We start from the raw sequence: 48,010 nt of genomic DNA, 5'->3' as shown, positions 1-48,010 counted from the left end.
TACAAGGACCTGGCCGGGTTCGACTTCGCTTCCAGCGAGGTCAATGAAGCCATGGTTCGCCAGCTCTACCGCGGCGAGTTCATCGATGGCGCCGACAACGTGGTGCTCATCGGTGGGCCCGGAACCGGCAAGACGCACATTGCCACCGCGCTTGGTGTGCAGGCCGTCGAGCATCATCGCAAGAAGGTCCGCTTCTTCGCCACCGTCGATCTGGTCAATGCGCTGGAGCAGGAAAAGGCCCTGAACAAGGCAGGTCAGCTTGCCGAGCGCCTTCTGCGTCTCGACCTCGTCATCCTGGATGAGTTGGGATACCTGCCGTTCAGCCCGTCAGGCGGCGCGCTTCTCTTCCACCTGCTCAGCAAGCTTTACGAGCGCACCAGCGTCGTCATCACCACCAACCTCAGCTTCAGCGAATGGGCAGGCGTGTTCGGCGATGCCAAGATGACAACCGCGCTGCTCGATCGCCTCACTCACCACTGCCACATCCTCGAGACCGGCAATGACAGCTTCCGGTTCAGGGCCAGCTCGGCGGCACCCAAAACCAGAAAGGAAAAATCACCCGCTTGACCTCAAACCCGCACCGCGGGACATAACCACCACCCGGGTCACTTCTCGATGAAAATCCCGGGTCAAATCTCAGTGGCAATCAACACTGTCCGCGAACTTTCGTCAACGCGTGAGGCAAATACGGTGCCGTATCCGGATTTTTGTAAGCAAGTCCTTGAGGAAAAGACAAGGGCCTCCGACCTTAACGCGTAACTGCTCACGGGGTTGCCAGAAAAGGTGTTGCGCCCGGAATCAGGATTTGATTCAGCCTGAGCATGTCGCCGCCGCCGCTTCATGTTCTGACCGAGGCGGAGAGGAACGCACTGCTGCCTACACAGCACGAGATGATCGAGCGGATGGCGGCTCGGATTTCGGAACTGGAGGCGCCGGTCGGTAAGCCGCGCAAGACGTGGAAGAACTCACGCGTCCCGCTCTCGAAGGACGATTTCGGCAAGGGTGGCAGTAAGGGCCGCAAGGCGAAGGACGGCAAGCGCCCCTCGCGAGTTGGCAGGCACCGGCCTCTGTCCGAGACACCGGATAAGACCGAGCGGGTCATGGCGACGGCCTGCGGGCATTGCGACAGCGATGTTTCGGGTCAGGTCCAGCGCTGCCGTCATCGCTATGATCACATCGATTTGCCTGCGATCTGGCCGATCGTCACACGCATCGAGTTGTTCGGTGGCCGCTGCCGCGAATATCGCGCCGAGGCGCCTGCCGAGATGGCGCCGGGCACGCTGTTCGGCCCCGGGATCGGCTCGCTGCTCGCATATCTGCATCACAGCCACCATGTAGGCTTTGAACGCTTGGCCCGGTTTGCCGACGAGTTGTTCGGTCTGGTCATCTCCGAAGGGGCAATCGCCAATGTCTTGCGCCGCATGGGCGGCAGTGTACCAAAGCGATCGACAAGTTGCTGACCATGCGGGTGATCGCATCGGACGAGACGACGATCCGCATCAACGGCGTCATCCATTGGCAGCGGGTGTTCCTCTCCGACAAAGCCGTCCCGCACAAGTCGCCCCACGCCGGCACGCAGCGTCGCTGAGTAGGTGCTCGGCGGCCATCAGCCCGATGTGTAGATCTCTGATCGCTATGCCGGTCAACAGGAACTGGGCAAAGCGCACCCGGTGCGCCTCGCCCACGTGTTGCGCGATGTTTAATACGCCATCGACTGCGGCAACGGGGCCTTTGCCCTGAAAGTCCGCGATCACCTGCGTTGGGCCATCCGCATTGGCAAGCGACGGAGCAGCCTGAAAGACACAATGCTGGCCACCTATGCCGCCAAGGCCGACAATGTGCTTACCCGGTTGATGCGCATGCCGATCGTCCATCCGGCCGGACAGGCGCTCCTCAGACAAATCAAAGCGTGGCGAGGGAAGTTCTTCGTCTTCCTCTCCAACCGCGAGGTCCCAGCAACCAACAACATCTCCGAGAGAGAGATCTGCCCATCGGTGGTGTTCGAAAGGTCACCAACGGCTTCCGCTCGGGATGGGATGCACAGATTCATGCGGGCTATCGCTCTGTGACCGGAACGGCCCGTCTCTCCGGACAATCCGCGCTCCGCGCCATCCGCAATCCCGTCGACGGCAATTTCGCTATCGCCTGATCCGCCTCGATCCCGAGCCAACCCCGTGAGCAGTTACCTTGACGCCGCAGAGGGACTGACAACAGTTGCTTGGTCCGCGGCGTTCCTCGTTTTGGAGTGCTTGCCACGCCGGCAGGCTTGTCGATCGGGCTCGATGTGGGGGCCTTTATTGTTGGGGACGCGTGCGCGGCTCGTCAACGGTAGGGAGCAAGAGCTATTAGACCTCTGTGACGCGAGCCCGGCCGATCACCTTGGAAGGCTTGCAGACAACCATGTTCTTCTTGTCCCAGACGTCCAATTCCTCGACAGGGTACAGGACAGCTTTCCCTACCTTGATGAACGCGGGGCCAATCCGCATTCCCCGCCAACTCTCCAACGTGCTGACAGTGACAGCCCCGCGATAGCGTTCGACCACTTCCTCGACAGTCAGATACTTATTGTCGGACATAGGATGCCCCATTGGTTTTTATCCTGAAGACTTCTTTGACTGGACGACTCATGTGGTGACGCTTGGGTCGACAAAGAATGAGGTGATCCGGCTGGCCGCGCAATGGGTGGGGCAATGAAGTGCCGAACCAATCGATAAGCGTATAGAGAGACAAAAAATGGAGCTTCTTGCTTCATTTTGCTCTTCTGGTGCGTGGATTGGTCTCGGAGCCGACCCGGCGCTCCTTGAGGAAGCGCCGTGGTGGTCGACATATGACGGTTGAGATGCGAGACGGGCAGCCGGAGCGGTGGCTTCGCCGGGAACCGGCTGCACGGAACGCGCTCGCGCGTGGAGGAAGCTGGGCGGAATCAGGTCCGATGGGCGCCGGGGCAGCGCCCCGGGACTACTCAGCCGCGCCCAGCGACGCTGTGCGGAACCAGTCGGGATCGTAGCCTCGGTTACCGAGCAGCGTTTTGGCGCGGGCAAGGCGTCGAGCATGAGGGCGGCGCCCTTGTAGTCGCTCACCTGCCCCTCGCTGATCGGCATGATCAGCGGCCTGCCGTTGCCGTCCCATACGGCATGGCGTTTGGAATTCAGGCCGCCTTTTGTGCGTTCGATACGTCTGCGAACAGCCACTTTTTGAGCAGGCTGGCGGCGGTCCGATGCGCCTTCAGGTGCGTCGCATCGATCATCAGCTGGTCGGGCTTGCCGCCCCGCGCCGACAGGGCGGAGAAGATCTTGTTGAGCACGCCAAGCAGGCTCCACCGGACGAAGCGGTTGTAGATCGTCTTCGACGGACCGTAGTCGTCGGGCGCGTCGCGCCATCGCAAGCCGTTCCTGATGACGAAGATCATGCCGCTGATGATCCGCCGGTCGTCTACCCGTGGCACGCCATGCGACAGCGGCAAATATGGCTTGATCCGGCACATCTGCGCCTCCGACAACCGAATCAAATCGCTCATGGCAAGGCCTGCCAACTCCGTCATCGAATCAACCGATCCTCATCTCCGCGAATGATTTGATAGATCCTGAGCCTAGCGTAGAGGCCCCTGAGGTCACCTCATCCGAGATTTGAATTCAAGGCTTCCGCCGGCAGCCCGCAGGTCATGCAATATAGCCGCAAGGTGCCGACCCTCCATCCAAGCTGGACCTTGCGAAATCCCTCGGGCGGGAGAAACTCGCGCATATTTTCGTTGTCGTTCGGCGCAGCAGACTCGGGGGGAGAGGCTATGCAGCCCCGTAGACCACATTTCGGACAGGAAATGACTACCATGATGTCCTATCCATCCTTTTGACTGCGCCGCGCCGAACCCGCTTGTCAGAAGTGGAAGCTCAAACCGCCTGTCACGATCAGCGGATTGATGCGGATGTTGGCCCTCGCCGGCGCGCCCGCCACCGTACCGCGAGCGGTCGTGTTGAGGAAAATCTGCTTTGCATCGACAAAAAGGCTCAAGCGGTTGCTCAGCCAGCTCTCGATGCCACCCTGGAGAACAACCCCTACCGGGCTCTTGACCTTCAGGTTCTGAACCGCCGCATCGTGGTTCTTGAGCACGATCGTATAGTTGATGCCGGAGCCCAGATAAGGCTGGAAATGCTTGCCAAAGTTGGTGATGTGATACTGAACGGCGGCGACGGCCGGACCGTAGGTCACCTTGCCCAGCTTGAGCCCGGCTAAGGGGCCGGTGCCATACAGCGTGGCGGTCGGCGGTGCGCCGACCGTCAGGGATACCGAAACGTTCGGGTTGAAATAATAACCGCCCTCGATCTCGCCGGTGAAATTGTTCTTGACGCGTACGCTTGCTCCGGGGACCTGCTGGCCCCCGACAGAAATCTTGGCGCCCTCATCGTAAATCACTTCGGCCGGCCCGGCGCGGATGAACCAGTGCTTGAACGGTGCCTCTTCCGCAACGGGCGGGGGTGCGGGGGCGTCGGCCGCTCGGGGCGTCGCGTCGGCACCGGGCTCGGGCGTGTCGGCCAGCGCAGGTGCCGTAATGCAAACCGCGCAGATCGCGGCCATGATCCTTGCCTTCATAAATCATCCTCCCATGGCGCAATGTGCTGCGCTCTACTGAATCGTCTTCGGATAAGTGTTCCGGCAACTCAGCGCCGGGCATCCTGGATCGCGCGCAGCCCGATCATGAACAGCGCGATCATCACGAGGACGCCGAACAGATAAGCAGGGGCAAGCGCGAGGAAACTGAAGATATTGGCATCGCCCCATTTGTTGGGGCCAAATGACAGGCCGCGGTTCGGCGCCCAGTTTCCGAAAAAATAGAAACCGGTGTTCGACCAGCCGTCGAGAACGACGATCCAGCCCCAGAGGCGCGCCTGCTTCGGCGTAAAGGAGAGGAGCGGCAGGATGAATGCGACCGCGATCACCATCAACCCGTTCATGACGGGTCCGGTGTGCGCGCGCGCCCAGCCTTCGGCCGAGCCGGGGAGCTGGAATTTCCAGTCGATGCCGGGGAGCGGGAAGATCCCGCCCAGCAGATACATCCACAGGCCGAGGCCTCCGACCAGGGCCATGAAGATCATGAGCACGCCGTTGCCAAGCATGACATTGCGCAATGCAACGCGATGGAATGCATCGTCCTTTTCCGTCGGGGAAGCCGATGCTTGCGAGCGGGACGCCAAAGTTGCCATATTATCCTCTCCTCATTGTTTTCCCGGGTGTTCTTCACCTCAGGCGGCGGCAGCGACCGGAAGCGCGTGGAAGCGTCCGCCGTGAAACAGCAACGGCGGATGGTCCGCAAAATAAACGCCCTGTATGACGCCGAAGAATACGACATGGGTGCCGGCCTGCACCTGATGGTCGACTCGGCATTCGATCGCTGCAAGTGCCGTCTGGAGGATCGGCAGCCCGTGGACATCGCCCGCCGTCCAATCACCATGCTCGAACCGGTCGTCACCCTGCAGGCCGCTCCGGCCCGCGAACACTTCCGCTACCGGCTGATGATGCTGAGCCAGCAGATTGACCGCGAACAGGCCGGTTTCCCTGATCATCTGACACGTTCCGGTCGCGGTGTTCACACAGGCGAGGATGGTAGGCGGCGACGCCGAGACCGAGCAGACGGCAGTTGCGGTCACTCCCCGCCGGTCCCCATCACGCTGGGTGGATACGATGCTCACGCCGGCCGCGAGGCAGGACAGAGCTCTGCGAAATATGTCATCGGTTACGGACATCGGGTGTCTCCCCGGAAGGTGAAGGCCGGCCCGCACCCCAGCGGCCGGCCGACCTTCCTCATTCAGCTGCAACTGTGACTTCTTCGTCGTTCGCCGGCACCGAGAGGCGCTGCTCGATCCAGCGCTGGACGCGCTCGGGGCTCGAGAAACAGTCCCACTGCTTCTCCGGGAAGTTGAAGTTCTCGGTGAACTCGTCGGCGAGCGGCGGGTTCTGGCTAATCGCGCCGATGAACTGCAGAAGCTCAGGCGCAAGCGTGTTGAAGCCACGGAGGATATAGTTGGTCCAGCGGGTGGCGCTGAGCACCCGGTCACCGCGACGTGCGTCGACCTTCTCCATGAAGCGCTCGTCGAACACCTCATTGGCCACGATCTCCTCGCCGAGTATCACGCCGGCATAGGATGCCATGTTCGCGCCCTGGCCCAGGACCGGATCGACCACGGCCTGCACGTCGCCGAGCGCGACCGCGAGCTTGCCGTTCGACAGCCTGGTGTAGCTCGCGCGCACGGTTGGCGTGACACCGCCCTGGAGGATGTCGAGCGGCCCATTGGCAAGATCGAAGGTGTCGAGGTCGATGCGCTCGTAGCAGGTCGGATAGTGCTTCTTCAGCTTTTCGAGAAGAAGCGCGATGAAGGCCTTGGGATCGTCGTCATATTTGGTCTTGGCGAGGATCTCGAGATCGCCGCCGATATGGTTCTCCATGACGAGCGCGCTGACCATGCCGTTGAACGAGAGAGTGGGAATCTCGATCATCTCGCCCTGTCCGGGAGAGAAGAACATCGTCACGGCGCGCGTTTCCGTCTCGCGGATGCCCTTGAAGAGTCCGACGCACAGCGCGCGCTGCGGCCGATCGAATGGCGAATAGGCGGGCTCGTGGGCGAACATCTGGCCGAACGGGCCCTTGCCGGTGCATATGACGATCAGATCGTGCTTTTCGGAGATCTCCGGCAGATCCTCGTGGGCGATCGGCTCATAGACGATGGTCCCGCCGCGCGCTGCGAAATCCTCCATCAAAGCGGGCTGATAGATGCGATAATCGACGGCCCGGCTCGGCTTTTCGAGCTTCCCGTAGAATTCGAGCGGCTGCGGGCCGCCGATATAATAATAATGCCCTGCATAGCCGGCATCGGGCCAATGGTTCACGCCAAGCCGGTCCTCGCGGGACACGGTGACATGGTGGTGAGCCACGGTGTTGAGGAGGCGCATCGACGCATATTCCTCGGGCCGCCGATCGGTGTAGATCGTCGCCTCGACGCCGTTCTCGATAAGGTGGAGGCCAAGATGAAGGCCTGCGGTGCCGGCGCCGACGATGCCGATCGATTTCGTCATATCCTCTTCCTTTCGCGGATGGTCGGGAATTGCTTATTTTGTTTCATCCTATTTACCGACCGAGCGTTCAGGCGTAAATCGCCTGTTCGTGCTAGTATATATTCCATATGGAATAGGTATGACAGACCGCCTCGAAGCCTACGCCGCTTTTTCGAAAATGATGGAGCTCGGCTCCTTTTCCGCGGTCGGGCGGCAGCTTGGCATCGCTCAGTCGACTGTCAGCAAGCATATCGCAGCGCTCGAAAAGGAGTTCGGTATCCAGCTCTTCCATCGAACGACTCGCCAGATTCGGCCGACGGCTGAGGCCGAGCGGATCCATGAACATGTCCACCGCATGCTCGATGCGGCCGAAATGGCCCATGCCGTCGTGCACGGGCAGCAGCCGGAAGCGAGCGGACTTTTGAAGATCGCGGTGCCGCACACGCTGGGGCGGTGTCTCGTGCGGCCGCTGGTCCACACATTCCTCGAGCTCAATCCGCTGGTCTCGGTCGATCTTATCGTGGCAGAGCAGGAGCCGGACCTGGCCGCCGGCGGTTTCGAACTCGCGGTGGTGACGGACGCGCCCTCGGAAGGTCCGCTTATCGTGCGGACAGTCAGGCGCTTCGAATGGCTTGTCGTGGCCTCGCCCGAGTATCTCTCCCGCAACGGTATCCCAGAGACCGCTATCGATCTTGAAGACCATGAAGTGGCGTGCGCGCCGTGGATGGCAGACGGCGTCCTCGCATTCGATTCGGAGAACGGCCAGCAGGCCATCAAGGTCAGTGGACGCTTCATCACCAACAGCGACGACACAGCCTTTGAAGCCGCGATGGGTGGCCATTGCGTCGCGATCGTGCCGGCATGGCTGGCGGTCGAGGGTTTCGAGCGCGGGGCGCTCCAGATTCTGTTGCGGGACTATTTCCTACCGTCGATCGCAGTCAGCATCGTCTACCCCCAATCGCGCTACCCTTCGCGGCGGGCGAGGGCCTTCATCGATTTCGCGGCGGCGCGGATGATGCAGAGCCGTGACCTGCTCGCCCGCATCGACCCTGCGCTTGCGAGGCCGCAGCCACATTTCGTGCGTCCGGACGAGCCGATCCCGATCTGACATCAATTGATTTTGCCGTGACGATGCCATAACGCTTGTGATTAGCCGTCTGACCGTTCATGCTATTAATGTCGTCAGCATGCAAAAAGACGGGAGAGACGCCATGAAGAAGATGCTTGCCCTTTATCGGGCCCCGGAGGACGCCGAGGAGTTCCTGCGGCATTATCGCGAGGTGCATATGCCGCTGGTGCGCGCGTTGCCCGGCCTCGTCGACGTTGCCATTACCCGGATCAGCAGGACGCTGGTCGGAGAAGAGGGTGTCTTCCTCTTGGCGGAAATGAGCTTTGCGGATGACGCCGCATTGGCGGCGGCGCTCAAGAGTCCGGAAAACGCAGCGTGCGGGAAGGACGCCATGGACTTCGCGGGCAAGCTTGTGACCGTGATGACGGGAGAAACCCTCGCGCTCTGACCGGTATCACCGGCAAGATATACAGGAGAGAGATATGGCAACTGCTTCCAATATCGTGACCCCCCTCAACGACGTCACCGCCTTCCTGGGCACCGAGCATGGCCTGTTCATCGACGGGTCCTGGCGCGAAGCGCGCAGTAGCGACCGGATCGACGTCTATAACCCGGCGACAGGCGAGCGGATCGCGTCTGTCGTCAACGCCAACGCTCAGGATGTCGACGACGCGGTGCGCAGCGCCCATGCGGCCTTCGAGAGCGGCGCCTGGTCAGCGCTTGCCCCGGCGGAGCGCGAGCGGCTGCTGTTGAAATTTGCGGATCTGGTCGAACAGAATGCCGAGGCGCTGGCCCAGCTGGAAACCCTCAACCAGGGCAAGTCCATCAACATCTCCCGCTACGTCGATATTGGCGGTGCTCCGTCCTATATGCGCTATATCGCGGGCCTGGCGACCAAGGTGACCGGCGAAACTTTCGATGTCTCGATTGGTGCGATTCCGGGCGGCCGGTACAATGCCTCGACGCGGCGCGAGCCCATCGGCGTGGTCGGCGCGATCTCGCCGTGGAACTTTCCGATGATGATCGGGCTCTGGAAGATCATGCCGGCACTCGCAGCGGGCTGCACGGTCGTCCTCAAGCCATCCGAGCTCACACCCCTGACAAGTATCCGCCTTGTCGAACTCGGCCGGGAAGCAGGCCTGCCCGATGGCGTCCTCAATCTCGTGACCGGCGACGGCCGCGCCGGAAAGGCCCTGGTCGATCATCCTCTCGTGTCGAAGATCAGTTTCACCGGATCGACCGCGACCGGAAAGGCGATCGCACGAAGCGCAGCCGAGCGGATGCTGCGGACCTCGCTCGAGCTCGGTGGAAAGAATCCGGCGATCTTCCTCGCCGACGCGCCGATCGAGAAAGCGGTGCAGGGCGCTATCCTCGGCGGCTTTTTCAACAATGGCCAGGTTTGCGCGGCCTCGTCGCGACTTTATGTGGCACGCGACATATACGAGCCCTTCGTGAAAGCGCTTGCGACCGCGGTCGACGGCATGGCGATCGGGCCGGGACTCGATCCCGCAGCCCAGATCAACCCGGTCGTTTCGGCGGGTCATCGCCAGAAGATCCTGGATCATGTCAGCAAGGCTCGGGAAGATGGCGCCAGGATCGTGGCGGGCGGCGACCGGCCCGATCTGCCAGGCTATTATGTGCGGCCGACCATCGTGGTGGATGCGGGGGCGGATCTTGCCATCTCGCGCCAGGAAGTGTTCGGCCCGCTGGTGACCGTGACGCCCTTCGACAGCGAGGACGAAGCGATCAGGCTCGCCAACGACAGCGACATGGGCCTGGCCGCCTCGCTCTGGACCAACGATCTGAAGAAGACGATGGAGCTCACGTCTCGGATCAAGGCCGGAACGGTGTGGGTGAACTGCCATAATCTGATCGATCCGAACATGCCGTTTGGCGGATTCAAGGAATCCGGCATCGGTAGGGACTTCGGCGTCCGGTCGCTCGATCCCTACACCGAGGTGAAATCGGTCTGCATCGCCTATTAATGGATCGCAGGCCTGCATCGGCTGTCGCTGCGCGGCGGCGACGGTCGATGCCTGTGGCCTGGTTAGCCGAGTATCGCCTTGTCGAGAGGTTCAGCCGTCACCGGATACCCAAGATTTTCCGGAATGCAGAGATGCGGAATGCCTCCACGATCTTCGATCCAGGGGCTCACCATGCCGATCGGACGCTGGGCGGCATCTTCGCAGGCCTCAGCGATGTTTCCGAAATGTGCCAGTCGCTCGACATTGCGGCGGGTCGGGAACATAAGCTTCGTCGTCCCCTGATCCGCGCCGTCGAGCAAAGCCTTCGCACTCGTCCAGAAGACACGCGAAATCTCCGAGCCGTCAGCGATCGGGAGCGGTAGAGCCTCCGGCGCGCGGGCGAGAAAAAAATGCGTGTCGAAGGGACGTTTCTCGAGACCCACCGGGCACCAGCGCGCAAACGGGACGAGGGTTGCGATCGCGAGCCTGACGTTCCGCTCCGCCAGAATGGCAGATAGGGAACGACCGGCGCGAAGCTCCACGCCGATCTCGAACATGGCCTGTTCGCACGGCCTGGGCTCGGCCGCTATCAGGATGCCCGTTTCTTCCGCCGTCTCGCGGATCGCGGCGACCTTCGCGGCGTCGAGCGAGTGATTGGCAGAGGCGTAATCTACCGGCTCGATCCGCCCGCCGGGAAAGGCGACCGCGCCGCCTGCGAAACGCAATCCTGCGGCACGTTCGACCATTAGCAGCTCGGGAGCGGTCGGCCCGTCACGCATGACGATCAGGGTCGCGGCAGCTATCGGTGCTTCGTCCTTCATCGGTCAGAGGCGAGGGAATTCACGCGCTCAGCGCCTGGAGCCTCAGATCGCGAACATGCGACGCCTTGCCGGTGGATCGCGGAATATCTCCGATCCGCCTCAGGTTGATACGCGCCGTGACGCCGATGACATCCTTCACGTAGGATGCAAGCAGCCGGCATTGGGCGGCGCTCGCTTCATGGTCGAGGTCGCCGCGCGGCTCGACTTCGATCAGCACCTCGTCCATTCGCGAAGGCCGGCTGATTTCGATGAGGAAATGGGGCGCCAGACCCGGGCATTTGAGAACCTGTTCTTCGATTTGCGTGGGGAAGACGTTCACGCCACGAATGATCAGCATGTCGTCGCTTCGGCCGACGATCTTGGCGATACGCCGATAGGGAAGCCCCTCGCCCGGCAACAAGCGGGTAAGATCGCGGGTGCGGTAGCGGATGATCGGCAGTGCCTCCTTCGTGAGCGACGTGAAGACGAGCTCGCCTTCCTCGCCGTCTGGAAGCACTTCTCCGGTCTCGGGATCCACGATCTCGGGGAGGAAATGATCTTCCCAGATGGTCGGGCCGGACGTTCCCGCGATCTCCTGGGCAACGCCCGGTCCCATGACTTCGGAAAGGCCGTAGATGTCGCTTGCCCGGATGTCGAACGCCTCCTCGATCTCGCGCCGCATTGCTTCGGTCCAGGGCTCCGCGCCGAAAATCCCATAGCGCAGCGACGTCGCGCGCGGATCGAGGCCCTGCTTGCGATATTCGTCGAGGATACAGAGCATATAGCTCGGCGTGACCATGATGATCTCGGGCTTGAAGTCCTCGATGAGCTGGACCTGTTTTTCGGTCTGGCCCCCGGACATCGGAATGACGGTGCATCCGAGCGCTTCGGCTCCATAGTGGGCGCCCAGACCGCCTGTGAAGAGGCCGTAGCCATAGGCGATATGCGCCTTCATGCCAGGCCGTCCGCCCGCGGCATGGATGCAGCGCGCGATCAGGCTAGACCAGGTCTTGATATCGTTGGCGGTATATCCGACGACGGTGGGGCGACCGGTCGTTCCGGACGAGGCATGCACGCGCGAGACCTGCTCCTGGGGCACCGCGAACATTCCGAACGGGTAGGCCGCCCGCAAGTCCGCCTTGGTCGTGAACGGCAAAAGCGCAATGTCGGCGAGCGACCGGATATCGGCCGGGCTCACGCCCCTCTGCTCGCACTTTGCCCGGAAACTTGCGACGTTGCGATAGGCATGCGCCACCGACCATTGCAGTCGCTCGAGCTGGAGCGCCTCCAGTTCTGCTCGCGTCCTGGGTCCGTAATCCATCTTTCTCTCCCATCCCTCTTTTATAGATCAGAAGGCATTCATCGTGAGCAACTCGTAGGCGGCGACTATATCGTCCGCCGTATCGGTGACGGTCACGGCCCAGCGGACCTCGCCATAGTCGTCGTTGCGCCGGGTCTTCGCTTTCACCGTCAGCGAGACCTTGATCGCCTCTCCCGGGGAGACGGGCTTCACGAAGCGAAGCGAGTCCAGCCCGGTATTGGCCAGCACGGGCCCGGGCGCCGGATCGACGAAGAGGCCCGCGGCGAAAGACAGGAGGAGATAGCCATGCGCCACACGGCCCGGGAAGAACGGGTTCGCCGTGGCCGCCTCTTCATCCATATGGGCGTAGAAGGTGTCGCCCGTGAACGTCGCGAAATGCTCGATATCCTCGAGCGTGATCGTGCGCGACGCGGTGTCGAAGGTCTTGCCGATCGCCAGTTCGTCGAACCGCACGCGGAAGGGATGCTCGCCCTCGCTGGGCTTGGGCGCGCCGGGCAGCCACTGACCGACGATGGCCGAGATCGTTCGCGGGCTGCCCTGCAAGGCGGTGCGTTGCATATAGTGCTTCACGCCACGAACGCCGCCCATCTCCTCGCCGCCGCCGGCACGGCCGGGTCCGCCGTGGATCAGCATCGGCAGCGGCGAGCCGTGACCGGTCGATTCCCTGGCGCAGTCGCGATCGATGAAGATGACGCGGCCGTGATAGGCGCCCGCACCCAGCGTGAATGCACGCGCGATCCCGGGATCATAGGTGAAGACCGACAGCACCAGGCTACCCTTGCCGCGATTGGCGAGCGCGACAGCGTCGTCGAGATCCTTGTAAGGCATCAGCGTGGAGACAGGACCGAACGCCTCGACATCGTGGATGAGGTCGGCACTCCAGGGATCGTCGGCCCGGAAGAGCAGGGGTGAGATGAAGGCGCCGCTCCCGCCCGCATCGCCGGTGACCTCGACGCTGTCGATGGCGCCGAAGGCGAGACGCGCCTCTGTTGCAAGTTCGCGTGCCTTCTCGCGCACATCGTCCAATTGCGAGGCGCTGGCGAGCGCTCCCATCGTTACCCCCTCGATCCGCGGATCGCCGACGACGACCTTGGCGAGTCGGGCCTTGAGCGCCGCCTCGGCATCGTCGAGCAGGGCGGCCGGCACGAAGGCGCGCCGGATCGCGGTGCATTTCTGACCGGCCTTTACGGTCATCTCACGCACGACTTCCTTGATGAAGAGGTCGAACTCGGGGCTATCCGCGGTCGCGTCGGGACCGAGGATCGACGCGTTGAGTGAATCCCGTTCGGCGATGAAGCGGACCGACTCTTGAGCGATCGTGGGATGCGACTGGAGCTTCATCGCGGTCTGGGCCGAGCCGGTGAAGGAGACGACGTCCTGGCAGGTGAGATGTTCGAACAGATCGCCGGTGGAGCCCATGATGAGCTGCAGCGCGCCGCGCGGCAGAACCCCGGCGTCCAGCATGATGCGCACGGCCGCTTCGGCGACATAGCCCGTCGAGGAGGCCGGTTTCACGATGGCCGGAACGCCTGCGAGCAGGGTCGGCCCGAGCTTCTCCAGCATACCCCAGACGGGGAAGTTGAAGGCGTTGATGTGCAAGGCCACGCCCTGGAGCGATGTATAGACGTGCTGGCCGATGAACGTGCCCCGCTTCCCGATCGGCTCCACGGCGCCATCGATCAGGATCGTGTCGTCGGGGAGCTCGCGCCTGCCCTTGGATGACGTCGTAAACAGGGTTCCCGCGCCGCCCTCGATGTCGATCCAGCTGTCGGTGCGCGTCGCGCCTGTCTGGTAGGAGATCTCGTAAAGCTCTTCCTTTCGCTCGATGATCGCCTGCGCGAGCGCCTTGATCATGACGGCGCGCTGGTGGAATGTCATCGCCCTGAGCGCAGGGCCACCGATGTCGCGGCCATGTGCGAGCATCGCCTCGAAATCGAGGCCCTGGCTGCCCGTAAGCGCGACCGTCTCGCCGGTGATCGCGGAACGCACCTCGGACAGGTCTCCTGCCGCCGTCTTCCACTCATCGAGCGCGTAATTCTGCAGGGTGATCGGAAAGTTCGTCATATAATCCTCTTGCTCGAATTCCTGGTTCAGCGTCCCGTGAACTGCGGCTTGCGCTTCGCCATGAAGGCGGCGACGCCTTCGCGATAATCCTCGGAAAAGCCGAGTTCACGCATCGCGTCGCGTTCCAGCTCGAGCTCGGTTTCGATCGGCTGGAGCCAGGACTGGCGGATAAGTCTTTTGGTGGCGGCGAGGCCTCTGGTGGGACCGGCCGCAAAGCGCGTCGCCAGCGCCTCCACTTCGGCGCCCAGGGCTTCGTCATCGACGCATTTCCAGATCATGCCCCAGCGTTCGGCGGTCTCGGCGGGCAGGGGGTCTCCGGTCAGCGCCAGCCCGAGCGCCCGCGCCTGCCCAACGAGCCGCGGCAAGACCCAGGTGCCCCCGGAGTCGGGAATGAGCCCGATATTGGCGAAGGACTGGATGAATTTCGCGCTGCGCGCGGCGATGACGATGTCGCAGGCAAGCGCGATGTTGGCGCCCGCGCCCGCCGCGACGCCGTTGACCGCGCAGATGGTGGGCTTTTCGAGATTGGTGATCCGCCGGATCAGCGGAGCATAGAAGCGTTCGACGGATTCGCCGAGATCCACGGCCTGTTCGCCCGGCGCAACCGCGCGATCGGCGAGATCCTGGCCGGCGCAAAAGCCGCGGCCCGCACCGGTCAGCACGAGCACGCGCGCGCTCTGGTCAGCCGCCGCGATGTCGAGCGCGGCCGCGACCTCCTCGTGCATCTGTGCGGTGAAGCTGTTCAACCGATCCGGCCGGTTCAAGGTGAGCTTCGCCACCCCGTCCGCCAGATCGAAGTCGATGGTCTGGTAACTCATCAACGCCCTTTCCGATTCATCCTCTTTAATAGACTGCCCGGTCGGACTATTATTGGCAAGCGGGAAATTGCTGGTTAGGAAAGTCCCCAAGGAGATTCGGATGAACAGGAAGGTTGCGGTCATCGGCGCGGGCACGATGGGAAGCGGTATAGGCCAGGTAGCCGCGACGGCGGGGCATGAGGTGGTAGTGATTGACCGCGACGCGAGCGCTCTCGATCGCGGTCGGCAGCTCCTCGCAAAGTCGATCGGTGCGCTGGTCGCGCGCTCGCGGCTCGATCGGGACGATGCCGACACCATCGTAGCACGTATTGGCTGGTCGCAGGAGCTGGGCGATGCCGCGGACGCGGGCCTGATCATCGAGGCCGTGCTCGAAGACCTCGATGTCAAGCACAGGCTCTTCGCGGACCTCGGCGCGCTTGCCGCGCGTGACGCCATCGTCGCCAGCAACACCTCCTCGCTCTCGATCTCCGAGATGGCGCGCAGCCTGCGCCATCCCGAGCGTTTCGCTGGCCTTCACTTTTTCAACCCGGTGCCCGCGATGAAGCTCGTCGAGGTGGTCGCGGGGGCAGAGACCAACCCTGTGGTTGTCGAGCAGCTGACCCGCCTCATGGCCGCGTGGGGCAAGCACGCGGTCGCGGTGAAGGATGTGCCCGGCTTCATCGTCAATCGCGTGGCGCGGCCCTTCTATGCCGAGGCCTTCCTGGCACTCGACGAAGGAATTCCAGCCGCGCTGATCGACGACGCGATCAGCAGCGGGGGCGGGTTCCGGATGGGGCCGCTCACGCTCGCGGATATGATCGGCCACGATGTGAACTATGCGGCCGCCCGCTCGGTCTTCGATGGGATTTCCCCGCACGCGCGGTTTCGGCCCCAGCCGGCGCAGGCGCGGCTGCTGGACGAAGGGCGACTAGGCCGCAAGTCGGGCAGGGGGGTCTATGACTATGGAGCCGCCGAGAAAACCGGGCAGGTCGATCAAACGACCGCCAGCCAGCGGCCAGCGCCTCAAATCGCCGTCGCCCAGGACGCGCAGGACTTTCTCTGGCTGAGCGGGAGGCTGTCGACCTCGCCTGCGACAGGAATACCTGCCGGCAGCATTTCGGTTGATGGCGTCATCGTGGCGAAGGGAGACGGCCGCACGCTCGATCAGCGGCGCGAAGTGGACGTCCTCCTCGACCATGTTCATGACCACGCCATATCGCCGGTGCTGATCGCATCGGCGCGCGACGAGCGTTCGGCTGCGGCCGCCGCGGATCTCGCCTTCGCGCTCGATAAGAGGCTTCTTCTCCTTCCCGACCGGCCGGGCCAGATCGTCCTGCGGACCCTGGCGCAGCTCGTCAATGGCGCGGCGGATGCCGTCGAGGATGGCATCGCGCCGGCCAACGCCATCGACGAGGCGATGATCCACGGTGCCAATTATCCGCGCGGGCCATTGGCCTGGGCCCGCGATTTCGGGCCTGCCAGGCTGAAGCAGACACTCCTCCATATCGCTGCCGGCACGGACGATCTTCTTTATTCCCCGTCGCGCGGGCTCGACCGCCTGTGAGCGATGCGCGAGCCAGAGCGATCACCGATCTCCTGCGGACCCGCGAGACGATGGGCGCCGAGTGGGGGATCGAGATCGAGGAGGTGCGGACCGGATATGCCCGCATCGCCGTCACCGTCAACGCCTTCATGCTCAACGGCTATGAAACCGCCCATGGCGGCGCGATCTTCACGCTGGCCGATCAGGCTTTCGCCTATGCCTGCAACTCCCACGATGCCTTCACCGTAGCGCACGCCGCGTCGATCAGCTTCCTCGGCCCCGCCAGACGCGGCGACCGTCTGATCGCGGAAGCGAGCGAAGTCATGCTGTCCGGCCGCAGCGGCGCCTATGCGGTGACGGTGCGCACGAGCGAGGGGCGCGCCGTCGCGTCCTTTCACGGCCTTTCCCGCACCATCGGCGGTGCGATCCTGCCATCGGAGAACCAAGACGATGCCTGACGCTTTCATCTGCGACGCGATTCGCACACCTGTTGGCCGCTATGGCGGCAGCCTTGCCGGCGTGCGCGCCGACGACCTTGCCGCAGTCCCGATCCGGGCCCTTGTCGAGCGCAATCCGAAGGTCGACTGGGCCGCGCTCGACGACGTCATTCTCGGCTGCGCCAACCAGGCAGGCGAAGATAATCGCAATGTCGCCCGCATGGCGGCGCTGCTGGGAGGTTTCGGCGAGCAGGCCCCGGGCACCACCGTCAACCGCCTGTGCGGCTCGGGGATGGACGCGGTCGCAATGGCGGCTCGTGCGATCAAGGCGGGCGAAGCAGAGTTCATCGTCGCAGGTGGGGTGGAGAGCATGACCCGCGCGCCGTTCGTCATGCCCAAAGCCGACGGGCCGTTTTCGCGGTCCAACGCGGTTTACGACACCACCATCGGCTGGCGGTTCGTGAACAAGGCGCTCAAGGCTCAATTCGGTATCGATTCGATGCCGGAGACCGCGGAGAATGTCGCCCAGGATTTCCACGTGACGCGCGAGGATCAGGACCGGTTCGCGGCCGAAAGCCAGCGCCGCGCAGCGTCGGCCCAGGCGTCCGGCCGGTTCGATGCCGAGATCGTTCCCGTCGCGGTCCCGCAAAGGAAAGGCGATCCTCTGCTTGTCACCCGCGACGAGCATCCGCGCGAGACCAGCGTCGAAACGCTCGCCAGGCTGAAACCTATCGTGCGCCCCGACGGAACGGTCACCGCCGGCAATGCATCCGGTGTGAATGATGGAGCGGCCGCCATCATCGTGGCGAGCGAGGCTGCCGCCGCAAAATATGGCCTCACGCCGCGCGCCCGCGTGGTGGGCGGCGCGGTTGCGGGCGTTCCTCCGCGCATCATGGGGATCGGTCCCGCCCCGGCTTCCGAAAAGCTGCTCGCACGGCTCGGCCTTTCGATCGGCGACATGGATCTTGTTGAACTCAACGAAGCCTTCGCCAGCCAGGGCCTGGCCGTGATGCGCCGGCTCGGCCTGCCCGACGATGCGGAGCATGTGAACCCGAATGGTGGTGCGATCGCGCTCGGTCATCCGCTGGGCATGTCGGGCGCGCGCCTCCTGCTGACCGCCACCGAGGAGCTCCAGCGCCGCGGCGCCCGCTATGCGCTGTGCACGATGTGCATCGGCGTCGGGCAGGGCATCGCCACGATCATCGAGCGGGTCTGAGCGCACAAAATTAGTTGACCGTCCGGTCGGTGAATTATATACCGGATTCGTACTGAGAAGGAGCAAGCCGATGTATACCACCGAGCTCAAGGAGCAGGGCGGTAAGGTCGCCCCCGTTTCGATCGTGTCCGAAGACCCGGAACTCGTCGCCGCCTTCGAGGCGCGGGTGGCCGCGGACGAATTCATCGAGCCCAAGGACTGGATGCCCGAGGCTTATCGTCGGACGCTCGTGCGCCAGATCTCGCAGCATGCGCATTCCGAAATTGTCGGCATGCTACCGGAAGGCAACTGGCTGACGCGCGCGCCGTCGCTGCGACGCAAGGCGATCCTGCTGGCCAAGGTGCAGGACGAAGGCGGCCACGGGCTCTATCTTTACTGCGCCGCCGAGACGCTCGGCACGAGCCGAGAGGAGATGATCGAGGCGCTTCATGCGGGCAAGGCCAAGTACAGCACCATCTTCAATTATCCGACGCTGACCTGGGCCGATATCGGCGCCATCGGCTGGCTCGTCGACGGCGCCGCGATCATGAACCAGGTGCCGTTGCAGCGCACGTCTTATGGTCCCTATGCCCGCGCGATGATCCGCGTCTGCAAGGAGGAGAGCTTCCACCAGCGCCAGGGTTACGAGATCATGATGACGCTGGGCGCCGGTACAGCCGAGCAAAAGGCGATGGCACAGGACGCGCTCAACCGCTGGTGGTGGCCCTCGCTGATGATGTTCGGTCCGCCCGACGCGGATTCGCCCAATTCCGCGCAAGGCTTCCGCTGGCGGATCAAGCGCGACAGCAATGACGATCTCCGCCGGAAATTCGTCGATGCGACCGTGCCGCAGGCGGAGTTCCTGGGCCTGACGATCCCCGATCCCGACCTTCGCTGGAATGCTGAGAAGGAAGGCTATGATTTCGGCGAGATCGACTGGGAGGAATTCTATGCCGTGGTTCGCGGCGAGGGACCGACCGCCAGGGAGCGCATGAAAGCCCGACGCGACGCCTGGGAGCAGGGCGCCTGGGTCCGCGAGGCGGCCGACGCCCATGAAGCCAAACGCCGGGCCCGGCTTGCCGCCTGAGACCTGTCGACACCATAAACAAGGACGATTTTGATGAGCCACGATTGGCCGCTCTGGGAGGTCTTCATCCGGTCGAAAGGCGGGTTGAGCCATAAGCATGTCGGGTCGGTGCATGCGCCCGATGGGGAACTTGCCCTGCGTCATGCGCGCGACGTCTATACCCGGCGGCTGGAAGGCGTCAGCCTCTGGGTCGTACAGTCGAGCGATATCGTCGCTTCCGACCCGGACCAGTCCGGCCCGATGTTCGAGCCGGCGGAGACGAAGATCTATCGCCATCCGACCTTCTACGACATCCCAGACGCCGTGGGGCATATGTGATGGCGCCGTCGCTTCCGACCATCCAGCCGGGCGATGTGGCTAATGCCGAAAAGGCGCGGGCGGGCGGCAGCTTCGACGCGGGCGAAGCGGTCGAGCATCATGGGGCGCTCTTCGACTATCTTCTGCGCCTTGGCGATGACAGCCTGATCCTGGGTCAGCGTCTCACCGAATGGTGCGGGCATGCGCCGGCGCTCGAGATCGACCTCAGCCTCGCCAATATCGGTCTCGACCTGATCGGTCAGGCGAGCCTGTTCCTCAACCTGGCGGGCGAGGTGGAGGGAAAGGGCCGCGATGGCGACAGGCTGGCTTTCCATCGGGATGTTCTTGCCTTCCGCAATTGCCTGCTCGTCGAGCAACCGAACGGCGATTTCGCGCAGACCATCGCGCGGCAATTCCTGTTTTCCACCATGCAGCTGTCGCTGTTCGAACGACTGACCGGCTCGTCCGATCACCGGATCGCGGAGATTGCCGCCAAGGCGGTCAAGGAAGTGCGCTACCATGCCGAGCTTGCCTCCGACTGGGTGGTCCGGCTCGGAGACGGTACCGAGGAAAGCCGGCGGCGCATGGTCGACGGCCTGGACTGGTTCTGGCGCTTCGTTGACGAGATGTTCCAGAGCGATGAGATCGAGCAGTCCTTGACCCGCGCGGGTATCGCGGTCGATCGGGCGGAACTTCGCCAGGGTTTCGACGCGACCGTCGGAAACGTGCTGCGCGACGCCACCTTGCCCCTCCCCGAATATCCCCGCGCCCTTACTGGCGGCCGGATCGGCCATCATGGCGAGCATCTCGGCCATCTGCTCGCAACGATGCAGTATCTGCCGCGCACCTACCCTGACGCGGTCTGGTGATCGGCATGGTTTCCGAGGTCCTTGACGATGCCGTTGCCGACCGGATCATGGCGGTTCTCGCTACCGTTCCCGATCCGGAGATACCGGCGGTGTCGGTGACGGACCTGGGCATCGTCCGCGGCGTGCGTTGCGATCCTCCGGTCGTGACCATCACGCCAACCTACACCGGCTGCCCCGCGACGCTGGTCATCGAGGCATCCGTCCGCGCGGCTCTCGACGAAGCCGGCTTTGCCGATGTGGGGATCAAGACGGTCCTTTCGCCGCCATGGACGACCGACTGGATCAGCGACGAGGGACGCGAGAAGCTGCGCGCCTATGGCATCGCACCGCCACCCAAAGGCGCCGGATCGCGATCGCTTCGGGCTGACTCTCCTGCCGAATGTCCCCGCTGCGGATCGCTGCATACGCAGGAGGTCAGCCGTTTCGGATCGACCCCGTGCAAGGCGCTGTGGCGCTGCCTCGACTGCCAAGAACCGTTCGATCGCTTCAAATGTCATTAGGAACGCCAATGTCGACCGCTTTCCATCCGCTCAAGATCCTGGACGTCGCCCACGAAACCGATCAGGCGATCGCGGTGACGCTCGAGCCTGATCCGTCGCTTGCCGAGACCTTTGCCTTTCTTCCGGGACAGCATCTGACTTTCCGCGCGGAAATCGCCGGGCAGGATGTGCGCCGCAACTATTCGATCTGCGCGGCACCGGGCAACGGCCCGCTGCGGGTCGCCATCAAGCAGGTGGAAGGCGGACTTTTCTCCGGCTGGGCGCTTCAATCATTGAAGGCGGGCGATATCATCGAAACGATGGCACCGCGCGGCCATTTCACCTGGAAATTCGAGCCCGAGGCTCGGCATCATTATCTGGCCTTCGCCGCGGGCTCGGGCATCACGCCGGTTCTCTCGCTCATCAGGACGGGCCTGGCGATCGAGCAAGACAGTCGTTTCACGCTGCTCTATGGCAATCGGAGTTCCTCCTCGATCATGTTTCTCGAGGAACTCGCCGCGCTGAAGGACCGCTATCTGGGTCGGCTCCAGATCTATCATTTCCTCACCAGCGAGTTCGACGATATCGAATTGTTCAACGGTCGCCTGGACGAGGCGCGGATCGCCATGGTCCTGGACTCGCTTGTCGACCCGGCCGCGATCGATGTCGCGTTCATCTGCGGTCCGGGTGCCATGATGGACGCCGCCGAGCTGGCGATGCTGGGCGCGGGCCTGTCGCCGGAACATGTCCTGACCGAGCGCTTTTCCACCGGCGAGGAGAGCGAGACGGAACGGCAAGCGGATCGTGAGAGCCGCCGGAAGGCGCAGGGCCTGCGGATGGAAGTTCGTGTCGACGGACGGCGCCGGGCCATCGAATTCGATGCCGAGAAGGGCAATATCCTCGAGAGCGCCCGGGCCTCCGGACTCCCTGCGCCCTATGCGTGCAAGGCGGGCGTGTGCGCGACCTGTCGGGCCAAACTGGTCGCTGGCGAGGTCACCATGAAAAAGAATTACGGATTGAGCCCGCAGGAAGTCGAGCAGGGTTACATCCTGACCTGCCAGTCCATCCCGGCCGGCGAGGGTGTGGTTGTCGACTATGACAGCTGAGGCCCCCATGCTGCTCGCGTCGCGGCCTTCCGATGGCGTGTTGCTGCTGACCCTCAACCGGCCGGCAAGCCGCAACGCTCTCGCGACGCCTCTGCTCGAGATGATCGCCCGCGAGCTGATGGGCGCGGCCGACGATGATACCATTCGCTGTGTCGTCCTTGCCGGAAACGAGAAGGTATTCGCGGCGGGTGCCGATCTTGGGGAACTGGAGCGCTCCGACGGAAAGGAGCCGATCGCCGGGCCGCGCTGGAACGCCTGGGCCTGTATCGCGGGCTTCCCCAAACCGCTGGTGGCGGCGGTCGAGGGCTGGTGCCTCGGCGCGGGCTGCGAACTGATGCTGCGCTGCGACATCGTTGTCGCGGCCGAAAATGCCAGGATCGGCCAGCCCGAAACCAATCTCGGGATCATCCCTGGGGCAGGGGGCACTGCGCTCCTGCCGCGCCTCGTAGGACGGGCCGCCGCCCTGGATATGGTGCTGACGGGCGAGCCGATCCACGCCAGGCGCGCATATGATCTCGGGCTGATCGCGCGGCTGGCCCGGGACGGCGAGGCCTTGTCCGATGCGCTGACCCTTGCAAGCAAGCTCGCCTCGCGCGCACCTCGCGCGCTCAAGGCTGCGAAGGCCAGCATAAGAGACGCCGCGGATCGTTCCTTGAGCGAGCATCTCTGCGCCGAGCGCCAGCGCTTTCTTGCACTGCTCGCCGGTCCGGAGAAAGCCGAGGGCATCGCGGCCTTCCGCGAACGACGCGATCCGGTCTGGCCGGCAATGTCCTGCGGCTGATGGCCAAGGCCCTGGTCCGGTGACGGGGGCCATCGGGCAAGGCGCACATGTGGCCGGTCGATCCCGTCTGGAATGGCTATTGGTCGCTTGCAGCAGCTGCCGTCCTCTCGAGGCCGACCGGCCGGTCAATCATTGCTTGAGAATTTCGGGCCGATCCGGATAATAGGGTCGGTTCTTATACTCTTGTGTGGATTGGACGGATTGATGGCGCGCACCCAGGCCCCGGATTATGAGGAGCGCCGCATAGCGATCGTCGACAAGGCAGCCGAACTCTTTGCTCGGCGCGGCTTCACCGGCGCATCCCTCTCCGATCTCGCCGCAGCGTGCCAGACGTCCAAGTCGCTCATCTACCATTATTTCCCTTCGAAGGAGGATATTCTTTACGAGGTGATGTCTTCGCACATCGATCAGCTCGTGGAGGATACCCATCAGGTGGCCCGGGAAGGCGGGCGAGCCGCCGACCAGTTCAACAGGCTGATCCATGCCTTCCTGCGCCACTATATGGGCGCGGCGAGCCGCCAGAAAGTGCTGTTGAACGAGCTGGCGCATTTGCCAGACGCAATGCGTGAAACGATCGTGAGCAAGCAGCGCCAGGTGGTCGAAGTGACCCAGAAGCTACTCACCGCTCTCACCCCGGGTCTGGCCGGCGACCCGAAACGGGCACGCGTCCAGACCATGCTGCTCTTCGGGATGATCAACTGGACCCACACCTGGTACGATCCTGACGGAGACATAAAGATCGACGAACTGGCGGAAATGGTTCTCGAGCTGATCGGCAAGAAATCCGCGAGCGGCAAACGGGCAGCATAGCAATCTGCTGTCATCCCGTTCGCTATTGTAACGGCACGATGATGCTGAGCGGAGCTCTTTCGCTCACTGACATACGAACTGCCCAGGCTGATGATGCGCGGGGCAGACCCCCGGCATGATCGTGGCCGGTGAGCCGACCACCGGGCATGGGCTGTACGACTAGGCCCGCCACCCTTTTCGCACAGCTTCCATCAAATGCCTGGAGCGGGATGCGTTCTTGGGCCGGTAGCCGATCATGAGCGGGATTGGGGAAGGTCCGTCGACGAGAGGACGCGTGATGACGCGCGGGAGCAGGAGCTGGTCGGCATATTTCGGCAAAAGCGAAAAGCCTCCGACCGTGAGGATGAGCGACAGCGCCGAGGCAATGTTGGCGGCCGTGTGGACCGGGCGCAGCGGCAGGTCCTTGCGCTGCGCCCAGGCGTCGATGGCCACGCGCAGAGCCGGGGCGGACCGACGCCCGACTGACACATAGGTCTGATCGATCAGGTCCTCGAAGACGAGCTCGGGCTTCGCAGCCAGAGCATGGTCGTCGCGCAGAAAGGCGGTGAGGCCGTGATAGCCCGCAATCTCGAAATGGATATCCACCGCGTCTTCGTCCTGACGCATGAAAGCCATATCGATGTTCCCGGCGCGCAACTCCTCGATCAGTCGCGGAGATGAGGCGCTCATCACGCGAATTTCCGCTTCGGGGGAATGCTTCCGGGCAAGTTCGACCACCCTGGGCAGTGTCGACAGTTCAAGCCCGGGGAGGACCCCCAGCCTCAACACAGCCGGAGTATTTCTGGCCGCCGCAGCCGCGTCATCGACTTCTTTCAACACGCGCCGGCTTCGTTCCAGGAACACGAGGCCCGGATCGGTAAGCACCACGCCACGAGACCGTCGTTCGAAGAGCTTCACGCCCAGCTCTTCTTCAAGCTCGAGCAACTGCCGGCTCAGTGACGGCTGCGAGGTATGCAGCCGGGATCGCGCTGCCGTGCTGACGCTTCCGGATTCCGCGACGGCAACGAAGTATCGGATGTGGCGCAGTTCCAACCATGCCTCCTGAGCATAGCTTGTAGCGCTAGCAAGTCTTGGTGTGTCTGGCAACGCAGGCATAGATTTGGCGCAAGAGATGGGTGGACATCGCCAATCAGACACCCGCCCACCTCGAACATTTTTTAGGCTTGTCCGCATCTCGTCGAGATCTGCGCAAGCAAAACGGAGAAATCATCGTGGCGACACCTCAAAAAATCGGCATCGTCGGTTGCGGCGTCATCGGCGCCAGTTGGGCGGCTTATTATCTGGCTCGCGGATTTGACGTTGGCGCAACCGATCCCGCGCCCGGTGCCGAGCAGAAGCTGCGGGATCTCGTCGCGCAATATTGGCCCGCGCTCGTCAAGATCGGGCTCGCGCCCGGCGCGTCCCAGGACCGGCTGACCTTCGATGCCGACCCCGTGAGCGCGCTGGCCGGCGTCGGCTTCGTGCAGGAGAACGGACCCGAGCGCGTCGACGTCAAACGCGCGCTGCTCGCCGAGATTTCGGCAGCCGTCGCCGATGACGTGATCATCGCCACCTCCTCGTCGGGAATTCTCATCTCCGACATCCAGGGCGGCGCGCGCAATCCCGAGCGGGTCGTGCTCGGTCACCCCTTCAACCCGCCGCATCTGATCCCGCTCGTCGAGGTCGTGGGCGGCAAGGAAACCTCCGACGAGGCGGTCGAACGGGCGATCAATTTCTATCGCGCGATCGGCAAGAAGCCGATCCATATCCGGCGCGAGGTCAAGGGCCATGTCGCCAACCGGCTGCAGGCGGCGCTGTGGCGCGAGGCTTTCTACCTGGTCGATCAGGGCATCGCTTCGGTGTCCGACATCGACACCGCCATCGCGCATGGCCCGGGCCTGCGCTGGGCGCTGCTCGGACCGTTCCTCAACCTCCATCTGTCAGGCGGCAGCGGTGGTATCGGCCATGTGATCGACCATCTCGGACCGCCGATCGAGTCCTGGTGGCGCGATCTCGGCGACCTCTCCTTCACGCCCAAGGTCAAGACCGAGGCGATGCAGGGCGTCGAGGACGAATTGAGCGGCCGGGAACTCGCAACGCTCCAGGAGGAGCGCGACGACACGCTGATCCAACTCCTCGCCCTCAAGGCCCAGGCTCCTCAGCTGCCCTGAGCTTCTCTCTCAAGACATTGGATGACGTGATGACCAGCATGATCCAGGACCGCATTGCCGCGGCGCTCTCGGCGCCGCTCACATCCGACGATCGCATCGATCCCGCCAGGGAGCTGCGGGAGGTGTTGGACGGGGTAGGTCTCGACCCCACCGACGCCGGAGGAACGGTCACATTCTCCGGCAAGGACCCGATCATCTCCAGCCCCTGGCCGCTTGCCACCATGGCGGGCGTGTCGCTGATGGCCAAGGCGGTGGCCTTCGCGGGGATCTGGAAGACGCGGACCGGCGAGGGACAGGACCTGTCGGTCGACCTGCGCCAGGTGCTCCACCGGCTATGCCCCTTCTACGACAAGAAGTGGGAGATGCTGAACGGATATGCGCCGGGTACACCGTCCGACCCGGCCAATCCGTTCATGCCGAGCCACATGTACCAGACGCGAGACGGCCGCTGGCTGCAGTTGCTCAACATCTATCCCCGGACCAAATCGGCGGCGCTCGCCTTGCTCGGGTGCAGCGACAGCGTCAGCGCCATCGCGGCCGCGGTTCGCGAGCATGACGGGCTCGCGCTCGAGGAGCGTTTCAACCAGGCCGGTCTGCAGGCGACATTGGTGCGCACCGCCGAGGAATTCACGCAGACCGAGCAGTTCGGCTATCTGAAGGATATGCCACTCGTCGAGATCACGAAGATCGGCGACAGCGATCCGGTTCCGTTCACCGCCGATCCACGAACGCCCCTCGACGGGATCCGGGCGCTCGGACTTGGCCGGGTGATCGCCGGCGCCGGCCTGGGCCGCGCTCTCGCCTATCATGGCGCGGACGTCCTCAACCTGTGGGGACCGGGCGACTTCGAGATGGACCTGACCTATTACACGGCGAACGTCGGAATGCGGTCCGCGACCATGGATCTCAAGCGCGCCGACGAGATGACGCGCTTCAAGGCGCTGCTGGGCGATGCCGACCTCTTCTTTTCCAATCGGCGCCCGGGCTTCCTTGGTCGCTACAACCTGACGGCCGAGCAGCTCGCCGAAATCAAGCCCGGCCTCATCCATGTCGACATGTCGCTCTATGGCTGGCGCGGTCCCTGGGCGGATCGTATCGGCTTCGACCAGAATGCCGGCGGCGTCAGCGGCGTGTTCGCCCGCGAAGGCACGCCCGAGCGGCCGCAGCTGACCGAGATATTCGTCGTCAACGACTACGCCATGTCGTGGATCGCCAGCGTTGCCGTCGCGGCTGCGCTTCAACGCCGCGCGACCGAGGGCGGCAGCTATCGTATCCGGATCTCGCTCGCACGGCTGTCGATCTGGCTCCTGCACATGGGCATCTTCGACAAGGCCTATGCCGCTGCGATCGCGGGCACTGCCGGCGATCATGAATATCTCGCGCCCGAGCTGTTCGAAGCGGACACGCCATGTGGGCATTATCAGGGGGTCACCGACCAGGTTCGGATGTCCCGCACGCCCGGCTTCTACGCGACGCCGCTGGTGCCTCGCGGCTCGGGCAAGGCTGAATGGCTCGCGCGCTGAGATCCTCGCCGCCCGCCAGATGAGGCAGGGTCGGTTGCAATCGGAGATGTGAGATGAACGAATACACGGCTGCGCAGGGCCGTCTGGCCCTGCTGGATGTCTACAAGCGGCAGTTGGTGGTGATTGAGCGTGAGAGCGGCAAGATCCTCCTGACGGTGGAGAATGTCGGCCACCCCGACGGTATCCAGGTCGATGCGGCAAAAGGTTATTTCTACTGGACCGACATGGGCCCCCATCGCGAAGGCGAGGACTTCTTCGAGCCGGACGGCACCATCCGGCGCTGCCGCCTCGACGGCACTGGCGATACCCAGCTGGTCGGCGACGGCGCGATCTACACGCCCAAGCAGCTCCAATTGGATCATGACGCCGGCATGCTCTACTGGTGCGACCGCGAAGGCGGCCGGGTCATGCGCAGCAGGGTCGACGGGAGCGGGCTGGAAACGCTGGTGGAGCGGGGCAGGGGAGGCGCCTATCCCCGCGACAAGCTCGACCAATGTGTCGGCATCGCGCTCGATGCCGCGCACGGCAAGCTCTACTGGACCCAGAAGGGGCCCAAGAAAGCAGGTCTCGGCCGTATCTTCCGCGCCGGCATTGAGCTTGCCCAAGGTGAGCAGCCCTGGAACCGGTCCGACATCGAGCTGCTCGTGGACGCGCTTCCTGAACCCATCGATCTCGAAATCGACGAGGAACGGGGCCTGCTCTACTGGACCGATCGCGGCGCTGAGCCCGATGGCAACTCCTTGAACCGCGCCCGCATCACGGCTACCGGCCTGGAAGGGCACGAGGTTCTGGTTCGCGGCTTTGAGGAAACGATCGGCCTGACGCTCTGCCCTGGTGACAATGTCGCCTATGTGTCGGACCTGTCGGGCCGCGTCTATCGCATCGACCTTGAGACCATGGAACGGACGGTGCTGTACGACCAGGGTCAGGCGGTAACCGGCCTCGTGCTCTTCTGATCACCGTCGGCCCTCGCCAGGCGTCGCTTCCTTGAGGGGGCAGTACAGACGGGAAGCCAAGACTGTGCGCATCGCCAGGGTTTTGGTTTCCGGCGCCCCTGTTCAATTCATGCGAACAGCCCTGCCTGATAGTCGCGCGCGGCCTGTACGAGTTCAGTGGCCGTGGTCATGACGAAAGGGCCACGCGCAGCGACGGATTCGTTGATCGGCGGGGCGTGGCCGTAGATGATCGTTCCGCCATCAGTCGACGTCACGGTGACGCGGTCGCCCATATCGCCGAACATCACGCGGCTATACTGCTCGACCCTTTCGCCGCCGATGATGACGTCCCCCTCGATCACGTAGAGGAAGAGGCTGCGTCCCTCCGGCGCCGGCAACACCACCGTTCCACCAGGCGCTAGGTCAACGACGAGCATTGTCGCGTCTGTCAGCGAACGGATCGGAGCCATGGTGTCCTCGAAGCGACCCGCGACGACGTTGACGGTGGCGCGGCCGCCATCGATCTCAATCGACGGGATGTCTTCAGCCTCGAGCCCGACATAATGCGGCGGGGCGTCTTTGAGCGCCGAGGGAAGGTTGAGCCAGAGTTGGAGGACTTCGAGCGGTCCGCCGTCCTTCCTGAAGGCTGGCGGGGCGGACTCGTTGTGGACAATGCCCGAGCCGGCCGTCATCCATTGCACGCCGCCGCCATGAACAATCCTGGGCGACGAGCGGCTGTCCTCGTGCAGCAGCGCGCCGGTGCGGACGAAGGTTATCGTCTCGAACCCCCGATGTGGATGGGGCGCAAAGGGCAGGCCATGATTGTTCGGCGGATAGACCTGCGGCCCGTGATGGACGATCAGCAGGAAAGGCGTGGGGCCAGACATGGTCACCGGCGGGATGCGGGTGATCAGGTCGTGATTGTCCTCGCGCCGCGCGACGCCTTTGTTGACGATCGTCCGTTCGGTCATGGTCTCTCCCTGTTTCGAAACGCACCCCGTGATCGGGTCAGCCGGCTTTCGCCTGCTTGCCTTCTCGGTAGCCCTTGAGCGCGCCGCCCCAGCCAAGCAGCTCGTCGAGCATCGTATTGAGTGCGGTCGCCTGCACGTCGCGCGGCTTGAACGTGGAGAAATTCTCAAAGTCGTCGAACAGCGATAGCGCGACCTGCGAACGCACATCCGCGATGTGCAATTCTCCGACGATACCGCGCAGATGCTCGACGGCGCGAACGCCGCCCGTGCTGCCATAGCTCACGAAACCCGCAGCCTTGTCGTGCCACTCGTAGAACAGGAAATCGATCGCGTTCTTGAGCGCACCGGAGGTCGAATGGTTATATTCCGGCGTCACGAACACGAGGGCATCGAGCGGTGCGATCGCGCCCGACCAGGCTTTGGAATGCTCCTTGGTGAAGGGTTGCCGCAGCGACGGCGGGAACGGCTCGTCGAGCACCGGCAGGTTGAAACTCTCGATATCGACGAGATGAAAGGCGGCGTCCTTGCGCTGCGAGGCGAGTTCATGGACCCAACGCGCTACCGCTTCGCCATTGCGGCCGGGCCGCGTGCTTCCGATGATGATTCCTACATTCAGCGTCATGAGGCAGCCTCCGGCTTACAAAAAGGAAGTGACGCTATATTGGTAAGTTCCTCGAACGGCTGCAAGGAGGCACATGCATGATAGTCCCGAACAGCGATGTCAGCGATCAGCTCCAGCAGGTGGCCGAGGGCTGCGAGATCACGCGAGACGTCTTGCAGCGGATTGGCGATAAATGGACCGTGCTGGTCATTATGAGCCTTGCCGGCGGGCCTCGTCGCTTCTCGGAAATCGCGCGTCTGGTGCCAGACATTTCGCAGCGCATGCTGACCTTGACGCTTCGTGGGCTGGAACGGGACGGTCTCGTCACGCGGACGGTGACGCCGACCGTTCCGGCGCGCGTCGACTACGCGCTCACGCCGCTCGGGCGCTCGTTGCAGAAACCTGTTGCCGCGCTGGGAAAATGGGCTCGCGCCCATCAGGACATGATCAAAGCTGCCCGTGTCGCCTTCGATGGCCGGCTCCGTGAATGATCCCGGACGCAGGTTTGGCATGCCACAGCTCGCCATGCACGTCGGTTGACAATCGTACTAAATATGTCAAATCTGTAAATCAGAGGGCCGCCCGTTTCTGAAGAGCCCGCCGCAGAGAGACCCATGAACACCGAGCCCGGCGACACGTATGACGCGATCCTCACGGCCGCGCTTGAGGTCTTCCTCCGGTACGGCTTCGCCAAGACATCGATGAAGGATCTCGCGCAGGCGGCCGGCCTGTCACGGCAAGGTCTCTACCTGCATTTTGGCAGCAAGGATTCCATCTTCGAGGCGATGGTCGCAGGGAACCTGCGCGATGCGGGCGGTACGGTGCGGCGGGCGCTCCGGCGGGCTGATTGCAGCATTGAAGACAGGCTGGCCGAGGCATTCGAGGTCGCGCACGGCGCAGGCATTGGCTCTCCATTGCTGGACGAACTCATAGAGGAGAGCCGAAAACGTTGCCCGCTTGCGGTCGGAGCGTTCGAAACGACGCTCCTGTCCGAGGTCACCGAAGCCCTGTCGGTGGCGCAGGTTGCGGATCGATGGAAAGCGGAAAAGCTTTCGGCAGCCGAGCTGGCGCAGCACCTCGTCCACGCCTCGGTCGGCATAAAGCATGAAGTCGCCTCGCCCAATGCATATCGGGCAGGAATTCGTCTGGCCGTGCAGATCATATGCCGCAGCCCGCGTGGCTAGACCCGATCCAGCCATCGCGAAACCGATCGTTCCATAAGAAAGAACCGACCAATGCAGAAGACCATCATCATAACCGGAGCCAGCGATGGAATTGGAGCGGCAGCAGCGCGGAAGCTCAAATCGCTTGGCCACACCGTCATCCTGGTGGGCCGTTCGCGGTCGAAGACCGAGGCGATGGCCCGCGAACTGTCTGTGCCCTTCCATCTGGCCGACTATGCCACGCTTGGTGATGTGCAGCGACTGGCGGACGAACTGCAACATTATGATCGCATCGATGTGCTCGCGAACAATGCGGGCGGTATCATGGGGAACCGCGAACTGACCGAGGACGGGTTCGAGAAAACCTTTCAGGTGAACCATCTCGCGCCGTTCCTTCTGGTCAAGCTGCTGATGCCCGAACTGATCGCAAGTCGTTCCACCGTCATCCAGACCGCAAGCGAAGCCGCGAACATGTGGGGCGGCGGTTTTGACCTCAGCGACCTCAACAACGAGCGCGACTACGCACCGCAGAAGGCTTATGGCCGGGCAAAGCTGGCGAACATATTGTTCACCAGGGAACTCGATCGTCGGCACCGACCGGACGGCATTTCCGCCGTGGCGTTCCATCCCGGCGTCGTCCGCTCCAGCTTTGCAAGCGACACCACGCATTTCATGCGCTTTATCTATCACACGCCGCTGAAGTACCTCATCACGATAAGCCCTGAGAAGGCGGCAACCGGTCTGGTCGACCTTGCCGAGGGAACCCCGGGCAGCGATTGGGAATGTGGCGGGATGTATGCGAACGGGAAGCCGATGAAGGTGGGCTTCAAAGACGATGGATCGATTGCCAGGGGACTGTGGGACCGGAGCGAGGCGATGCTTAAGCCGTGGCTTGGTCAAGGCTAGCAAATCGTAGACGCTTTCAGAGACCTTGCTAAGAAAGGTTTTGCCGCAGGAAGGCTCCCGCGCGTTCGGAAGCCTCGACCGCTGTGTTCAGGACGCCGGCCATTTCGATGAACCCATGCACCATGCCGAGAATTTCGACATAGTCCACCGGCACACCGGCCGATTGGAGCGCGTCCCGGTACAGGCGACCGTCATCGCGGAGCGCGTCGCATTCCCCGCTGAAGATCAGCGCCGGCGGCAAGCGATCGAAGGTGGAGGCGAGGAGAGGGGAGACCCTTGGATCGCGAGGATCGATATCGGAAACGAAAGGATCGGACATGGCGTGCATCGCGTCCAGCGTCAGTGGTGGCACATTGCCGTTTTCGACCCGAGACGAAAATGCCCAGCCGGTCGGGGATAGATCACCGCAAGGGTAGAACAGCACCTGCGCGCGAAACTGAACCTCGTCGCGCAGTTGTTGCGTCGCGACGGCGGCAAGGCTGCCCCCGGCGCTGTCGCCCGCAACGGCAAGCCGCTGGGGATCCAGAGCGAACTCGCCGGCATGCTCCGCGAGCCATCGGATAGCGGCCACGACATCGTCGGGGCCGGCAGGAGCAGGATATTCGGGCGCCAGACGATAGCCGATCGCAACCACGGTCACGCCGCTATTGTGGACGAGCCGCCGACAGACCTTGTCGTGACTGTCCAGGTCGCCGAGCGACCAGCCGCCGCCGTGGATGTACACGGTTGCGGCTCCCGGCGAACTGGGGGTCTGCGGAACATAGAGGCGCAGCGGGATCGCTCCCGCGGGCCCCATGGCCTTGATGTCGCGTACCTCGCCGACGGGCAGCACCTCGCCGCCCAATGTCGCGCCGATCTGCTTGTATGCTTCGCGCATCTCAGCGATCGGCAGAGTATCGAGCGGCGGCGCACCCGATTCGTTCATCGCCTCCAGGACCGCGCGGACGTCGGGCGCCAGCCGCGCCGGATCGAAGGGTTTTGCCTGCATCTCGTCAATCTCCGTTGAAGCGCAACGGCGCGCCGGCGTCGTTGCTGTCAGTTTCAGATAAATGATGCCCAAGCATGTCGCTCAGAGGGATTTGAGCGCGCGTTCAACGCTCGTTGCCAGCGGCGTCGTCGGACGCCCGATGAGCTGCGACAAGGTGCGCTCCGATCCATAAAGCGCGCCCTGCGAGGCGCTGACATCATAGGAAGCGATGGCTGCGGCCAACTCCTTGGGCAAACCGGCACCTTCGAGCGCTGCGGCGTAATCGGCTGCGGGAAGATTATGATAGGGAATGTTCTTGCCGGTCTGTCGCGATATTTCGGCCGCAAGGTCGGTCAGGGTCCAGGCTTCGTCGCCGGCCAGTTCATAGGTCATGTTCTCATGACCCGGAGTGGTCAATACGGCGACGGCGGCTTCGGCAAGGTCCTCCCGGGTCGCGGAGGATATCCTGCCATCACCCGCGCTGCCGATCAGCGCGCCGTTGGTCAGCGCAGGGCCGACGGAGCCGGTATAGTTCTCGGTATACCAACCGTTGCGCAGGAGCGTGTAGGCAAGACCCGACGATTTCAGTTCGGCTTCGGTTGCCCGGTGCTCGTCCGCCAGGCTCAAGCTGGACACGTCCGCGTGAAGCACGCTCGTATAAACGATGCGCTCGACCCCCGCTTTCTTCGCGGCCGCGATTACATTGGCGTGCTGGACGGCTCGCTTGCCGATCTCGCTGGAGGAGATCAGCAACAGGGTGTTGACGCCGCGGAGAGGCGCATCGAGCGTAGCAGGAGCGGAATAGTCGATCGGCTGGGCAGCAACCCCAAGAACCTCAGTCTGCTCCGGTCGGCGGACCAGGGCGAGAAGATCGCCGGCAGACACCTTCTGCTTGAGCTTGTCGATGACAATATGGCCCAGCTGGCCGGCTGCAGCCGTTACTGCGATCGTCATGGCAAATATCTCCGCGTTGAATCAGGGTAGGAGGGCTTGCCTCGATATAGCGTCCGCCATTATTCTTGGTAAGTACATACAAAAAGGTAAGTTTAGGATGGCGCTCGAAAAGTCCGCCCGCACGTCCGAACCATCGGAGCGGAAAACCCTTCCCGACAGGCTCCTACGCGGCGATGTTCTGACGCCCGCATGCCCCTCCCGCGAGATCCTCAACCATCTCACCAGCCGGTGGGGCATATTGGCGCTCATCGCGTTGCTCCCTGGAACCATGCGGTTCAGCCAACTGCGTCGTCGGATCGGCGGGGTCAGCGAGCGGATGCTGGCGCAGACGCTTCAGCTGCTCGAAAAGGACGGTATGGTGGAGCGGCGCGCCTTCAACGTCGTCCCGCCGCATGTGGAATACACGCTTACGCCGATGGGCATGCAGGCGGCCGTTAAGGTACGAGACCTCGCCGACTGGGTGGAATCCAACCTGGAGACGCTCCTCCAGGCGAGAAGCGAAGACGGCTGAAGCCACACGGGGCATGGATGTCAGGAGCATCACCGCAAGAGCCGATCCTGTCAAAGCCGCTCGCCGGCGCGCATCGGTACCAGCATGGCGGCCGCCCAAGGGTTATTACTCGAGACGCAGGATGGGCTTGACGGTCTTGGCGCTCTCGCAGTCCGCGACCGCCTGGTCGATATCGGCGAAGTCATAGAACTGACCCTGTTCCTGCAATACACCCGGCCAGAACGAGAGACGGCCTTTCGAGCCAATCACCCATCGCTTTGAGAACTGCCTGGACGTCTGGAACTGAGCACGCTGGATCGAATGGTTTCTCCTGCATATCGTAAAACTCCGTTCAAGGGCTGGATAGGCATAGAGGTCGGCTCGGGTACACCAGTGGAAACACAATCTCGCCATCGTCGTCAGCGGTAAATCACGGCCTCTGCCTGTGCGGGTCGTGTCTTTGCCGGTCGTAGCGCTGCTAAGTGTTCTGCATCTCATCGGTCGCGACGATCGCCGTGAGATTGAGGATGCCACGCGCCGTCACGCTGGGGGTAAGAACATGAATCGGCCTGGAGAGGCCCATCAGCATCGGACCGACGACAGGCGAATTCGATGAAGCGGAGAGCGCCGTCAACGTAATGTTGGCGGCATCGAGATTGGGCATTACCAGCAAGTTCGCCGGTCCTTTCAGCGGGCTGTCGGTAACCAGCCTTTCGCGCAGACGATGCGAGAGCGCGGCATCAGCGTGCATTTCACCATCGACGATGAGTTCCGGTACCTTCTTCTGGACGAGCGTCAGAGCTGCACGCATTTTGCGCGCGCTCGGACTGTGCGAGGCTCCGAAGTTGGAATGCGAGAGCAGGGCGATCCGTGGAACAAGTCCGAACCGACGAACGCGCTGCGCCGCGAGTAGCGTCATTTCGGTGATCTGCTCGGGCGTCGGGTCAGGCACCATATGGGTGTCGGTGATGAACAGGGCTCCGGCATCGAGAATGAGCCCGGACAAGGCGTAGGCCCGCTGCACGCCCGGGACGAGGTCGATGATGCGCAGGACATGCTCGACCTGGCCCCAGAACTCGGCATTGCCGCCCACGAGAGCGGCATCCACGCGCCCGGTTCGCAGCAACATGGCTGCGGTCACCGTAGGACGCCGGTAGACGTGGCGCAGGATTTCCGATGATGCAACACCGCGCCGCGCGGCGATTATGCGGTATGCTTCGGCGAGGGGTTCGATGATTTCGTGATCGGTTTCGGGATCGATCACGGTGACGTCACGATCCAATTCGAAGCGCAGGCCCAACTCGGGCAGCTTCTGCGACAGGATGCGCCGCCGCCCGATGAGTGTTGGCTGCACGATGCCGTCATCCAGGGCATCTTGAACTGCGCGCAAGATGCGTTCGTCCTCGCCCTCGCCATAGACCACGCGCCGGCGACGCCCGCGCACCGCCTCGAACACCGGCAACAGCAATTGCGCCGAGCGCAGGTTTTGTTGAGCCAATGCGCGGCGATACTTCTCAAGATCGACGGTGCGCCGGGCCACCCCGCTGTCCATCGCGGCCCTGGCGACCGCCGGGGCGATCTCTGAAATGAGTCTGGGATCGAAGGGGGTGGGAATGATGTAGTCAGGGCCGAACGCGAGCTTGCGCCCGCTATAGGCCTGGGCGACGCTTTCATGCGCGGGCAGGCGCGCCAGCGAGGCAATGGCCTCGGCGGCGGCCATCTTCATCTGTTCGTTGATGGTCGTTGCCCCCACGTCCAGCGCGCCGCGAAAGATGTAGGGGAAGCCCAGGACATTGTTGACCTGGTTCGGATAATCCGATCGGCCCGTTGCGATGATCGCGTCAGGGCGTGCCGCACGCGCCGTCTCGGGCAGGATTTCCGGTTCGGGATTGGCCAGCGCAAATATCAGGGGCCGATCCGCCAGCAGCGACAGCCATTCGGGTTTCAGGACATGCGGCGCGGACAGGCCGAGAAAGATGTTCGCGCCAGGCAGCACTTCGGGCAGGGTCCTGGCATCGGTGGCTCGCGCATAGCGCGCCATATTGGGCAGCATGCCCTCGCGACCCGCATGGATCACGCCGTCTCTATCGGTCAGAGTGACATTCTCCCGAGGCAGGCCCATCGCAACCAGCAGGTCAACGCAGGCCAGCGCCGCAGCGCCTGCACCCGAGGTTACCAGCTTCGCGTCGCTCAGCGGCTTGCCCTGGAGCACCAGCGCGTTTTGCACCGCCGCCGCGACCACGATGGCGGTGCCATGCTGGTCATCGTGAAAGACGGGAATGTTCATCCGTTCCTTAAGGCGGGCTTCGATCGAGAAGCATTCAGGCGCCTTGATATCCTCCAGATTGATGGCGCCGAACGTCGGCTCCAGGAGCGCGACGGCATCGACGAAGGCGTCGGGATCTGTGGTATCGACTTCGATGTCGAACACGTCGATATCCGCGAATTTCTTGAACAGGACGGCCTTGCCTTCCATCACCGGCTTGGATGCAAGAGCGCCGATCGCGCCAAGCCCCAGCACGGCCGTCCCGTTGGAAATCACCGCAACCAGATTGCCGCGCGCGGTGTAATCGAGCGCCTTGCCAGGGTCGGCGGCGATTTCCTCGCAAGGCGCGGCGACGCCTGGCGAATAGGCCAGCGCCAGATCGCGCTGGTTGACCATCCGCTTGGTGGGCTCGATCGCCAGCTTGCCGGGCTTGGGATGCCGGTGGTAGTCGAGTGCGCTGCGATAGAAATTGTCGTCCATCTATGACCCATTATCCCTTGGGCTGACAGGCTGCCCACAAGGTCCTGCTGCCGCCAGCCATCGCACCAACTCGAAGTCCATGATCGCGCGCGATGGTTGCGTGACGAGTGCCATCAAGGCTCCCCAGGCCATTCAACGATCGGCGCGATCTCTCCCACGTGTTTGATTGCCAACTGGCAGCCCTACGCCGCCCGACCGGTTGTTCCGATATTGCGAAAATAGGTCTGAACCAACATTTTGGCGGCGTGCAGGGCCAGTGCTTGCGTTGGCGCATTCGTGTTGCCGCTCGTGATTGTCGGCATAATAGACGCGTCGATCACATGCAGTTGTTCTGTTCCTCTGACCTTGAGCCGGGCGTCGACCACAGCGCCTTCGTCGAGGCCCATTCGGCAGGTGCCCACCGGGTGCCACATGGTGGTGGCCACGCTTTTCACGAACTCACCGATCTGCTCGTCGCTCTGCTTATCTTTTCCGGGGAGAACCTCTTCGTCCACGACTTCGGCAAGCGATTCCTGTTCCATCACCTTGCGCACAGCTTTCACTGCGTCGATGCCGACCTTCAGATCATATTCGTGACCGATGAAATTCGGGTTGATGAGCGGCATCGACGTCGGATCGCTGTCCGCCAAGCGCACCCAGCCCCGGCTTTTGGGCTGCAACACGACGGTGGCAAAGGTCACCCCGGAGCGCGAGCCGGTGGGGTTCAGTCCGTCCGCAGCGATGATCGGCTCGTGGTAGCATTGTACCGTGGGCTCCTCGCTGTCCAGGTCCAGCGGGTTCCAGTAGGACACCGTTTCGATCCCGTTGCCCGACGCCGGGCCGTCACGGGTCAGCAGATAACGCATCCCTGCGACCAGGGAGCCGATGCCATGGGCCGAATGCTGATAGCCCATCTTCCCCTTCACATAGGCAGTGATGGGAATGATCGGGTGATCGTGCAGGTTTTCCCCAACGCCCGGCAGATCCACCTTCACCTCGATCCCGAATTTCTGGAGTTGCTCCCTTTGCCCGATGCCCGAGTGCATCAGAATCTTCGGCGATTGCACCGCACCCGCAGACATGATCACGAGGTCAGCGCGGATGTCCTGTTCGTTTTTTCCGTTGAGAGCCCTGACACCGACTGCGCGTGTCCCGTCCAACAGCACTTTCGTAACCGTATAGCCGGTAAGCAGCTTCACTCGCCCACTGTCTACATGCCTGTGAAGATACGCGACCGCAGCGCTGCAACGCTTGCCGTTGAGCGTGTTGGTCTGAACGGGCGAAACACCGTTCTGGAAGTCTCCGTTATAGTCCGCGTTGTAGGGAAGGCCATATTCCTGGAATGCTTTCATGCATCGCTGATTCAGCTCGTTGATGCCCTTGGGCAGTTCAACGGACAGATCTCCGTGAATGCCATGATGGGCATTGTGGAAGGTGTCGTTCTTTTCCTGCTCGATATAGGCCTGGATCATCGTGTCCCACGACCAGTCTCCTGTATCGCCGACGGCAGCCTGCCAGGCGTCAAAATCCTGCTTCTGACCACGAACGTAGCACATGGCATTGATCGAGGAGCCGCCCCCGACGACCTTGCCCATGCGAAAGCGCCGGGGCGTCCCATGGACCGGCACCGTATCATAGGCCCAGACATGCCGGTCATGCGCGAGGATGTTCGAATATCCCGCAGGGATATGGATCATCGGATCACGATCCTTATCGCCTGCCTCGATGACCGCAATGCTGGCTCGGGTGTGACGGGCGAGATAATCGGCCACAACGCACCCGGCAGCGCCACTGCCTACGATGACCACATCGAACTCTTTGGTAGACATTGACAGGCTCCTGATTGCTTTTTGTTGTCTGCTCTGAATGGTTGGCGGCTCGATCAGGCCACCTGATTGGGACGCTGCCTCGGCCAAACCTCGCTACTGAGGACCTTTTGACTAGCGGCTGGCTCGGCCCTCAGCCGGATCGTTATGGAGTTGGAAGAGGTGTTCCGGACCTGGGCTCAGAATGGAGAGGCTGGAGGGGCATTCTTGATCGTCACCCACTGCCAATGTGTGAATTCTTCCCGATTTGCAGGACCGCCGATCGCTGTGCCATTACCTGAAGCGCCGACGCAGCCGTCACGCCGATGAGCGCCGCGTCCGCCTGTCCCGCGCGACCAAGCGCGTTGCCGGTCGCGGGCTCGATCACTTGATAGGACGCGGCGGCCTTCTGCCAGGCGCCGTCGAACAGCCTTCCGTCGAGGTGGGCGTCCTCCAGGAGAATCGACATTTTCATGCCCTTTTTTACGCAGCGAAATGGTCGAGGACGGCGGCGGTGAAAGCCTCCGCTTGCTCGACATTGGAAAGATGGGCGGCCGGCAGCATCTCAAGGCGTGCGCCCGGAATGGCGCGCGCCAGCAGCTCCGAATGGGGCGGGGGCGTCGCCGGATCCTCGGAGCCGCCAATTACGAGCGTCGGCGTGGCGATCAGGCCGAGTATCGGACGCATGTCCATGTCGCGAATGGCGGCACAGCAGCCCGCATAGCCCCCGGGATCGGTGGCGGTGAGCATGGCGCGCACCGGCGCGATCTGCTCCTTGGGCGTCGCGAGGAAGGCGGGCGTGAACCAGCGGTCCAGCACCGCGTCGACGAGCGCTGCCAGGCCGCCCTGGTGCACGGCCGCGATCCGGCTGTCCCACGACGAAGGCGGCCCCATGAAGGGCGAGGTGTTGGCCAGCACGAGGCGCTCGAGCCGTTCGGGCGCGCGAATTCCGAGCCACTGGCCGACCATGCCGCCCTTCGACAGCCCGCAGAAGAGGACTTTCGAAACGGAAAGCGCATCGAGCATTTCGATCACGTCACGGCCGAGCCGGTCCATCGAATAGGCGCCGGCCGGCGCATCGGACTGGCCGTGGCCGCGGCTGTCGTAGCGCAGGACACGGAAGGACCGTGCGAGCGCCGGTATCTGCGGCGCCCACATCTCCATGGCGGTGCCGAGCGAGTTGGACAGAAGCAGGACCGGTGCGGCCTCCGGGCCCTCGAGCCGGTAGGCGATGCGGCACCCATCGCCGGCAGTGATGAAATCGCTCATCACACCCGCTCCAGCAGCAGGGCGATGCCCTGGCCCACGCCGATGCACATGAAGGCCATAGCATAGCGGCCGCCGGTGCGGTGCAACTCCTCGGCGGCGGTGAGCGCGATGCGCGCCCCTGACATGCCGAGCGGATGGCCCAGCGCAATGGCGCCGCCGTTGCGGTTGACGCGCTCGTCGTCGGGCTGAAGGCCGAGATCGCGCAGCACGGCGATGGCCTGGCTGGCGAAGGCTTCGTTCAGCTCGATCACGTCGAGCTGGTCCATGGTGAGCCCGCCCAGCGCGAGCAGCTTGCGCGCGGCGGGCACCGGGCCGACGCCCATCACGCGCGGCGCCACGCCCGCCGCTGCCATCGCCACGATGCGCGCGCGGGGCGTGAGGCCGTTCGCCTTCGCCGCCGCCTCCGACGCGATCAGCAGCGCGGCGGCGCCGTCGTTGACGCCCGAGGCGTTGCCCGCCGTCACCGTGCCGTCGGGGCGGACGACGGGTTTGAGCTTCGCCAATGCCTCAAGCGTCGTCGTGCGGGGATGCTCGTCGTGAGCGAAGACGATGGCGTCGCCCTTCTTCTGCGGGATGGTGACGGGCACGATCTCGGCGGCGAGCCGGCCATTGGCCTGCGCGGCGGCGGCCTTCTCCTGGCTGCGGACCGCGAAAGCATCCTGATCCTCTCGACTGACGCCCCATTCCTGCGCGACATTCTCGCCCGTCTCGGGCATCGAATCGACGCCATAGGCGGCCTTCATCGCCGGGTTGACGAAGCGCCAGCCGATCGTGGTGTCCTCGATCTTCTGGCCGCGCGAGAAGGCGGTGTCGGCCTTGCCCATCACATAGGGCGCCCGGCTCATGCTCTCGACGCCGCCCGCGATCATCAATTGCGCGTCGCCCGAGCGGATCGCGCGCGCAGCCAGCCCTACCGCGTCCAGCCCCGAGCCGCAGAGCCGGTTGACGGTAGAACCGGAGATCTCCTTGGGCAGTCCGGCGAGCAGGGTCGCCATGCGCGCGACATTGCGATTGTCCTCACCCGCCTGGTTGGCGCAGCCGAGGATCACATCGTCCACCGCCTGCCAGTCGACATGCGCGTTGCGCTCGGCCAGCGCCTTGATCGGGATCGCGGCGAGATCGTCGGCGCGGACGGCGGCCAGCGTGCCGCCGAAGCGGCCGATCGGCGTGCGGATCGCATCGCAGAGGAAGGCCTCGGCCATCACGCGGCTTGCCTGTCTAAGGCGCTGGTGTCGAGCGAAGCGCCGGTCTTTGCCTTCACCTCGTCCAGCGTGACGCCGGGCGCCAGCTCGACGAGACGGAGCCCACCGGCTTTCCTGTCGCAGGCGATGACGGCGAGGTCCGTGATAATCAGGTCGACCACGGCCTTGCCGGTGAGCGGCAGGGTGCATGCGGTCAGGATTTTGGGCTCGCCCGCCTTGTTGGCATGGTCCATCACCACTACGACGCGCTTGACGCCGGCGACCAGGTCCATGGCGCCGCCCATGCCCTTCACCATCTTGCCGGGGATGGTCCAATTGGCGAGGTCGCCGTTCGCCGCCACTTCCATGGCGCCGAGCACGGCCATGTCGATATGGCCGCCGCGGATCATCGCGAAGCTGTCGGCCGACGAGAAGAAGCTGGAGGTCGGCAGGGCAGTGATGGTCTGCTTGCCGGCGTTGATGAGATCCGGATCGGCCTCGCCCTCATAGGGGAAAGGGCCGATGCCGAGCATGCCGTTCTCGCTCTGGAGCGTCACGTTCACGCCCGCCGGGACATGGTTCGCGACCAGCGTGGGGATGCCGATGCCGAGGTTCACATAATAGCCATCGCGCAACTCCTGTGCGGCGCGCGCGGCCATCTCGTCGCGGGTCCAGCTCATGCGACGGTCTCCCCCTTTGTCGCCTCACGGGGGCGCGTGGTCAGTTTCTCGATGCGCTTCTCGTTGATCGTGCTCTTGACGATGCGATCGACATAGATGCCGGGGGTATGGATGCAGTCCGGGTCGAACGTGCCCGCCTCGACGATCTCCTCGACCTCGACCACCGTGATCTTGCCGGCGGTCGCCATGTTCGGGTTGAAATTGCGCGCGGTCTTGCGAAACATGAGGTTGCCCGCCTGATCGGCGCGCCACGCCTTGATGATGGCGAGATCTGCGCGCAGCCAGGTCTCGCGCACATATTCCTCGCCCTCGAAGATATCGACCGGCTTGCCCTCGGCGACGACCGTGCCGACGCCGGTCTTGGTGTAGAAGGCGGGTATGCCCGCGCCGCCGGCGCGGATGCGCTCGGCCAGCGTCCCCTGCGGGTTCAGCTCCAGATCGAGCTCGCCAGAGAGATATTGCTGCTCGAACAGCTTGTTCTCGCCGACATAGGAGGAGATCATTTTCTTCACCTGTCGGCTTTCCAGCAGCATCCACAGGCCGAACCCGTCGGCGCCGGCGTTGTTGGAGATGACCGTAAGATCCTTCACGCCCGCCTTGCGGATCTCGGGGATCAGGCTTTCCGGATTGCCCGAAAGGCCGAAGCCGCCCGACATGATCGTCATGCCGTCGAACAGCACGTCCGCGAGCGCGGACGCCGGGTCTGCATATATCTTGTTTGCCATGATGTGCCCTATCCGAGATCGCCACCGGCGACGGGAAGGACCGATCCGGTGATATAGGATGCTTCGTCCGAAGCGAGGAACAGGATCGGTCCGACCTGTTCGTCGATCGTGCCGTAGCGCTTGAAGAAGGTAGAATCGGTGACCTGGCGAACCGCCTCGGCCATCCACCGCTGCTCGTCGGCGCTATCGCCATCCGGGTTGCGGGCAACCCGGCGGGGCGGGGCCTGCGTGCCGCCCGGCGCCGCTGCGACGACGCGAATATTGTGCGCGGCATATTCCATGGCCAGGCTTTGCGTGAGCGCGTTCACGCCGCCCTTGGCTGCGGAATAGGGCACACGGTGAATGCCGCGTGTCGCATTGGAGGATATATTGACGATCGTGCCGCCGCCTCGCGCCAGGAGGTGCGGCAGGACGGCATGGCAGCACCACAGTGTCGGCATCAGCGAACGGCGGATCTCGGCCTCGATCTGGTCAGGCTCGAATTCGGCGAAGGGCCGCATCCGGATCGCGCCGCCCACCCCGTTGATGAGGATATCGATCCCGCCAAACCGATCGACGGCGGCGGCGAGGGCGGATGCTGCGCCGTCATAAGTTTCCAGATCGCATACATGGCCTGCCGTTTCTCCGGTTGCGCCATCGGCGACCTCGGTCACGAAGCTCGCCCGGTCGACGAACAGCACCTGGCCCCCTTCAGCCGCGGCGCGCTCCGCCACCACGCGCCCGATACCCTGGGCAGCACCGGTGACGACCAGCACCTTGCCCGAAAAACGATCCGGGAAGATCATGCCGTCACCAGTTCGGTCGGGGCGAACTTCTCATAATAGAAGCCTGCCGGCGTCACGCCGCGGTCACGCAGGAGTTGCCGCACGCTCTCGACCATGGCCGGCGGCCCGCAGAGATAGACATCGCAGTCGCCCGCGTGGAGCGCTTCGTCCTCGATATGGTCGGTCACGTGCCCCTTGCGCGGGTGTTCGACATCTTGGCTGACGCATGTCACGTAGGTAAAGGTTGCGAGCCTGTCCTTCAGCGCGTCGAGGCGTTCGATCTCGACGAGGTCGGCAACCTTCGACACGCCATAAACCAGATGGACGGGCTGGTCGGTACCCTCGTCCGCAAGGACCTCGAGCATGGACAGCAAGGGCGCAAGGCCCGTGCCGCCCGCCAGCATCAGCAGGGGCCGCGTCCCCGCACGCAGGAAAAAGCTGCCGTTGGGACCAACGAAGCTGATCCGCGCGTCCGGCTGGGCCTCGGTCGCAAGCCAGCCGCTCATCAGCCCACCAGGAATGTTGCGGATCAGGAAGCTGGCTTCGGCTGCACCGGGTTTCGAGCTGAAGGAATAGGAACGGTGCTGATCCGTGCCCGGCACGGTGATATTCACATATTGGCCGGGCAAAAAGTCGAGCGCTTCCGGCTTGTCGAGCCGGAGCTTGAGGACGATCGTGCTGTCGGAGACCAGTTCGACCGCGCTCACCTGCGCGCCGTGCTCGGTGGGAACGAGCTTGCAGGCGGTGGAAGGCACCGGCACGTCGATCACGCAATCGGAGGATGGCACCATCTGGCAGGTGAGGACGAGGCCCTCTTCAGCCTCCTCGGCGGTCAGCGCGTCCTCGACATAGTCGTCGCCGAGGTCATAGTCGCCCTGTTCACAGCGACACTTGCAGGTGCCGCACACGCCGTCGGAGCAATCCATGGGCAGATTGACCTTCTGGCGATAGGCGGCGTCCAATACCTTCTCGCCCGCGTTGCAGTCGATGAAACGGGTGACGCCGTCCTCGAAGTTAAAAGCAATACGATAACTCATTCTGTCCTCTCCGGCAGGCCAGCGTCAGATGTGATAGACGTCGATGACCTGGTGGATATAATCGTTCTTCAGGACCACTTTCTTGCGCAGGATGACGGGTTCCGCGCCGGTGGTATCGAGCGTGTAGAAAGAGGTGCCGAAAAAGCTGTCGGTCACCTTGTAGCGATGGCTCAGCGTGTTCCAGTTGAAGCGCAGGTCCAGTTCGCCGTCGCGCTCCTGCAGGATCTCGATATTCCCGATGAAGTGGCTGGTGCGCGGCTCGGGTGTGGAAGCACCCGAGCGCTCGGTCTTGATGCGGAAAACCCTGTCCTCGAGACCCTCGCGGTTGGGATAGTAGATCAGCGAGATATGCTTGTGGGGATCTTCGACCAGCTGATCGTCGTCATCCCAGGCGGGCATCCAATATTCTGCCTTGGGCGAATAGCAATCGAGCCATTCGTCCCATTGACGGTCATCGAGCAGCCGCGCCTCGCGGTAGAGGAAATCAACCACGCTTTGGCGATCGAGGCCGGACGCGCGGGTCGGCTCGGGGGCGAGGAGGGTGCTCATTCAGCTGCCTCCAGCACCGGCGCGTTCTCGTGGAGAAGCGCCGTCTTGAGCGTCTCCGCCCAATATTCGTGCTGGCGCACGAACAGCCCTTCATCCTCGCTGCGCTCGCCGCTGAGGATCGGTTCGAGTCCGATTGCCCTGGCATTGTCGTCCGGCCCGTCGATCCAGCGCAGCGCGCCGCGACTCAGATCGTTCCACACCCCGTCGGCGGCCTGGTAGGCGGTCTGGCAGGCGCGGAACTCTTCCAGATCGTCCGGCGTGCCCATGCCGCTGACGTTGAAGAAGTCCTCATATTGGCGGATGCGCAGGGCGCGCTCCGTGCTGCTCTCCCCCTTGGGCCCGAAGCAGTAGATGGTGATCTCCGTCTGATCGACGCTGATCGGGCGGACGACACGGATCTGCGTCGAGAACTGGTCCATCAGATAGACGTTCGGATAGACGCCGAGGTTGCGCGTCTGTCCGACGATGAAGCCGGCCCGCTCCGCGCCCAGCCGTGCCGTCAGTTCCTCGCGATGGGCGAAGACGGGGCGGACCTCCGGATTGAGCAGATTGGTCCAAAGCAGGATATGGCCGTTCTCGAAGCTGTAGACGCCGCCGACGCTCTTTGACCAGCCATTAGCATCGACGGTGCGCGTGCCGTCCGCTTCGTAATTGCGGTGGCCCATGGTCGCCGCGTAGTTCCAGTGGACCGAGCTGACGTGATAGCCGTCAGCCCCATTCTCCATCTGGAGCTTCCAGTTGCCGTCATAGATGTAGGAAGAATTGCCGCGCAGAACCTCCAGCCCGTCCGGCGCCTGGTCGACGATCTGGTCGATGACGGCCTTCGCACCGCCCAGATGCTCCTCCAGCGGGAGGACATCGGGGTTGAGGCTGCCGAACAGGAAGCCCCGATAATTCTCGAACCGTATACGCTTGAGATCGTGCGAGCCGTCGGTGTTGAAGCCGGCGGGATACTCGCCGGTCTTCCCGTCCTTCACCTTGAGCAGCTTGCCGGCATTGTTGAACGTCCAGCCGTGAAAGGGGCAGGTGAAACTCCCCTTGTTGCCATGCTTGCGCCGGCAGAGCATCGCACCGCGATGCGCGCAGGCATTGATGACAGCGTGCAGTTCGCCGCCCTTGTCGCGGGTGATGACGATGGGCTGGCGGCCGATCGAGGTGGTGAAATAATCGTTGGGTTCGGGAATCTGGCTTTCATGCGCCAGATAGACCCAGTTGCCCTCGAAGATATGCTTCATCTCAAGCTCGAACAGAGCTTCGTCGGTGAAGATGTCGCGGCGGCAGCGGTAGATGCCGCGTTCCTTGTCCTCGACGACGGCCTGATCGAGCCGCTCCAGCAAAGTGGTGCCCATCATCATTCTCCTGTTTGCGTTTTGCGGCGTTCAGGCGTCCTGCAGGGCGCGGGCGCGGCTCGATTCCTGTTCGTCCGTCTGCTCCTCTGCCGGGTTCAGCACGAAGTCGAAGGCGATCTCGGCATAAGGCGCGTTGAGCCCGGCGGCATGGATATCGCTTGCGACGCTATGGCGAATGACCGGCGGGATCAGCTCGTCCTTGGTCGCATAGGCGAAATCGTCATGGACAAAGGGATCGCCCTCGATGTTGATCTGCGTGGTCAGATGGCGATAGCCGTGCGCGGAGATGAAGAAGTGAACATGCGCGGGCCGATTGCCGTGGCGGCCGACGGACGCTAGCAGCTTCTCGATATTGCTGCCGCCCGGCACGGCGTAGCCCGAGGGCAGGACGCTGCGGAAGCGATAACGCCCCTCCGCGTCGGTCTCGATCCGGCGCCGCAGATTGTAATCCGACTGGGTCTTGTCGAAGTAGGAATAATTGCCTTTGGTGTTGGCATGCCACACATCGACAATTGCATTGGCGATGGGCTTTCCATCCACATCGCGGACCTGGCCGTGCATGATCAGCACCTCGCCGTCATCGCTGCCGTCGTCCAGCCGCGCCTCGGCCTTGAGGAGCGGCGCGCCGGCCACGTAAAGCGGACCTTCGATCGTACGCGGGGTGCCTTGGGTGATGCCCTCGGCCTGGTCCTTGAGATCGGCGCGGATATCGAGGAAATGCTCGAGGCCCAGGCCCGCCGCCCACAGGCCGAACTCCGGCGCGCCACCGGCAATGAAGTTGAGCGCATGCCAGAATTCGTCGTCGGTCACGTCGAACTGGTCGATCGTCTCGAACAGGTCGGACACGATCTTGCGGACGATCGCCTTGAGCCGCTCGTCGCCGGCGCTTGCATGGTCGGCGCCCGCGATCTGGTCGAGGAAGCCCTGAATATCGGGAGATTGCGTCAACTGGGTCATTTCAAATATCCTCTCGACTTGGAAGAGTTTCTTGGGTCCGCCTGCCGGGACCAAATGGTCAGCGATCATCCTCCCGGATGGAGGAGGGGTGCCGACACAGCGGCGACACCCGGATCTCCATGAAGGGAAAAAGCGGCAACATGCTCAGCAGGTCGTGCAATTCGGCAGGGCTATCGACATCGAAGATCGAGACGTTTGCGTAGCGTCCCGCGAGGCGCCAGATATGCCGCCACTTGCCCGCTTCCATCAGTTCCTGGCAGCGCGCCTTCTCGGTCGCCTTGAGCGCGTCGATGCGCGCCGGATCGGCATCGGTGGGGATGCGGACATCCATCTCGACGTGGAACAGCATCAGCGGCCTCCCGTGACCGCATGGAGGACGGGGCTGGTGCGGTCCCGGCGGAAACGGGCCACCTTGTCTTCGTCGAGCGCGACCCCCAGGCCCGGGCCTTCGGGCACCACGAGCGAGAAATCCTCGTAGCGAAGCGGCTCGGCGAGGATTTCCTCAGTGAGCAGCAGCGGGCCGAACAGCTCGGTGCCCCAGTCGAGACGGGGAAAGGTCGCAAAAAGCTGCGCCGAGGCGGCCGTGCCGACGCCCGCCTCGAGCATCGTTCCGCCGTAAAGACCGACGCCCGAGGCCATCGCGATC

The 48,010-nt window shown here is 63.4% G+C and carries 50 protein-coding genes and 2 pseudogenes; 22 read left to right on the top strand and 30 right to left on the bottom strand.

What is annotated here, in order from left to right:
- Both istB and BHQ40_RS13770 read left to right on the top strand, forming a co-directional pair.
- Positions 1–567: IS21-like element helper ATPase IstB (gene istB, locus BHQ40_RS13775; RefSeq protein ID WP_070156440.1), on the top strand; the 567-nt coding region annotated here is incomplete at its 5' end.
- Positions 568–821: 254 nt separating this feature from the next.
- A pseudogene (locus BHQ40_RS13770) lies at positions 822–2,149 on the top strand (IS66 family transposase).
- A gap of 196 nt (positions 2,150–2,345) precedes the next feature.
- Here BHQ40_RS13770 and BHQ40_RS13765 read toward each other — a convergent pair.
- The 6 genes and pseudogenes from BHQ40_RS13765 to styA form a co-directional block, all read right to left on the bottom strand.
- The gene (locus BHQ40_RS13765) at positions 2,346–2,576 is read right to left on the bottom strand and encodes a MerR family transcriptional regulator (protein WP_070156447.1); all 231 of its coding nucleotides are present in this window, start codon (positions 2,574–2,576) and stop codon (positions 2,346–2,348) included.
- Between the two features lie 409 nt (positions 2,577–2,985).
- Positions 2,986–3,517 (bottom strand): annotated as a pseudogene (locus tag BHQ40_RS13760) (IS5 family transposase); the annotation flags it as partial.
- Positions 3,518–3,873: 356 nt separating this feature from the next.
- Positions 3,874–4,572: an OmpW/AlkL family protein gene (locus BHQ40_RS13755; protein ID WP_171905852.1), complete on the bottom strand. Its 699-nt coding sequence runs from the start codon at positions 4,570–4,572 to the stop codon at positions 3,874–3,876.
- Positions 4,573–4,655: 83 nt separating this feature from the next.
- Entirely contained in the window at positions 4,656–5,198 is a 543-nt protein-coding gene (gene styC / locus BHQ40_RS13750) for a styrene-oxide isomerase StyC (RefSeq protein WP_253183357.1), read from the bottom strand.
- Between the two features lie 39 nt (positions 5,199–5,237).
- Positions 5,238–5,738, bottom strand: coding sequence for a flavin reductase family protein (locus BHQ40_RS13745; RefSeq protein ID WP_070156439.1), 501 nt, complete (start codon positions 5,736–5,738; stop codon positions 5,238–5,240).
- A gap of 58 nt (positions 5,739–5,796) precedes the next feature.
- Complete coding sequence (gene styA, locus BHQ40_RS13740) at positions 5,797–7,065, bottom strand: styrene monooxygenase subunit StyA (protein WP_070156438.1); 1,269 nt, start codon at positions 7,063–7,065, stop codon at positions 5,797–5,799.
- Here styA and BHQ40_RS13735 point away from each other — a divergent pair.
- From BHQ40_RS13735 to BHQ40_RS13725, 3 genes are all read left to right on the top strand, one after another.
- The gene (locus BHQ40_RS13735; protein WP_083276924.1) at positions 7,046–8,152 is read left to right on the top strand and encodes a LysR family transcriptional regulator; all 1,107 of its coding nucleotides are present in this window, start codon (positions 7,046–7,048) and stop codon (positions 8,150–8,152) included. The genes styA and BHQ40_RS13735 overlap by 20 nt on opposite strands.
- Positions 8,153–8,255: 103 nt before the next feature.
- On the top strand, positions 8,256–8,561 hold the full coding sequence (locus BHQ40_RS13730; protein ID WP_070156436.1) for an EthD family reductase: 306 nt from the start codon (positions 8,256–8,258) through the stop codon (positions 8,559–8,561).
- 34 nt (positions 8,562–8,595) lie between these two features.
- A complete protein-coding gene (locus tag BHQ40_RS13725; RefSeq protein WP_070156435.1) occupies positions 8,596–10,098 on the top strand; it encodes an aldehyde dehydrogenase family protein in 1,503 nt (500 codons plus the stop codon).
- Between the two features lie 62 nt (positions 10,099–10,160).
- Here BHQ40_RS13725 and BHQ40_RS13720 read toward each other — a convergent pair whose 3' ends face one another.
- From BHQ40_RS13720 to paaG, 4 genes are read right to left on the bottom strand one after another with little or no spacing between them, the layout of a single operon-like run.
- Positions 10,161–10,898: an NUDIX hydrolase gene (locus BHQ40_RS13720; protein WP_070156434.1), complete on the bottom strand. Its 738-nt coding sequence runs from the start codon at positions 10,896–10,898 to the stop codon at positions 10,161–10,163.
- Between the two features lie 19 nt (positions 10,899–10,917).
- Positions 10,918–12,198, bottom strand: coding sequence for an AMP-binding protein (locus BHQ40_RS13715; protein WP_070156433.1), 1,281 nt, complete (start codon positions 12,196–12,198; stop codon positions 10,918–10,920).
- Positions 12,199–12,225: 27 nt separating this feature from the next.
- Complete coding sequence (paaZ, locus tag BHQ40_RS13710; protein ID WP_070156432.1) at positions 12,226–14,262, bottom strand: phenylacetic acid degradation bifunctional protein PaaZ; 2,037 nt, start codon at positions 14,260–14,262, stop codon at positions 12,226–12,228.
- A gap of 26 nt (positions 14,263–14,288) precedes the next feature.
- A complete protein-coding gene (gene paaG, locus BHQ40_RS13705) occupies positions 14,289–15,080 on the bottom strand; it encodes a 2-(1,2-epoxy-1,2-dihydrophenyl)acetyl-CoA isomerase PaaG (RefSeq protein WP_070156431.1) in 792 nt (263 codons plus the stop codon).
- Between the two features lie 100 nt (positions 15,081–15,180).
- Between paaG and BHQ40_RS13700 the strand changes: the two genes are divergently transcribed.
- The 10 genes from BHQ40_RS13700 to BHQ40_RS13655 all read left to right on the top strand — a co-directional run bounded on the left by BHQ40_RS13700 (position 15,181) and on the right by BHQ40_RS13655 (position 23,663).
- On the top strand, positions 15,181–16,623 hold the full coding sequence (locus tag BHQ40_RS13700; protein WP_070156430.1) for a 3-hydroxyacyl-CoA dehydrogenase NAD-binding domain-containing protein: 1,443 nt from the start codon (positions 15,181–15,183) through the stop codon (positions 16,621–16,623).
- Positions 16,620–17,060 carry a hydroxyphenylacetyl-CoA thioesterase PaaI gene (gene paaI / locus BHQ40_RS13695; RefSeq protein ID WP_070156429.1) on the top strand — a complete coding sequence of 147 codons (441 nt, stop codon included), beginning with the start codon at positions 16,620–16,622 and terminating at the stop codon, positions 17,058–17,060. The genes BHQ40_RS13700 and paaI overlap by 4 nt, the downstream gene beginning before the upstream one ends.
- Complete coding sequence (pcaF, locus tag BHQ40_RS13690) at positions 17,053–18,255, top strand: 3-oxoadipyl-CoA thiolase (RefSeq protein WP_070156428.1); 1,203 nt, start codon at positions 17,053–17,055, stop codon at positions 18,253–18,255. Before paaI ends, pcaF (BHQ40_RS13690) begins: the two co-directional genes overlap by 8 nt.
- A 70-nt stretch (positions 18,256–18,325) precedes the next feature.
- On the top strand, positions 18,326–19,321 hold the full coding sequence (gene paaA, locus BHQ40_RS13685) for a 1,2-phenylacetyl-CoA epoxidase subunit PaaA (protein WP_070156427.1): 996 nt from the start codon (positions 18,326–18,328) through the stop codon (positions 19,319–19,321).
- 33 nt (positions 19,322–19,354) lie between these two features.
- Positions 19,355–19,639 carry a 1,2-phenylacetyl-CoA epoxidase subunit PaaB gene (gene paaB / locus BHQ40_RS13680; protein WP_070156426.1) on the top strand — a complete coding sequence of 95 codons (285 nt, stop codon included), beginning with the start codon at positions 19,355–19,357 and terminating at the stop codon, positions 19,637–19,639.
- Complete coding sequence (gene paaC / locus BHQ40_RS13675) at positions 19,639–20,487, top strand: 1,2-phenylacetyl-CoA epoxidase subunit PaaC (protein ID WP_083276923.1); 849 nt, start codon at positions 19,639–19,641, stop codon at positions 20,485–20,487. The genes paaB and paaC overlap by 1 nt, the downstream gene beginning before the upstream one ends.
- Positions 20,488–20,492: 5 nt before the next feature.
- Entirely contained in the window at positions 20,493–20,987 is a 495-nt protein-coding gene (gene paaD, locus BHQ40_RS13670; protein ID WP_070156442.1) for a 1,2-phenylacetyl-CoA epoxidase subunit PaaD, read from the top strand.
- A gap of 8 nt (positions 20,988–20,995) precedes the next feature.
- Complete coding sequence (locus tag BHQ40_RS13665; RefSeq protein WP_070156425.1) at positions 20,996–22,072, top strand: 2Fe-2S iron-sulfur cluster-binding protein; 1,077 nt, start codon at positions 20,996–20,998, stop codon at positions 22,070–22,072.
- A gap of 7 nt (positions 22,073–22,079) precedes the next feature.
- Positions 22,080–22,853, top strand: coding sequence for an enoyl-CoA hydratase-related protein (locus BHQ40_RS13660; RefSeq protein WP_070156424.1), 774 nt, complete (start codon positions 22,080–22,082; stop codon positions 22,851–22,853).
- Between the two features lie 204 nt (positions 22,854–23,057).
- Positions 23,058–23,663 carry a TetR/AcrR family transcriptional regulator gene (locus BHQ40_RS13655; RefSeq protein WP_070156423.1) on the top strand — a complete coding sequence of 202 codons (606 nt, stop codon included), beginning with the start codon at positions 23,058–23,060 and terminating at the stop codon, positions 23,661–23,663.
- A 159-nt stretch (positions 23,664–23,822) separates the two neighbouring features.
- On the opposite strand, the gene BHQ40_RS13650 is transcribed toward BHQ40_RS13655, so the two are convergent.
- Entirely contained in the window at positions 23,823–24,695 is an 873-nt protein-coding gene (locus tag BHQ40_RS13650; protein WP_070156422.1) for a LysR substrate-binding domain-containing protein, read from the bottom strand.
- A gap of 83 nt (positions 24,696–24,778) precedes the next feature.
- Here BHQ40_RS13650 and BHQ40_RS13645 point away from each other — a divergent pair, with 83 nt between their 5' ends.
- Genes BHQ40_RS13645 through BHQ40_RS13635 form a run of 3 tightly spaced genes read left to right on the top strand, consistent with a single transcriptional unit; the run spans position 24,779 to position 28,292 of the window.
- Complete coding sequence (locus BHQ40_RS13645) at positions 24,779–25,813, top strand: 3-hydroxyacyl-CoA dehydrogenase NAD-binding domain-containing protein (protein WP_223806527.1); 1,035 nt, start codon at positions 24,779–24,781, stop codon at positions 25,811–25,813.
- Positions 25,814–25,842: 29 nt separating this feature from the next.
- Positions 25,843–27,336 (top strand): CoA transferase, encoded by a 1,494-nt coding sequence (locus tag BHQ40_RS13640; protein ID WP_070156420.1) that lies wholly within the window; start codon positions 25,843–25,845, stop codon positions 27,334–27,336.
- Positions 27,337–27,389: 53 nt separating this feature from the next.
- Positions 27,390–28,292 (top strand): SMP-30/gluconolactonase/LRE family protein, encoded by a 903-nt coding sequence (locus tag BHQ40_RS13635; RefSeq protein ID WP_070156419.1) that lies wholly within the window; start codon positions 27,390–27,392, stop codon positions 28,290–28,292.
- A 107-nt stretch (positions 28,293–28,399) separates the two neighbouring features.
- Here the strand turns inward: BHQ40_RS13635 and BHQ40_RS13630 are convergent, their stop codons facing one another.
- On the bottom strand, positions 28,400–29,242 hold the full coding sequence (locus BHQ40_RS13630) for a pirin family protein (protein WP_070156418.1): 843 nt from the start codon (positions 29,240–29,242) through the stop codon (positions 28,400–28,402).
- A 37-nt stretch (positions 29,243–29,279) separates the two neighbouring features.
- Positions 29,280–29,864, bottom strand: a complete 585-nt coding sequence (locus tag BHQ40_RS13625; RefSeq protein WP_070156417.1) for an NADPH-dependent FMN reductase — start codon at positions 29,862–29,864, stop codon at positions 29,280–29,282.
- A 77-nt stretch (positions 29,865–29,941) separates the two neighbouring features.
- On the opposite strand from BHQ40_RS13625, the gene BHQ40_RS13620 reads away from it, so the two are divergent.
- The 3 genes from BHQ40_RS13620 to BHQ40_RS13610 all read left to right on the top strand — a co-directional run bounded on the left by BHQ40_RS13620 (position 29,942) and on the right by BHQ40_RS13610 (position 31,912).
- On the top strand, positions 29,942–30,334 hold the full coding sequence (locus tag BHQ40_RS13620; RefSeq protein ID WP_070156416.1) for a winged helix-turn-helix transcriptional regulator: 393 nt from the start codon (positions 29,942–29,944) through the stop codon (positions 30,332–30,334).
- A 123-nt stretch (positions 30,335–30,457) separates the two neighbouring features.
- Positions 30,458–31,027, top strand: a complete 570-nt coding sequence (locus tag BHQ40_RS13615) for a TetR/AcrR family transcriptional regulator (protein ID WP_070156415.1) — start codon at positions 30,458–30,460, stop codon at positions 31,025–31,027.
- 51 nt (positions 31,028–31,078) lie between these two features.
- Positions 31,079–31,912 (top strand): SDR family NAD(P)-dependent oxidoreductase, encoded by an 834-nt coding sequence (locus BHQ40_RS13610; RefSeq protein ID WP_070156414.1) that lies wholly within the window; start codon positions 31,079–31,081, stop codon positions 31,910–31,912.
- A 28-nt stretch (positions 31,913–31,940) separates the two neighbouring features.
- Here the strand turns inward: BHQ40_RS13610 and BHQ40_RS13605 are convergent, their stop codons facing one another.
- Both BHQ40_RS13605 and BHQ40_RS13600 read right to left on the bottom strand, forming a co-directional pair.
- Positions 31,941–32,900: an alpha/beta hydrolase gene (locus BHQ40_RS13605; RefSeq protein ID WP_070156413.1), complete on the bottom strand. Its 960-nt coding sequence runs from the start codon at positions 32,898–32,900 to the stop codon at positions 31,941–31,943.
- A gap of 81 nt (positions 32,901–32,981) precedes the next feature.
- A complete protein-coding gene (locus BHQ40_RS13600) occupies positions 32,982–33,833 on the bottom strand; it encodes an SDR family oxidoreductase (RefSeq protein ID WP_070156412.1) in 852 nt (283 codons plus the stop codon).
- Positions 33,834–33,930: 97 nt separating this feature from the next.
- Here BHQ40_RS13600 and BHQ40_RS13595 point away from each other — a divergent pair, with 97 nt between their 5' ends.
- A complete protein-coding gene (locus BHQ40_RS13595; protein WP_070156441.1) occupies positions 33,931–34,344 on the top strand; it encodes a winged helix-turn-helix transcriptional regulator in 414 nt (137 codons plus the stop codon).
- 105 nt (positions 34,345–34,449) lie between these two features.
- On the opposite strand, the gene BHQ40_RS26200 is transcribed toward BHQ40_RS13595, so the two are convergent.
- The 15 genes from BHQ40_RS26200 to BHQ40_RS13525 all read right to left on the bottom strand — a co-directional run.
- Positions 34,450–34,593: a hypothetical protein gene (locus tag BHQ40_RS26200; protein ID WP_171905851.1), complete on the bottom strand. Its 144-nt coding sequence runs from the start codon at positions 34,591–34,593 to the stop codon at positions 34,450–34,452.
- A 208-nt stretch (positions 34,594–34,801) separates the two neighbouring features.
- Positions 34,802–37,069, bottom strand: a complete 2,268-nt coding sequence (locus BHQ40_RS13590) for an NADP-dependent malic enzyme (protein ID WP_070156411.1) — start codon at positions 37,067–37,069, stop codon at positions 34,802–34,804.
- A gap of 182 nt (positions 37,070–37,251) precedes the next feature.
- Positions 37,252–38,877: a GMC family oxidoreductase gene (locus BHQ40_RS13585; RefSeq protein WP_070156410.1), complete on the bottom strand. Its 1,626-nt coding sequence runs from the start codon at positions 38,875–38,877 to the stop codon at positions 37,252–37,254.
- 211 nt (positions 38,878–39,088) lie between these two features.
- The gene (locus BHQ40_RS25735; RefSeq protein WP_070156409.1) at positions 39,089–39,322 is read right to left on the bottom strand and encodes a hypothetical protein; all 234 of its coding nucleotides are present in this window, start codon (positions 39,320–39,322) and stop codon (positions 39,089–39,091) included.
- Positions 39,323–39,336: 14 nt separating this feature from the next.
- Positions 39,337–40,122 (bottom strand): 3-oxoadipate enol-lactonase, encoded by a 786-nt coding sequence (gene pcaD / locus BHQ40_RS13575; protein WP_070156408.1) that lies wholly within the window; start codon positions 40,120–40,122, stop codon positions 39,337–39,339.
- Positions 40,122–41,324, bottom strand: coding sequence for a 3-oxoadipyl-CoA thiolase (gene pcaF, locus BHQ40_RS13570; RefSeq protein WP_070156407.1), 1,203 nt, complete (start codon positions 41,322–41,324; stop codon positions 40,122–40,124). The genes pcaD and pcaF (BHQ40_RS13570) overlap by 1 nt, the downstream gene beginning before the upstream one ends.
- Positions 41,324–41,983: a 3-oxoacid CoA-transferase subunit B gene (locus BHQ40_RS13565; protein WP_070156406.1), complete on the bottom strand. Its 660-nt coding sequence runs from the start codon at positions 41,981–41,983 to the stop codon at positions 41,324–41,326. The genes pcaF (BHQ40_RS13570) and BHQ40_RS13565 overlap by 1 nt, the downstream gene beginning before the upstream one ends.
- Positions 41,980–42,708 carry a CoA transferase subunit A gene (locus BHQ40_RS13560; RefSeq protein ID WP_070156405.1) on the bottom strand — a complete coding sequence of 243 codons (729 nt, stop codon included), beginning with the start codon at positions 42,706–42,708 and terminating at the stop codon, positions 41,980–41,982. Before BHQ40_RS13560 ends, BHQ40_RS13565 begins: the two co-directional genes overlap by 4 nt.
- Positions 42,709–42,716: 8 nt before the next feature.
- A complete protein-coding gene (benD, locus tag BHQ40_RS13555; RefSeq protein ID WP_070156404.1) occupies positions 42,717–43,493 on the bottom strand; it encodes a benzoate diol dehydrogenase BenD in 777 nt (258 codons plus the stop codon).
- Entirely contained in the window at positions 43,490–44,509 is a 1,020-nt protein-coding gene (benC, locus tag BHQ40_RS13550) for a benzoate 1,2-dioxygenase electron transfer component BenC (protein ID WP_070156403.1), read from the bottom strand. Before benC ends, benD begins: the two co-directional genes overlap by 4 nt.
- A gap of 24 nt (positions 44,510–44,533) precedes the next feature.
- A complete protein-coding gene (gene benB / locus BHQ40_RS13545; RefSeq protein ID WP_070156402.1) occupies positions 44,534–45,058 on the bottom strand; it encodes a benzoate 1,2-dioxygenase small subunit in 525 nt (174 codons plus the stop codon).
- Positions 45,055–46,407, bottom strand: coding sequence for a Rieske 2Fe-2S domain-containing protein (locus BHQ40_RS13540; RefSeq protein WP_018250963.1), 1,353 nt, complete (start codon positions 46,405–46,407; stop codon positions 45,055–45,057). Before BHQ40_RS13540 ends, benB begins: the two co-directional genes overlap by 4 nt.
- 30 nt (positions 46,408–46,437) lie before the next feature.
- Positions 46,438–47,364: a catechol 1,2-dioxygenase gene (gene catA, locus BHQ40_RS13535; RefSeq protein WP_070156401.1), complete on the bottom strand. Its 927-nt coding sequence runs from the start codon at positions 47,362–47,364 to the stop codon at positions 46,438–46,440.
- Positions 47,365–47,422: 58 nt separating this feature from the next.
- Entirely contained in the window at positions 47,423–47,713 is a 291-nt protein-coding gene (catC, locus tag BHQ40_RS13530; RefSeq protein ID WP_070156400.1) for a muconolactone Delta-isomerase, read from the bottom strand.
- Positions 47,713–48,010: enolase C-terminal domain-like protein (locus BHQ40_RS13525; RefSeq protein WP_290438432.1), on the bottom strand; the 298-nt coding region annotated here is incomplete at its 5' end. The genes BHQ40_RS13525 and catC, both read right to left, overlap by 1 nt.

It is taken from the genome of Sphingobium phenoxybenzoativorans (assembly GCF_001757355.1).
Lineage (GTDB): Bacteria > Pseudomonadota > Alphaproteobacteria > Sphingomonadales > Sphingomonadaceae > Sphingobium > Sphingobium phenoxybenzoativorans.
The sequence above is the reverse complement of the archived record's forward strand: the minus strand, read 5'-3'. Positions and strand labels throughout refer to the sequence as shown.

Excerpts from the sequence above, each read along its gene's own strand:
- BHQ40_RS13765 (WP_070156447.1), bottom strand. The coding sequence starts at position 2,576 with ATGTCCGACAATAAGTATCTGACTGTCGAGGAAGTGGTCGAACGCTAT.
- BHQ40_RS13755 (WP_171905852.1), bottom strand. The coding sequence starts at position 4,572 with ATGGCCGCGATCTGCGCGGTTTGCATTACGGCACCTGCGCTGGCCGAC.
- styC (WP_253183357.1), bottom strand. The coding sequence starts at position 5,198 with ATGGCAACTTTGGCGTCCCGCTCGCAAGCATCGGCTTCCCCGACGGAA.
- BHQ40_RS13745 (WP_070156439.1), bottom strand. The coding sequence starts at position 5,738 with ATGTCCGTAACCGATGACATATTTCGCAGAGCTCTGTCCTGCCTCGCG.
- BHQ40_RS13735 (WP_083276924.1), top strand. The coding sequence starts at position 7,046 with ATGCCGATCGATTTCGTCATATCCTCTTCCTTTCGCGGATGGTCGGGA.
- styA (WP_070156438.1), bottom strand. The coding sequence starts at position 7,065 with ATGACGAAATCGATCGGCATCGTCGGCGCCGGCACCGCAGGCCTTCAT.
- BHQ40_RS13730 (WP_070156436.1), top strand. The coding sequence starts at position 8,256 with ATGAAGAAGATGCTTGCCCTTTATCGGGCCCCGGAGGACGCCGAGGAG.
- BHQ40_RS13725 (WP_070156435.1), top strand. The coding sequence starts at position 8,596 with ATGGCAACTGCTTCCAATATCGTGACCCCCCTCAACGACGTCACCGCC.
- BHQ40_RS13720 (WP_070156434.1), bottom strand. The coding sequence starts at position 10,898 with ATGAAGGACGAAGCACCGATAGCTGCCGCGACCCTGATCGTCATGCGT.
- BHQ40_RS13715 (WP_070156433.1), bottom strand. The coding sequence starts at position 12,198 with ATGGATTACGGACCCAGGACGCGAGCAGAACTGGAGGCGCTCCAGCTC.
- paaZ (WP_070156432.1), bottom strand. The coding sequence starts at position 14,262 with ATGACGAACTTTCCGATCACCCTGCAGAATTACGCGCTCGATGAGTGG.
- paaG (WP_070156431.1), bottom strand. The coding sequence starts at position 15,080 with ATGAGTTACCAGACCATCGACTTCGATCTGGCGGACGGGGTGGCGAAG.
- BHQ40_RS13700 (WP_070156430.1), top strand. The coding sequence starts at position 15,181 with ATGAACAGGAAGGTTGCGGTCATCGGCGCGGGCACGATGGGAAGCGGT.
- pcaF (WP_070156428.1), top strand. The coding sequence starts at position 17,053 with ATGCCTGACGCTTTCATCTGCGACGCGATTCGCACACCTGTTGGCCGC.
- paaA (WP_070156427.1), top strand. The coding sequence starts at position 18,326 with ATGTATACCACCGAGCTCAAGGAGCAGGGCGGTAAGGTCGCCCCCGTT.
- paaB (WP_070156426.1), top strand. The coding sequence starts at position 19,355 with ATGAGCCACGATTGGCCGCTCTGGGAGGTCTTCATCCGGTCGAAAGGC.
- paaC (WP_083276923.1), top strand. The coding sequence starts at position 19,639 with ATGGCGCCGTCGCTTCCGACCATCCAGCCGGGCGATGTGGCTAATGCC.
- paaD (WP_070156442.1), top strand. The coding sequence starts at position 20,493 with ATGGTTTCCGAGGTCCTTGACGATGCCGTTGCCGACCGGATCATGGCG.
- BHQ40_RS13665 (WP_070156425.1), top strand. The coding sequence starts at position 20,996 with ATGTCGACCGCTTTCCATCCGCTCAAGATCCTGGACGTCGCCCACGAA.
- BHQ40_RS13660 (WP_070156424.1), top strand. The coding sequence starts at position 22,080 with ATGCTGCTCGCGTCGCGGCCTTCCGATGGCGTGTTGCTGCTGACCCTC.
- BHQ40_RS13655 (WP_070156423.1), top strand. The coding sequence starts at position 23,058 with ATGGCGCGCACCCAGGCCCCGGATTATGAGGAGCGCCGCATAGCGATC.
- BHQ40_RS13640 (WP_070156420.1), top strand. The coding sequence starts at position 25,843 with ATGACCAGCATGATCCAGGACCGCATTGCCGCGGCGCTCTCGGCGCCG.
- BHQ40_RS13635 (WP_070156419.1), top strand. The coding sequence starts at position 27,390 with ATGAACGAATACACGGCTGCGCAGGGCCGTCTGGCCCTGCTGGATGTC.
- BHQ40_RS13630 (WP_070156418.1), bottom strand. The coding sequence starts at position 29,242 with ATGACCGAACGGACGATCGTCAACAAAGGCGTCGCGCGGCGCGAGGAC.
- BHQ40_RS13625 (WP_070156417.1), bottom strand. The coding sequence starts at position 29,864 with ATGACGCTGAATGTAGGAATCATCATCGGAAGCACGCGGCCCGGCCGC.
- BHQ40_RS13620 (WP_070156416.1), top strand. The coding sequence starts at position 29,942 with ATGATAGTCCCGAACAGCGATGTCAGCGATCAGCTCCAGCAGGTGGCC.
- BHQ40_RS13615 (WP_070156415.1), top strand. The coding sequence starts at position 30,458 with ATGAACACCGAGCCCGGCGACACGTATGACGCGATCCTCACGGCCGCG.
- BHQ40_RS13610 (WP_070156414.1), top strand. The coding sequence starts at position 31,079 with ATGCAGAAGACCATCATCATAACCGGAGCCAGCGATGGAATTGGAGCG.
- BHQ40_RS13605 (WP_070156413.1), bottom strand. The coding sequence starts at position 32,900 with ATGCAGGCAAAACCCTTCGATCCGGCGCGGCTGGCGCCCGACGTCCGC.
- BHQ40_RS13600 (WP_070156412.1), bottom strand. The coding sequence starts at position 33,833 with ATGACGATCGCAGTAACGGCTGCAGCCGGCCAGCTGGGCCATATTGTC.
- BHQ40_RS13595 (WP_070156441.1), top strand. The coding sequence starts at position 33,931 with ATGGCGCTCGAAAAGTCCGCCCGCACGTCCGAACCATCGGAGCGGAAA.
- BHQ40_RS13590 (WP_070156411.1), bottom strand. The coding sequence starts at position 37,069 with ATGGACGACAATTTCTATCGCAGCGCACTCGACTACCACCGGCATCCC.
- BHQ40_RS13585 (WP_070156410.1), bottom strand. The coding sequence starts at position 38,877 with ATGTCTACCAAAGAGTTCGATGTGGTCATCGTAGGCAGTGGCGCTGCC.
- BHQ40_RS25735 (WP_070156409.1), bottom strand. The coding sequence starts at position 39,322 with ATGTCGATTCTCCTGGAGGACGCCCACCTCGACGGAAGGCTGTTCGAC.
- pcaD (WP_070156408.1), bottom strand. The coding sequence starts at position 40,122 with ATGAGCGATTTCATCACTGCCGGCGATGGGTGCCGCATCGCCTACCGG.
- pcaF (WP_070156407.1), bottom strand. The coding sequence starts at position 41,324 with ATGGCCGAGGCCTTCCTCTGCGATGCGATCCGCACGCCGATCGGCCGC.
- BHQ40_RS13565 (WP_070156406.1), bottom strand. The coding sequence starts at position 41,983 with ATGAGCTGGACCCGCGACGAGATGGCCGCGCGCGCCGCACAGGAGTTG.
- BHQ40_RS13560 (WP_070156405.1), bottom strand. The coding sequence starts at position 42,708 with ATGGCAAACAAGATATATGCAGACCCGGCGTCCGCGCTCGCGGACGTG.
- benD (WP_070156404.1), bottom strand. The coding sequence starts at position 43,493 with ATGATCTTCCCGGATCGTTTTTCGGGCAAGGTGCTGGTCGTCACCGGT.
- benC (WP_070156403.1), bottom strand. The coding sequence starts at position 44,509 with ATGAGTTATCGTATTGCTTTTAACTTCGAGGACGGCGTCACCCGTTTC.
- benB (WP_070156402.1), bottom strand. The coding sequence starts at position 45,058 with ATGAGCACCCTCCTCGCCCCCGAGCCGACCCGCGCGTCCGGCCTCGAT.
- BHQ40_RS13540 (WP_018250963.1), bottom strand. The coding sequence starts at position 46,407 with ATGGGCACCACTTTGCTGGAGCGGCTCGATCAGGCCGTCGTCGAGGAC.
- catA (WP_070156401.1), bottom strand. The coding sequence starts at position 47,364 with ATGACCCAGTTGACGCAATCTCCCGATATTCAGGGCTTCCTCGACCAG.
- catC (WP_070156400.1), bottom strand. The coding sequence starts at position 47,713 with ATGCTGTTCCACGTCGAGATGGATGTCCGCATCCCCACCGATGCCGAT.